We start from the raw sequence: 46,695 nt of genomic DNA on the forward strand, positions 1-46,695 counted from the left end.
GATGTCTGGGCCGAAGAGCAGGCAGCGCTGATGCCGTTGCCAGTCGCCTTTGACGGCTTCATCGAGCTGAGCAAGCGCGTCTCACCCACATGTCTGATCAGCTTTGATCGCAATCGCTAGCCGGTGTCCGCCAGTTCCGTGGCCCATGCATCGAAACATTCCAAGCCGGTCTGCCCGTTCATAGCCCGGTCCACATCGCGGCGCAGGCGGCGGTCTCGGTCAAGATCGGCGAGATCTGCGCCCAGCCCGGTACGGTAACTGTCCCAGACCTGTGGGCGACGTTCCAGCCAGCCCTTGAAGTAGCCGCGCCAGATCACCTCTTGTACGAATTTCTCGGCATCCTCGGGCCCGTGGGCGGCAAGTGCCGCCGCCACGGCATCGGACTCCAGCACCAGCCTGCGCCGGACATAGGGCGACAGCACTGACACTGCCTTGTGCGCGCTGGGACCACGATCGGTATTGCGGCCATTGGCATAGCGCCGCCCCATACGGGGCGTGAAAGCTGCCAGAATTTTCTCGCCCTCGGCGCGGCTAGCAATCCAGTCTGTCATCTGATGCATCTCATAAAAATTCGCCTTACAGATGATGCGCGCCACCGAGATTTCAACACAGCGTGAGTGTGTCGCGAGAATACGCCTCAACCATCGGGCGCAGAGCCACGCGTGCCCGCAGTTTTGCCGCCAACAGATACATGCCGCCAATCTTGCGATGCAAAAACAGCGTGGCGGCGGGCGGCACGTGGGTAAGCTCGCGGTCATTGCCGATGGCAAGGCCCATGTCGCGCAGGCGTTCCAGCAGATCGCTGCGGCCGAAATCGAACGGGGCATCCTGCCGCAGCGGTGCCATGGCGACATCAAACATGGACTGAATCAAAGTCTGATGGTGCGGCGCTGTGGCCGGGCCGAAATAACCAATGCGCAGCATCGCGTCCCGTGTCTCCGCCGCGCCACCGTCCAGCGCCACCTGAGCAAGAGAGCGGAAATCGGCAGCCAGGTGTGGAGCGATGGGCTGGACTGCGCCGAAATCCAGCAACACGACGCGGCCTGTGCTGCAGTCATAGCGGTAGTTGGCAAGGTTGGGGTCGGTCTGCATCGCGCCGAACATGAACAACTCGCGCAGAACAAGGTCGATCAGCGCGGCGACAACCTGGTCGCGCAGCGCCTGAGGCGCGTCAAGCAGACTGTCCAGTGGGGTGCTTTCGACATAACTCATCGCCAGAACCTGCGGAGTACAAAGTGCCGTGTGCAGTTCAGGCAAAACAAACCTGTCAGACCCGGCCAGCAGGGAGCCAAACTTTGCCAGATGCTGCGCCTCGGCCAGATAGTCGGCCTCGGCGTGCAACTGGCGCTTGGCTTCGGTCAACAGCGGCGACAGATCCATCCCGCGCGGCAACAAGCCGGGCAGACGCATCAGCGCGGCTATGTTGTCCACATCGCTGTCGATGCTGGCCCGCACACCGGGATACTGAACCTTGATCGCAAGGTCAGTGCCATCCAGCGTCACGGCCCTGTGCACCTGCCCGATCGAGGCGGCGGCAAAGGGTCGCACATCGAAGCGCCGAAACTGTTTTAGCCAATTCGCCCCCCATTCGGCATTCAACACGCCTTGCAACTGTTTGGGCGGCATGTGTTTTGCATCATCGCGCAGGCTGGCGAGGATTTGGGTCAATTGCGGCGACAGGACAAGGCCCGTATCCATCGACAGCATCTGACCCAGCTTCAGCGCGGCCCCGCGCATGTGCGACAGCCCTTCGGTCAACCGTAGCGCGTTGGATGGCGTCAGTAAAAGATCTGACAGACCGGGGCGCTGGCCTGTTACCAACTGCCGCATGCCGCCTGCCACAACGCCGCCTGCAATACCAGCGACCACGCTGCCCATGTGAAACAGCCGCGATGTCCGGCCTGTTGGTACAGAAGCGGCCCGCTTTGGCTCCATCACCATGGCAAATTCAACTGCGACTGTGTCGTTTCCTTGGGTGGCTCAAGCCCTGATAAAAACTGTGCGGCAGAACGTGTGATGTCGGCCCGCTGTTCGGCGGGCATTTTGGAGAGGGTCACATAAGGCAGCGACATGCGGGGGTTGGGCCGCAGTGTGGCGGCGTTCTCGATCAGGAAGTTCCAGTACAAGTAATTGAACGGGCAGGCCTTTGGTCCAAGTTTGACTTTGGGATCATAGGCACAGATTTTGCAGTAATCCGACATCCGGTCGATATATGCGCCTGAAGCGGCATAGGGTTTCGACCCCAGCCGCCCGCCATCGGCATGCATCACCATACCGTGCACATTGGGCAATTCGACCCATTCAAACGCATCGGCATAAACGGCTAGATACCATTCCTCGATCTGCGCCGGGGCCACACCGGCCAGTAGCGCGAAATTGCCCGTCACCATCAGGCGCTGGATGTGGTGGGCGTAGGCGTGGCGGCGCGTGGTGCCGATACATTCAGCCATGCAGCGCATCGGTGTGTCGCCGGTCCAATACAACATGGGCAGGTCGCGGGTGGCGTTCAGGTGGTTGGATAGCGCGTAGTCGGGCATTTCCGTCCAGTAGATGCCCCGCACGAATTCACGCCAGCCCAGGATCTGGCGGATGAACCCCTCTACCGCGTTGATCGGCGCGTCGCCGGACTGGTAGGCCATCTCAGCACGGGCGCAGACCTCACTTGCGGTCAGAAGGCCGACATTCAGGTAGGGCGAGATCAGGCTATGATACAGAAAATCCTCGCCCGCCTTCATTGCGTCCTGATAGTCGCCAAAGGTTGGCAGGCAGTCGGTGATGAAATGATCCAGCGCCTGCAAGGCATCGTCACGGGTTACGGCCCAGCCAAAGGGTTCCAGATCGCCGAAGTGATTGCCAAAGCGGGCCGCCACCAAAGTCAGCACGTCGCGGGTAATGGTATCGGGGGAGAAGCGGCGGCGCGGCGGCGGGCGCTGGCCGCGCGGCAGGGCTTTGCGGTTTTCGGGGTCAAAGTTCCATTGCCCGCCCTCTGGCCCATCATCGCGCATCAAATGACCGGTGCGTCGACGCATCTCGCGGTAGAAGAACTCCATCCGGCCTGTCTTTCGGGCCTTGGCAAGGGCCGCAAAGTCGGCGCGTGAGCAAAAGAAGCGGTCATCCTCGCGGATGTCCAGCGGTGCGCCTGCGTGCCAGGCTTGCATCATCTGCCAGACGCGCCATTCGCTTGGCTCTGTTGCGACGATGGAGGCGGGGCGATGGCGCAGCACGGCTTTGGCCAGTTCGGCACCGAGGTCCTGCTGGTTGTCGGGGTCGTCCATCCGGACATAATCGACCCGCAGACCCTCGGCCCGCAGGCTTTCGGCGAAATGGCGCATGGCGGACAGCACGAAGGCGATTTTCTGCTTGTGATGCGGCACGTTGCGCGCTTCTGCCGAAGCCTCGATCATCAGGACGATATCCTGCGTGGGGTCAATGTCGCGCAGGGCTGACAGGCCGCGCGTCAACTGGTCGCCAAGGATGAACCGCAGATGCCGGGTCATTTCTGGCTTTCGCGGCAAGGCGGGAGGGTGGATATGCCGGATCGGCAGCGGTCAGAGCAATACTTCACGCTATCCCAATCGCGCGCCCATTTCTTGCGCCAAACAAAATCAAACCCGCAAAATGCGCAGGTTTTACGCGGCAAATCGGCCTTCTTGCGCATCTTTACCATGTTGGCTGGCCTCTTTCAGCCCTTGTGCGCAGGCACGAACAGCCGCAACCCACTGCGATCACCTGACCAGACATCCAGTCGGCCGGATAGGAAATCAGGAACACCGCAAGGGCCGCAATATCTTTTGGTTTGCCAAGGCGCGGCAAGGCGTGCGACTGCGCGATCGAGGCCGATATCTGTGGATTGCCTGGCAACATCGCCGCCAAAGGCGTATCGGTCAGCGATGGCGCAATGGAATTGATACGGATCTTCGGGGTGGCTTCGGCGGGCAGCGCACGGGTCAATCCCTTGACAGTCCCTTTCGCCATCGACACCGAGGCATGCGCGGCAAAATCTTGTGCGACCGCCACCGAAGAAAACAATACGACCGAGGCAATTTGCGGTGCTGCTTTCAACTCGGCCAGCACCGCTTGTACCGTCAGCGCAGCAACAATCGCGTTCACCCTGAAATTGCGGACAAAAACTGCGGTCATTAACTGCGCAAGCGGACGCAGATTGATGCTGCCCACTGCATTGACCAGCCCCGCCAGGCTCGCGCCAGCCTCGGCGCTGACCCGCGCGAAGGCGGTGTCATTCTGGACATCGGCCCGACTGGTGCTGTCCGCCAGTTTGTCGGCCAAAGCCGCCAACTTGCTGGCATCGCGCGCGACCAGATGAAGATCAAAACCGGAACTTGCCAAAATCCGCGCAGAAGCAAATCCAACACCGCCTGTGTCACCCCAAATCATAACTTTGCCGGTCTCAGAGCTTTGCTGGTCATGAATACGCCTCCGTTGTTTCGCGCATAACAACGAATTGGGCGCATCTAGCCTACAGGTTGAACTCCGAGCCAATTTTTTGTAGGCAGGATAAATATTTATCTGACTTCCAACTCCCGTACGGTCTGCATCAAAAAGGCGACCTGATGTGGGCCTTGCCACCTGAACTCGCGCCTTGCCATCTGTACTCAAACTCGTAATATTCTTAATCATGGTTGTCGTCTTCGTGCCGACCGGAACGTCGGATGAAAACCTGCGTTGTCTTCGCGGCAGCAGTCAGGGTGGCAACAGTAATCGCTGCTGCAGCACTCAATACCGTATGCCCCAACACGTTTATGGCCAGAACGGTGTCGCTTGCGATTGCGATTGAAAAAGCTCCAGCCCACATCAAACCAAGCGACTGAAGGACATAGTAGCGAACGGCCACGCTAGGAATGTTTCGAATTCGACTGACTTCGTAATCAAAAAAGATGTTCCAAACATGCGCAGCCGAACGTTTAATGCTTGCAATCATTGCTGTAGGCCTTTCCCAGACACTGAAACAGGTTCAATTCACACGATTGCAAGCCATTCCTCGTACGGTTTCCCGCCATTCTTCGAAATCTGAAATCACATAAGCTCAATACGCTTGAGTAGCATGTTTGGATCACCTTGCAGTCTTTGGCCAAGCGTTGTGCTCAGACCTGCGTCGTGTGATGCAGTAGGTCAGGCTCCTCAACTGCTACTGTTTGGGGTCAGACAGCATTCTCCAGAGTTTTCGCTATGGTCTTGAACGAACCACAAATCATTGCAATCGCTGGAGCAGGAGGGGATCTTGGCGGACGCATCGTCAAGCGTTGATCAAACGGAAGGCCAAGGTGCGCGCAATCGTGCGGCCAAGAATGACTGCCGCGGACGGCGCAACCCTGACGGAGCTTGCGGCATAGATCTTTGCTGTTGATCCGGCTGATCTCAAGGTAATGGCAACCGCACTAGGGTACTGTATTGGCACGACGCGGAGCAGTTTCTGGATTTCACAAGCAAGAACAATGTGGCGGATTATACGGCTGCGGCAGAATTTGATCCCGCCACACCGCGCTCTCCGAGGATAGCGGGTAACAGCGTCAGTGTCCGAAGCTTGGCAGCCACCCTTAGCAAGGTGTCAGGGCAGCGCTATCGCCTGCTTTGGGTCGGCAGTTTGGCAATGCTTGGCGCAATGATCGGGCTGGTCAAGTGTGTTGCACCTCAGGCTGATTTACCATTTCCCGCCTCGCAGGGTATGCAATGCATGCGTGACCAATTCGTGGCGACGTTCAACTGGTAACGTTGGACAATGCAAGATACCCCGGCATCAACTGGACCTCAGTGCGCGAGCATCTTGCCGGTATGAAAGCATTTAAGGCTTGAACGGCGACGGTCGCGGCGGGGCCGCAGTTGCCTTACGTCACGACGGTGAAAGTGTTGAAATTGACCTCATTCAAGCCGACTTTCCCGAAGTGACGTTTGGCTTGACGCCAAAAACGCCGGATTAAGCCCTTGCGTCAGGCTTCCAAGATTAACAGCGCGGCTTCGGCCATGCCACGTCTGCGCTGATCACGCCTTTTCGCGTTGGTCACGAAACCGTGAGCCAAGGACAAACGCATGATCCAGCAAGACTCCAGACTGCGTATCATTGATGTTAATTCAGCAGATAACCAATGGAGAGAACCAAATGATCCGTAGAACATTCCTTGCTGTGACCGCCGCCGTTTCGTTGATGTCAGTACCTGCATTTGCAGGCGAAATGGACATTGTTGACACCGCAGTCGGCGCGGGAAACTTCACGACGCTGGTGGCAGCAGTTCAAGCAGCGGGTCTGGTTGAGACCCTGAAAGGCCCCGGCCCGTTCACTGTGTTTGCGCCCACCGATGCGGCCTTTGCCGCGCTGCCGGCCGGCACTGTGGAGGACCTGCTGAAGCTTGAGAACAAGGACAAGCTGATCGCAATCCTGACCTATCACGTCGTGCCGGGTGCTGTGATGTCCACCGATCTCACCGAGGGTATGAAGGCCAAGACGGTGAATGGCGCTGAATTGATCATCACCCTCGAAGGCGGTGCCAAGGTGAATGGCGCGGTGATTTCTACTGCCGACATCAAGGCCACCAATGGCGTGATCCATGTGATCGACGCCGTGATCCTGCCGCCGATGTAAACGCGCAACTTGGGTGGGCCGGAAGGCCCACCCAAATCTTATAACTCAAAACTAATAGGGAAATCACCGTGAAGCGCGGCTTTACATCGCGCAACGCTGTTGCCCCGCGGCGGTTGCCAAGTTGCAGCGCCCCGATCAATCCGAAATAACCTTATCCGACATTTCGCAAGTTGCGTGCCGTTTGATCGCGAGGCCGCCTGATTTCATATTTTGAACAAGTGTTTTGTGGCCCGTGCGATGTAACTTCTGCCAAACCTGCAGAAAGTGGGAATATCGGTTCGTGAGCGCCCAAAATCTTGGTTATGTGGCGACGATCTTCAGCGCGTAGAGTGAACTTGCCCTGTCGCTTTCGTTCGCTCTTGAGCAGTTTCAGCGCAGAGCACATGACGGTGGCTCTCTGATACAGTGAATCCCTCCGAAGACGGCACGGACCATCGGGTCGGTCACCGCAGCATCCAGCTAGCTGGAGGGAAATGGCGCGGAAGTGACGCATGGCGCGGAAGTAAAACTTGATAAGCTTAAGTTGCGGGCTGGTCATAAACAGCCGACCATGGCATTGGGCAGCTCGATGCAGCTCAAAAAGGTGGGAGGTTGCAAGCCAGATCACCATCCCGACCGCCGGTTCTCAGCGCCCCCAGGACACCGCAATGCGGTCGCCCAAGGTTCTGTCGGGTGTGACGGCGACAATAGCCTTCACAAAGAGTCTGTGGTTGTCGCCCTTTGTCAACGGCGGATTAAAACCCTGCCACTTAGACGGAGCAAAAGTAGGCTATTTGCGATGTGTTTCTGAGTTGTTTGCGGGTGTGCTGCGCCATGGCAAGCGCTATCAACTCCGGTCACTGAATGTCAGAATTCCTGTTAGGATGAGACCTCGTGTCCGAGGTTTTGCAACACCAGGTGGCGCTCGGGACAACCAGCACATCTGTGCCGTTGGTCGGACAGCCGCGCGGCCCCCGTTCCCCGGAAAGCCAGTATTTCACGATGGGTTCGCTCGCCCCTGTCCAGCGCATCGCCGCCTTCATGGCTTGGTGCGTCGCGCCAAGCTAGTCGTGCAACGCGGCGGCGATGGCCCACACAGCTCACCGCCGCCGATGGTTTCGCCAGCGTGTTTGAACGGGACCGGCTTGTGCGGTTTGCGTGGCGCGCGGTTTAAGTGGAAAATGAACTCGTCCGACGGAGTCAGGCTGCCGCTCGAAGTCATCCGGCAAGCTCGGCCCGTATCACTTCGTCGTCAGGTATTCACCCGGCTAAGTAGCATTCGCTACGCAAAGCGTGACGGCAGCTGAATGCGGATGGGATTCAATCATTGACAAGTTTGGAACGTTACAGTAAAAATGGAACGTTCCATATACACTTATCAACCTAACTTTAGGACGGGGGGAAGCGTATCCCTTGGGGCACATTTCAATTTGGAGGAAGCGAAGTGGCTGAAGTCAGGGTTGCAATTTTGGGGGCGTCGGGCTGGATGGGCAAGGTTCATACCATGGCCTATCAGACCTTTCCGCATTTCATGGGCACCGCTGGCGGTACAGCATCGGTCGTTGCCTTGGTTGAGGAAAATCCCAAGGCCGCAGCCGAGTTGGGCTTTCGCGCGCCGGGGGCAAAGATTTTGCAGTCGTGGCGTGAGGCTGTTCAGGACCCCGAAGTTGAGCTGATCGACATCTGCCTGCCTGACAGCCTGCACTATGAAGTGGCAAAGGCTGCTCTTTTGGCGGGCAAACACGTGTATTGCGAAAAGCCGTTGGCCGAAACGGCCACGCAAGCCCGTGAGCTTGCCGATATCGCGAAATCGAAAGGCCTGATCACGCGGGTCGGGCATGCCTTTCCGCGCAATCCGGTGCATGATTTGGCCCGCGAGATCATTGTCGCGGGTGAGATCGGCGAAATCAAGATGTTCAAGGCCTGCCAGCATGTCGACGTTTATGGTGATCCGCTAGCCCCGTTCATGTGGCGCGCGGATGGCAAGCTGGCCCCCACTGGCATCATAGGCGACACTGGCACGCATGTGTTCAGTTTTATGGATTTTCTTGTAGGCCGGGTTAGCGAATTGATCGCCGACACCTTTATCGTTACGCCTCGGCGCCCGGTGGTTTCGGGCCTTGGCTATGGCGAGCAGGCCCGGCTTTCGGGCAACGAGCAGTGGTCGGATGTGACCAATCCTGATGGCACAAATATCTTGTGTAAATTCGCCAATGGTGCGCGCGGGTTGGTCGATTTTAGCCGTATGGCGACGGGCCGCAAATTCATGCAGACTTATGAGGTCTACGGCACCAAGGGCAGCCTATCCTACACATATGACGAGGTTAACCGCCTGCGGTTTTACACCAATGAAGACGCAAATGGCCGCCGTGGGTTCCGCGAAATTGATGTGGGCCCCGAGAGAGAAACCTTCCGCGCCTTCCTGCCGCTGCCGAATTTTGCGCTTGGCTACAACGAAAGCAAGATCATCGAGGCGGCAGAAGTGATCCGCTCGATCACTACGGGCCAGCAGATGTGGCCGACCTTTGAGGCTGGGCATCACATCTGCCAGATTGTTGACGCCTGCATGGAATCTTCCCGCCTTGGGCGGTGGGTTTCAATCGCCTGACGCCAGTGATGGAGCATACCGCCGTGGCAGACACCATTTCGCAAGACATCCTGAATGCGCTGACGGATGTAGACATGCCCCGCTTGGAGCCTGAGCCAGAGATCGAAACAGTTGCGGCGATGCAGGGCCACAGCGTGCCGATTCATGCTTGTGGCACTGTAGTGATGGGCAGCGGTGCCGCCGGGTTGCGGGCTGCGGTCGAGTTGAAGCGGCGCGGCACGGATGTGGTGGTGATCAGCCAAAGCGCATGGGGCGGCACATCGGCCTGCTCGGGGTCGGACAAACAGACGCTGCATACCGCGAACACGTCGGATCGGGGCGACAATTTCAACGAGATGGCCCGAGCGATCCGGGCGGGCGGCGCGATGGACGAAGACAGCGCGTATGTCGAGGCAGTAGGTTCGGTGCGGGCGATGGCGTCGCCGCAATTCCTTGGACTGCCTCTGCCGCAGGACGACTTTGGCGGCACGCTGCGTTATCAGACCGACCATGACGATGTCGGCCGCGCCACCAGTTGCGGGCCGCGCACATCTCGGCTGATGGTCAAGGTGCTGGCAAGCGAGGCGATCCGGTTGGGTATTCCTTTCTTCAATCAGACGACTGGGGTGCGCATATTGGTCGAGGGGCAAGGCTATCAGCGCACGGCTGCCGGTATCCTTGCAGTGCGGCCAAAGGCGCAGACACCAGACAATCCGTATGGGCTGACGCTGTTTCGTTGTAAGGCGTTGGTCATTGCGGCGGGCGGGCCGGGTGAGTTGTACCGCGATTCAGTGTTTCCAAATGGCTGTTTCGGGTCATTGGGTTTGGCGCTGGAAGCCGGTGTCGATCTGGTCAACCTGACCGAAAGCCAATTTGGCTTCGGCACCCGGCGTGAAGGCTTTCCGTGGAACTTGTCGGGCACCTATGTGCAGGCTATGCCCTATATCTATTCAGTGGATAATCAGGGCGCCGAGCACAACTTTCTGGCCGATTATTACCGGACCACGCAGGAACTTGCCTCGAACATCTTCCGCAAGGGCTATCAATGGCCGTTCCATGCCACCCGGATGCTGGACTTTGGCTCCAGCATTGTTGACTTAGGCGTAACCCGTGAAAATCAGGCGGGGCGGCGGGTGTTCATGGATTTCAACCGCAATCCTCTGCCCGTGCCCGGCGATCTGCCCTTCAGCCTTGACCGGCTTGACGCGGACGTTGCGGCCTATCTGGGAAAGGCGGGTGCGAAGCAGGGCCTGCCGATTGACCGGCTGCGCCAAATGAACCCGCTCTCGATCGAACTGTACTTGCGGTACAAAGTTGATATCCGCCGCGATCCGCTGGAATTCGCCGTCAACAACCAACACATGAATGGCGGGATCGCAGTTGATACATGGGGACGCAGCAATCTGCCCGGGCTTTATGCCATTGGCGAGGCGGCGGGGACCCATGGTGTGACGCGGCCAGGTGGGGCGGCGCTGAACGCGGGGCAGGTGTTGGGAACCCGTGTTGCGGAACACATCGCGGCAAGGGGGCTGGCGCAGACTGCGCCGGAGGGCCACATCGACACACAACTCTCTCACGCGGTAGGCGAGATTAAACGGGTGCTTCGTGCGGACAGTTCGTTGACCCTGCGCGCCATAAAGGACGAGGTTCAGGCCCGGATGAGCGATCACGCAGCTATTCTGTGCACGCCGCAAGATGTTGCCAGCGCCCTGAAGGCGGCTACAATGCTGAATCAAACGATCCGCACCGACGGCATTTCCTTCATGCGCGGCGGTGAGATCGCGCGGGTTCTGCAATGGCAGCAAATGGCCCTGGCGTCAGAGGCGGTTCTTGCAGCTTTGCATCACTACATTGGTCAAGGCGGCGGCAGTCGCGGCGCGCGGGCGATTTGTGATCCGGCAGGCGAGGCTACTCCGATGGCCAAATCTGGTCCCTTGCACGATGTGCGTTTCCGAAAAGAACGTGAGCAAAATCAATATGAGCAGATTCTGGTGCGGCTGGTGGATGGCGAATTGCAGCTTTCCTCTCGGCCCAATCGCAGCTTTGACGTGTCCGCCAAGCCTTTTTTCGAACGCGATTGGCCGGCATGGCTGACCGGAGCGGTATTTGGTCTGGACCACAGGCAGGTGCGCGATGCTTGATTTCAAGAGCCTGAACACGGTCGCTGTGGGCGAAGCAATGGTAGAGCTGGCTCCGGTCGGCGAGGGACACTATCGACGCGGATTTGCTGGTGACACCTTCAACACCGCATGGCACATGGCGCAGGCCTTGCAGGGGTGCGCTAAGGTGGGCTTTGCCACCCGGGTTGGGCAGGACCGGATTTCCGATGCTTTTGTTGCCGAACTAACGGCGGATGGCTTAGACGTGTCGGTGATCGGGCGCGATCCGATGCGCATCATGGGGCTTTATCTGATCGAGCTGAACGGGGTAGAGCGCAGCTTTCAGTATTGGCGCGACAGTTCTGCGGCGCGTGGTTTGGCCGCGGACGCAGGTGCTCTGGCGCAGGCTTTTGCTGGTGCGGGGCTGATCCATTTGTCGGGCATCACGTTGGCGATCCTGTCTCCTGCTGACCGCGAAACGCTGTTTGCCGCGCTGGCCGAGGCAAGGGAAAGTGGGGCGCGGGTTTCGTTCGACCCGAACATTCGACCCCGGCTGTGGTCCTCGATGGACGAAGCGCGGCAGACCATTTCGCAGGTGCTGGCGCTGACCGATATTGCTCTGCCCAGCTTTGACGACGAAGCGGCAGTCTGGGGAGATGCGACATCAAAGGCGACGATTGCGCGCTTTGTATCCGCTGGCGTTGCCGAAATTGCGGTAAAGGATGGGGCAGGGCCGGTTTCGGTCTTGTCAGACTGTCAGATCGAGACTGTGCCGACTCCGAAGGTTCAAGGCATCCGCGATACCACTGGGGCAGGTGACGGGTTCAATGCGGGATATCTCGCGGCCCGTTTGCTCGGCCAGACGCCGGAAGTTGCTGTCACCTTCGGGCAGAAATTTTCTGGCGAGGTGATCCGGAATTTTGGCGCGCGTCTGCAGAAGGCTTTTGTCCCATCCTTAACCTGATGCGGTTCAACCGCCACGCAGCTCGCGAACCCGGCCAGCTGCCTCGGCGGCATTGCGGCGGATGACGTCCCAGTCTTCCACCGCAATATCGGCGCTGGTGGCAATCCATGTGCCACCTACCGCACGAACCGGCGCATAGCCCAGCCAGTCGAAAAGATTATCCCGTGTCACTCCGCCTGTCGGGTTGACCCGATGCGGGTGTGCAAATAGGATCTGGCGATGTTTTTCAGTATGGTAAGCCCGCCTCCGGCCATGGCCGCGAAGAACTTTACCAGTTTGCAACTGGCGCGCAGGGCGATTTGAAGATCCGAAGGCGTCATGATTCCCTGCGCAAACGGCAGGCCGATTTGCGACACAGAGTCCAGGACCGCGCGGTCAAGTCCAGGTTGAAGGGCGAACATCGCGCCTGTGGCTTTGGCTGCGTCGGCTTGGGTCTTGTTTAGTACCCTCCCTGCACCGACGTGCATTTTGGGGCGATGTTCCGCGATCTGGCAGATGGTTTCGATAGCGGCAGCGGTATGGAAGGTCACTTCGACCATCCTCAGATCACCGTCGGCAAGCGCATCGGCCAGAGGCAGCGCGTGGCGCGCGTCATCAAGTGCGATTACAGACACCACGCCAATGGCGGCCTGATCGAAAATGTTTATGGCAAACTCCCGGAACCGCGTCCGCTCGATTGGCGAATGGAAAGGCTGACCGTAGTGCGCGTTTCGGGCGGGGGAGCGTTGCGGTTTTCCAGCCAATCCACAACTGTCATTGCGGCTTGCACTCCGATCCCTGCAATATCGCATCGCACCGAGGAAAGGGACGGATAGGCCTGCGCAACCTCTTCGATGTCGTCAAAGCCCATAATCAGAAAATCCGTCCCGACGCGCCATCCGACCTCGTGGCAGCCCGAAAGCATCCCCAAAGCCACAAGGTCATTGAAACACACGGCAGCATCCACGCCTGCGCGGTCGGCGAATAGCTGGCGGGCGGCGTTGCGGCCAAACGCGCGACTGGCCTTGCCAGTCATGATGATCGGCTCCAACCCCTCTTGCGCCAGAACCTCAAGGTATCCCGCCTTGCGTTCTTCGGTTACGGCGCGGCCATCAAGCCCGCCGACAAAGGCGATGCGGCGTGCGCCTGCAGCGATCAGATGCCGTGTCGCGTCCCGGCTGCCTGTCAGGTAGTCGGGCGCAATCAGGGGGAAAAGGTCCAGCCTCTCATCCACCCGGCGCAGCATCTGCATGGTGGGAATACCGCCGCGCGCGATGGCGTCAAAGGTCGCGCGTGTCTCGCCATACGCCGGGCAGATGATGAGCGCCGACACGCCATGTTCAATCATGGAGCCGACGACCTGATCTTGCAACTCAGGGCTTTCGTCGGTGTTGGCGATGACGGTTGAGTAGCCACGTTCGGCCATTGCCATTTGCAAGGACGTGGCGAATTCGGTGAAGAACGGGTTGCGCAGATCGTTGATCACAAGGCCAATCAGCCCGGCATTCGACATCCGCATGTTGGCGGCGGCGCGGTTGTAGACATAGCCGATTTCGGCCATTGCCTTACGCACAAGCACCCTCGTTTCCTCGCGCACAGAAGGGCTGTTTTGCAGCACGAGGCTGACCGTCGATTTCGATATTCCGGCATGCTTTGCCACGTCGATAATGGTCGGTCGGCGGTTGGTGTTCATTTGGTCCAAACCCATCGCATTGCTTGCAGAAACTTTTGCCGCCTAAACCAAGAACACGCCAGAGTTTTGTAGCTTTGATCAGGCCACAATCTGCTCATGGCTTAGATTTCTGTGCCCGTCACTGACAAATCAAAGCACAAGATCCCCTCCTTGCCTCCCACCGCCGCCGCTGTCAACTTGGCCCCAAGCACTTGATGTTCGGGATGGTCCTGATAGGCTTGAAGTGTGTCCCAATCTTTGAAATCGGCAATGAATCCGTGCATATAGCCGCGCTCCATCTGCTCGGGGCTTTCGCTTTTGCCTGCGGTGATCGCCAGCAAGCCGGGGACTTTGCCTTTGATCCGATGCAATTCGGCAAACAGATCGGCAATCATAGCCTCGGAGACGGTGCGTTGAAAGCAGATGAGGACGATGTGACGGATCATTCAGAGATAATCTTGTTGTCGATCTTGATCATGTCGGCGGCTTTTTCCCCGATCATGATTGCTGCGGCGTTGGTGTTTGAAGAAATGACGGATGGCATGATGGAGTTGTCAACGATGCGCAGCCCGGCGATCCCGTTGAAGCGCAACTGCGGGTCCACCACTGCCGCCGCATCTGCGCCCATTCGGCACGTTCCTGCGCAATGATGGGAGGTCTTGGAATGCTGACAGATAAAGTTGAAATAGTCCTCGTCCGTGCGGACATCAGGACCCGGCAACCGCTCGGCCAAGATGTACTTTTTCAGCGGCGACTGGGCCAGTATCTGTTGCGTCAGTTTTAACCCCGGATGGTCATTTCGCGGTCAATCGGGTCTTGCAGATAGTTGGGGTCGATCAGCGGCGCTTTTGCCGGATCGGCGCTTTGCAACCGCACCGATCCGCGTGACCTTGGGCGCAAATAGCAGGAATTGAGCGTGATCCCCCCCTGCGGCATCGACACCACGCCATGTTCGATCCCGGTGCCAAGCCCAAGATGAAACTGGATATCGGGCGAGCGGGCATCGGGGTCAGCATACCAAAAGCCCCCCGTTTCAAACAAGGACGAGGCCACTGGCCCCCTGCGCCCAAACAGGTATTGCAGCCCGGCAAGCGCCGCCCAGTGTGGTTTGGCATAGCGGTCATAGCTGTAGGGGCCGGAAAGTTCGGTGATGCAATACAAGTCGAGATGGTCTTGCAAATTCGCGCCAATCTGCGGTTGATCCAGAATAACCTTTATCCCCAACTTGGTCAGATGATCTGCTGGACCGATCCCCGACAGTTGCAACAGCCGCGGTGACCCAACGGCGCCGGATGCCAGAATTACCTCGGACGTTGCAGTCAATCGGCTCCCGTCCATCAGATCAACTGCCGTCGCACGCCCGGCTTCGACCACCAGCCGCCGTACCTGCGCACCGAGGCGCACGGCCAGATTCTTGCGGTGCCGGTTCGGCGCAACATAGGCCATCGCCGCAGAAGACCGACGCGCGTGGCGTTGATTAAGCTGGTAATAGCAAACCCCGTCCTGCTTTTCGCCGTTGATATCCATGTTGCGTGGAATCCCCAGCTCTGCTGCGGCCTCAAAATAGGCCTCGCAAATTGGCAGGGGCGCACGCGGTTCGCTGACGCCCAGCGGGCCGCCCTTGCCGTGGTACGTGTTGTCATAGGTCTCATTGTCTTCAGCCTTGCGGAAATAGGGCAATACGTCGTCATAACCCCAGCCGGTGCAGCCCATTTGTCTCCAATCGTCATAATCCTGCGCATTGCCGCGCGTGTAGACCTGCGCATTGATCGCTGAGCCACCACCGATCACCTTGGCTTGGGTATAGCGGAACACCTTGTTCTGCATGTGCTTCTGCGGAACGGTATTCCAGCCCCAAGACCCGATGCCCTTGGTCATTTTCGCAAAGCCTGCGGGCAGGTGATAGAAGGGGTGGCGGTCGCTACCACCCGCTTCCAACAGCAGCACCTGCGCTGTGGGGTCTTCCGACAGCCGTCCGGCCAAGACCGAACCGGCCGAGCCGCCGCCGATGATGATAAAGTCGTAACCTTTGGCCATCTGGCCCTCCTGCCTCGCGCTTTGGGCGAGCTTTGTCTGTGCAATGTGATGGGCCGCCCGGATCGCCAAAGCCGCGACGGTCAGCGCCGGGTTGACCGCCGCTGAAGTCGGCAGAACCGAGGCATCGGTGATGAACAGGTTCGAGTGGTCATGGGAACGGCAGAAGGTATCGACAACGCTGGTTTTCGCGTTCCTCCCCATCCGCGCCGTGCCGCATTGATGCGACGGGGTGCGCCGATCAAACGGGCGCGACAGGACCACCGGATAGCCTGCCTGACGAAGTTTGACTTTCAGCTTGGCCACCAACGCCAGATGCGCTTCCCAGTTTGAACGTTTCCAATCCAGCACAACCTGCCCGTTTTTCAATGTGACGCGGCTTTTGGGGTTAGGCAGGTCTTCCGACATCGCGTAAAGATCAACGGGATGGCGGGCGATCCAATTGGCAACAAAGCGCGGCATCGTGGTCGATGCGCGCAGTATGGTGCCTGAAATCTTGCCCAGAAGCTGGACATTGCCCAAAGGCTCGCCCTTGGGGCCACCGGTAAGGTAGTAATCATTCACCATCAGGGTCTTTTGATAGACGCTGTCATTCTTCCACAACGGATGCAGCGCCAGCACGGCTGAGCAGTTGTGGTTCATGAAATTCCGCCCGACCTGATCCGAGCTGTTGGCCAGCCCGTGCGGATGATCGGCATTGGCCGAAGCCAAAAGCAGCGCGGCGGTTCGAATGGCCCCTGCCGCCAGAGCTACGATGGGGGCTGTCAGAACCTCGCCCGAGGCAAGTTCAACGCCAGTGATCTTGCCGTCGCCTCCGGTTTGCAGATACGTGACCATCGCCTTGGTGCGAAGCTGCACATTCTCGTGCTTCAACGCCGATTTCAGTGCCGCGGTTTCGGCATCCATCTTGCCGCCGGTCGTGTCGGGGAAGGCATCCCACGGGGTGCGGGCGCGAGCCAGCCATTGGGACAGATCGACCCCCAGCGGCAGGGACGATGGGTGAAGTCCCACCTTGGTCAAACGCCTGCGAAGGGCGGCAATCGGAGGCTCGTCTGGCACGGGAGGGTGCGAATAGCAGGTGGAATGTGTGGGCTCGGTCGGGTCTTGCCCGACTTGGGCGCGCACCGAGTACATTTTCTCGGCCTGACCATAAGACGGTTCCAGATCGTCGTAAGTTATCGGCCAGCCTGGCGTTGTACCGCCCATATGGGCCAAGGGCGCGAAATCCTCGCGCCGATAGCGGATCAGGACCGCGCCGTAGAACTTCGAATTGCCGCCGACGTAGTAATAGTTGCCGGGGTTAAAGGACTTGCCCTCGCCATCCAGCCATTCCTCCGATGGCCGGAAATAGCCATCGGCGAAAATCGCCTTGTCGCTGCGGTCCTGCGCCGAGGGCATCAGATGCTCGCCCCGTTCAAGGATCAAGCTCCGCTTACCGGTCGGAGCAAGGGCTGCGGCCATCGTGGCACCTCCGATGCCCGAACCGATGATGATGACGTCCGGGGTCGTCATGGCTTGATGCGTTCTTCGGTTTTTGGGTCGAAAGCGACGGCTTTTTCCATGTTGATCGCAAAGTCAAACTCGCACCCCGACACAACATTGGCGTCCGCACGCATCCGCGCGATGATGTCGCGGCCGTCCAGTTCCATAGCCACAAAGGTATCGGCGCCCGCAGGTTCGGTGATGCCAACCAGATTGCGCAGCGGCACAATGTTTTTCGAATTGCGGTCCGCGCCGTCCGGATCAGTGATCGATTCCGGACGGATGCCCAGCAGAATGTCGTGGCCCTCCCACTCGGCAAGATTGGGCTGGCTGAACTTCAAGACTTGCCCGTCCCCTTTGGCGTCCTTGATCTGGGCGTGGGGAACACCGTCCTTCACCACCACCTTTGCAGGGATGACATTCATCGCCGGGCTGCCCATGAAGGTCGCCACATAGACGTTGGCGGGGGTGTCATAGATTTCCTTTGGTGTGCCAAGTTGCTGGACATAGCCTTGATACATTACGGCAATCCGCGTTGACATGGTCATCGCTTCGATCTGGTCATGGGTCACATAGACGATGGTGGTTTTCAGCTTCTCATGCAGCTTCTTGATTTCGGTGCGCATGTCTACGCGCAGCTTGGCGTCAAGGTTCGACAACGGTTCGTCAAACAGGAACACATCCGGGTTGCGCACCAATGCACGGCCCATGGCCACGCGCTGGCGCTGCCCGCCGGAAAGCTGGCCCGGTTTGCGATCCAGCAGGTTTTCGATTTGCAACAGCTTGCCCACATCGCGCAGCGCCTTTTCGCGCTCGACCTTGGGCACGCCGTGCATTTCCAGACCGAAGGTCATGTTCTGGCCGACAGTCATGTTGGGGTAAAGCGCATAGCTTTGGAACACCATCGCGATGTTGCGCTTGGACGGGTGCACCCCGTTCACCACGCGCCCCTTGATCGCGATTTCACCGCTGGAAATTCCTTCCAGCCCGGCTATCATGTTCAAAAGCGTTGATTTCCCACAGCCAGATGGGCCGACCAGCACCAGAAACTCGCCTTCTTCAACCGTGATATTGACCTGATGCAGGACTTTGACGTTTCCATAGGATTTGGTGGCGTTGCGGATTTCAAGAAAGCCCATTGGTCTGCTCCGGTCATCGGGGTTTCGGGTATTTGGCCGCGCGATCAAACAAGTTGCGCGCGCGGCCAGTATTTACTTGGTGGCTGCGATTGCGTCAGCCAAAGCCGTCGCACCTTCAACTGCGGTCATGTCCGAGTTGAAGAACTCGGTGATTGCATCGGTCGCGGCGCCCACCACGGCGGCATTTGCAGCATGCGTGCCGGCAAAGGTAGGAACAGCCGTGCCGCCCGCATCATTTGCCGCGAGTGCCGCCGAGGTTTCCTGCGCGCAGGCGTCCATTGCGGAAAGATCAATGTCGGTGCGGGCGGGAATGGCACCTTTGGCCTGATTGAAGGCGATCTGTACGGCCGGGTCCATGATGGCGCTCGCCAGCACTTCCTGGCCTTTGATCAGATCTGGATCGGTCTGCGTGAACAAGGACAGCGAGTTTACGAGATAGACAAACACGTCGCCCTTGGCCTTTGGCACCGGGATGCACGCGTAATCGGTGCCCGGCAGTTTGCCTGCATTGGTAAACTCGCCTTTGGCCCAGTCCCCCATGATCTGCATGGCGGCTTCGTCGTTGATGACCATAGCACTGGCAAGGTTCCAGTCACGACCCGGGAAATTCGGGTCAACCATGCCACGCAGTGCCACGATCTGCTCGAAAACAGCCATCATTTCGGGGCCGCGCAGGGTAGCGTCGTCGAGATCAATCAGCGCTTTGCGATAGAAATCGGCCCCGCCGACACCTGCCGCGACGGCCTCGAACATGTAGGCCTCTTGCCAAGCCTGCCCGCCGTGGGCCAGCGGGATGATCCCGGCCTCGACAAACTTCGGCGCCAGTGCGTTCAGTTCTTCCCAAGTGGTCGGATAAGCTGCGCCGATCTTGTCGAAGGCGGCCTTGCTGGCCCAGATCATATCGGTGCGGTGGACGTTCGTGGGCACGCTGACATAGTGGCCGCCGACCTTGGTGAACTCCTTGACGGCCTGCGGCAACGCCGCATCCCAACCCTGCGCGGCAGCCAAAGCGTCCACGTTGCCCAGCAAACCTTCATTGGCCCAGTCAATGATGTTCTGGCCCAGCATCAGCATGGCGGCCGGTGGGTTGCCACTGGCGATGCGAGCCTGCAACGCGGTCTTGGCCGCATCACCGCCGCCACCGGCCACGGGCGCGTCCGTCCAGGTCACTCCGTCTGCAACAACCTTGTCACGAACAGCCCCCAAAGCCGTCGCTTCGCCGCCCGAGGTCCAGAAGTGCATGACTTCCACCGAAGGTTCGGCAAAAGCCGGGCTTGCTGTGGCAAGCAGCAGCGCGGTTATGGACAAATATCGCATTTCGGTATTCCTTCATGATGTTCGCCCGAGTTCCGTTGCAAGGTTGGGCATGGGTTGAACTTGAACGCCGGGTGGTTACCGCCGCCCGGCGTTCTCCTGAACTATCCTTTCACCGAGCCCGCCATCAGCCCGCGCACGAAAAAACGGCCCGCGACGATGTAGACGATCAGTGTCGGCAGCGCGGCCAGGATCGCGCCGGCAAAGTGGACGTTGTATTCCTTTACCCCAGTCGAGGATTGCACAAGGTTGTTCAGCGCCACTGTCATCGGCTGGCTTTGCCCACCGAAAGAGGCTCCGAACAAGAAGTCATTCCAGATGTTGGTAAACTGCCAGATCACGGTCACCACGATAATCGGGCCTGACACAGGCAGCATGATCCGCCAGAAGATGCGGAAAAAACCGGCGCCGTCGATCATCGCAGCCCGGACCAGTTCCGTCGGGAAGGACGCATAGTAGTTGCGGAAGTAAAGCGTCGAAAAGCCGATGCCATACACCACATGCACCAGAACCAGTCCGGGGATCGACCCCGCCAGCCCAAGTTTGCCCAGAACGGTCGCCATCGGGATCAGCACGATCTGGAATGGGATGAAGCAGGAAAACAGCAGCAGCCCGAAGACGATCTTGTCGCCCCGAAAGCTCCATTTGGTCAGCACATAGCCGTTCAGCGCGCCAAGAATGGTCGAGATGACAACCGCAGGCACTACCATGAGGATCGAGTTCAGAAAGTAAGGCTTCAGTCCCGTAGGCTCCACCCCGATTTGGGCGGCCGACCAAGCCTGCCGCCATGGTTCCAGCGTCCAGGTGTCGGGCAGGGACATCATATTGCCCCCCGTAATCTCGCCCAGCGGTTTCAGCGAGTTGGAGATCATGACGAACAGCGGCATCAGGTAAAACAGCATGAAGATCAGCAGGATACCGTAGATGAAGACGCGGCTCATGCCCGCTGTGCTGACGGCAGTATCTTGTTCAACAGCAGCCATCACGACTTTTCCTTCAGTTCGGCGTAAAGGTAGGGGGTCATGATGGCGGCAATCGTCATAAGCATGATCACCGCTGAGGCCGCACCAATGCCCATCGAATTGCGAGTGAAAGTGTAGGAATACATGAAGGTGGCGGGAAGTTCGGTGGCCCGCCCCGGACCGCCCCCGGTCAGCGCTATGATCAGGTCATAAGATTTCACTGCAAGGTGCGCGAGGATGACGAAGGCCGACAGGAATGCAGGACGCAGCATCGGAATAACGATGCGGCGATACAGGCTGAAGTTCGACGCGCCATCAATCTGGGCGGCCTTAAGGATCTCGTTGTCGATACCGCGCAGGCCCGCCAGAAACATCGCCATGACAAAGCCCGAGGTCTGCCAGACGGCGGCGATGACCACGGTGTAGATCGCCATATCGCGGTCCTTGATCCAGTTGAACTGAAAGCTGGTCCAGCCCCAGAGGTGCATCGAGTTTTCGATGCCGATGCCGGGGTCCATGATCCACTTCCACGCGGTTCCGGTCACGATGAACGACAGTGCCATCGGATAAAGATAGATCGGGCGCAGCATGCCTTCGCCGCGAATTTTCTGATCAAGAAGAATGGCCAGCGTCAGGCCGATTGCGGTGCAGATAGTGATGTAAAGCGAGGCGAAGATCATCAGGTTGACCACCGCCACCCACCAAGCCGACAAGTTCCATAGCTTGGCGTAATTCTCAAAGCCGACCAGATCATAGCTGGGCAGCATCTTGGAATCAGTAAAGCTGAGATAGATCGTGTAAACGATGAACCCATAGACGAAGATCAGCATCGCAGCCAACGAAGGCGACAGCACCAGCTTTGGTATCCACTCTTGTAGGCGTGTACGAAAATCCACGCCGGGCGCTTGATGGGCCATCACTCCTCCTTCACCGCGCACTGCCTGCGGCTGGCATTTTATGGGTCTAGAAAGTTTGCCCGCTGGGGTTTGGCGGGGCGAAACAGTCGGAGAGGGAGGAATCCCCCCCTCCGAAACAGAGTTTACTTCGCGGCTTCGACAGCGCTGACCAGATTGGTCACAGCGGTCGCAGCATCGTATTCACCGTTGAAATGCGCGGTCACAACGTCGTAGATCGCATTCTTCACAGCGGCTTTATTGGCGTGGCCATGGGCGATCGAACCCACCAGCGTGCCGTTGGCCGAGGCTTCTGCAAGCTCCGCCATGCCTTGCTTGCCGCAAGCATCGAAGGCGTCGTTCGGAACGTCGGTTCGGGCCGGAACCGAGCCTTTGACGACGTTAAACGCTGACTGAAAGCTGGGTGACATGATCGCACGCGCCATTTCGCTCTGCGCGGCCTGTGCGGCTGGGTCAGTCTGTGCAAACATCGCAAATTGGTCAGAGTTAAAGCTGACGTCGCCCTGCGTGCCTGGAACGCGGAAGCAAAGAAAATCTGTGCCCGGCACTTTGCCAGCCTTGAGGAACTCGCCCTTTGCCCAATCGCCCATAATCTGAAATGCGGCCTCGTTATTGATGACCATTGCCGAGGCGAGGTTCCAATCGCGGCCCGAGAAGTTATCGTCAGCAAAGCTGCGCAGCGTCGCCATACGGTTGAACACTTCAACCATTTGATCTGATCCGAGTGCGGCCGGGTCAAGATCAATGAAGGCTTTTTTGTAGAACTCGACGCCGCCAACAGACAGGACGACGCCGTCAAACATCGTGGCATCCTGCCAAGGTTGGCCACCATGCGCCAAAGCGGTTTTGCCGCTGTCTTTCACCTTTTGCATTGCCGCGACGAATTCTTCCCAAGTGGTAGGCTGCGCAATGCCAAGGCCATCAAGGATGGATTTGTTGGCCCAGACCCAGTTTGTGGAATGCACGTTCACCGGCGCAGCAACCCAATGACCGTCATATTTCGAGAACGCCTGCAAGGCGGCAGGAACCACAGCATCCCAACCCTCTTCGGCGGCAACGGTGTCAAGGTTGGCAAGCTTGCCTTCGATAGCCCAATCTTGAATGTCAAAACCCAGCATTTGCACAGCTGTCGGTGCATCGCCTGCCGTGACGCGCGCGCGCAGCGTGGTCATTGCCGCTTCACCGCCACCGCCCGCAACCGGCATATCGATCCAGCCAATGCTCTTGGCCGCAAGGTCTTGCTTCAAAACATTCAGCGCCGCGGCTTCACCGCCCGAAGTCCACCAGTGCAGAACTTCAACGTCTTCAGCCTGCGCCATGCTGGTCGTCACCAGCAAAACTGCCACAAGTGCCGTATTCCTTCCAAAATAGTGACGCATGTAGGTCTCCTCCTGTTGCGTTCGTTTTTGCCGTCTCCCTGTAGGGTTTCAGGCCTTTTTCACCCAAGGTGCGCGCGTGCTGCCAACCCGCATGACAAGCGATTTCACCTCAAGGAACTCGTCAAAACCGTAAGCGCCGATCTCGCGGCCCTGCCCGGATTGCTTGACCCCGCCAAAGGCCACCTCTGGAAAGCCGTCCATCCAGGTGTTGGTCCAGACGGTGCCCGCCTGAGCGCGGCGACTGAACTCAAGGCAAGTCGAGATGTCGTCGCACCAGATCCCGGCGGACAGGCCATAGGTTGCGTCATTGGTAAGCTGGATGGCTTCCTCAAGCGTGCCGAAGGTCAGCACCACCAGAACCGGGCCGAACACCTCTTCACGGGCAATCACCATGTCGGGTGTCACCCCTCGCATCACGGTCGGCTGATAGAACTGATCGCCAAGGCCCGGAATTGTCAGGCTGTGGCCGCCGATGCAAACCTTGGCTCCGGCCGCGACGGCAGCACGGACATAACTGTCGATCTTTGTCGCATGTTCGGGCGTCACAATCGCCCCGACCTGCGTGTCAGGGTGAAGAGGGTTGCCAAATGCCACCTGCCGCGACAACTCGACCACCCGGGTCACGAAAGCATCGGCAATGTCTTCATGCACGATGATCCGGCTGGAAGAGTTGCAGCACTGCCCGACGTTGAAATAGATGCCAAAGGTCACGGCATCGGCGGCACCCTCAAGATCACAATTCGGGAAGATCACCTGCGGGTTTTTGCCACCCAGTTCCAGCGCCACTTTCTTCAGAGTGTCGCCAGCCCTTTTGGTGATCAACTTGCCGACGGCGGTTGACCCGGTGAAGGTCACCATGTCGACATCTGCGTGGGCGGTCATCAGGCTGCCAACCGGGCTACCATAGCCTAGAACAATGTTGCAAACTCCGGCGGGCAGACCAGCCTCAACAAGCATCTCTGCCAGCATTGCGGTGGTCGAAGGTGTCACCTCAGACGGTTTCACGACACAGGTGCATCCGGCGGCCAGCGCGAAGGGCAGTTTCTGGCTGAGGATCCAGAACGGGAAATTCCACGGCGTGATGATCGACACCACGCCGATGGGCTCCTTCAGTACCACTGCCAGTATGTCCGCCCCAAGCGTGTTATGGCTGTCGCCGTGGCTGGTGCGGGCAAGGGACGCTGCATAGCGCCACAGGTCCGCCGCCCCGCCACATTCGCCGCGTGCCTGAGAAATCGGCTTGCCGCTCTCCAACGTTTCGATCAGTGCCAGCTTTTCGACATTGACCTCGATCAGATCTGCCACCTTGTTCAGCACAGTGGCGCGCGCCTTGCCCGAAAGGCGGCTCCAGCGGCCATCGTCAAAGGCCGCGCGGGCGGCTGTGATCGCGGCTTCGGCCTCAACTTCAGACCCCAGCGCGGCTTGGCTGACCACAACGCCGTGCGAAGGTGAGATTCGGTCGGATTTACGGCCATCAACACTGTCTTGCGCGACGCCATTGATGAAATGACGGGCCTGATAGGCCGTTTTCGGCAGCGCGACCGTTTGGCCCGAGATGATGTGCAAATCTTTCATGGCTAATTTCCCGAAAACTCTGGTTTGCGCTTTTCGCGGAATGAGGCGACGCCTTCATCCCGGTCGGTGGATGCGGCGATTGCGGCACTTCCCAGTGCCTCGACCATCGCAGCGCGATCTTCGCCCTGCGCGGCGTGGATCATGGATTTAGAAATCTCGATCGCGCGCGGCGACAGGGCGACGGCGCGCTCCAACAGTGCCAAAGCCGAGGCGCGCGGGTCATCGCCCACGGCGGCAACAAAGCCGCAGGCCAGCGCACGGTCGGATTTGATGCGCTGACCAAACAGCGCCATTTCCTTGACCATCGCCTCGGGCATCAGCCGCATCAGCCGCTGCGTGCCTGACCAGCCCGGTACAATTCCGACGCCAGCCTCAGGGAGGGCAAGGCTGGCGCCGGTCGCCATCACCCGCACATCGCAGGCGGCAGCAAGTTCCAGCCCGCCACCAAAGGCGTGGCCGTTCAGAACTGCAATGGTGGGCTTTCCCAGCCGCGCCAGCCGGTCGAAAATCCGGTGGCCGTCACGCACCCAGTGGCGGGCAAACTCGGCCGGGCTCAGGTCGCCCCAGCCATTGATATCGGCCCCGGTACAGAACGCGCGGTCGCCCGTGGCCGTCAGCATCACTGCGGCTATGGTGGTATCGCGATCGATCACTTCTAGATACGCGGCGAGTTGGCCCAACATCGGGGCACTAATGGCGTTCATTTGGGCCGGATTATCGAGGCACAACTCGACCACGTTTCCGAGGCGTATCAGGTGAATGGCGCTCATTTGCCCCACCCCATTGGCGTGTCGGCCAACAGCGACAGCGGCAGGGTGATGGCATCCGGCGCAATCTGCACCCGCCCGCCGGATGCGGCAACGATATCGCGGGCAGGGTCAATGCCGGGCATGATCTCGGTAGCGATCAGGCCGGTTTCACCCAGCCGGATCACGCAGCGTTCGGTGATGTAAAGCACGTCCTGGCCCAAAGCTCGCGCCCGTTTGCCGGAAAAGGTGACATGCTCGACAGCTTCAACCATCTTGGTGAACTTTCCAGGAGTGACGACTTTGATGCCTTCGGGGGTCAGATCAATCTGTGCGCCAGCCTCGAACCAACCTGAAAACACGATCTTTTTGGCGCCAGAGGTGATATCGACAAATCCACCGCAACCCGCTGTCAGATAAGGTTTTTTGCCAAGTTTCGAGACGTTGACGTTGCCTTCCGCGTCGACCTCAAGGAACGAAAGGAACGACACATCGAACCCGCCACCTTGGAAATAAATGAACTGCTGAGGCGAGGGCACGAAAGCATCGGCGTTGGACGCACAGCCAAAGGCAAATCCGGTCAGCGGCATGCCACCAACAGCGCCCTGTTCAATGGCCCAAGTCACCGCCTCTGGCTGACCTTCTTCCAGAAGAATACGCGGCACAATGGCCGAGATACCAAAGCCCAGATTGGCGGTCATGCCGGGGCGCAACTCCATCGCTGCGCGGCGTGCAATGATCTTCTCGACACCATGTTCGGCTAGGGTAAAGCTGTGCCACGGCCGCATGATCTGGCCGGAAATCGCTGGGTCATAATGGGTTTCGCAGGTTTGTTTCTGATCGGGGTCGATCACCACCAGATCAACCAGATGCCCCGGCACCCGCACGTCATGGGGCCGCAAGGACCCGCGTTTGGTCATGCGGCTGACTTGGGCAATCACCAGACCGCCGTGATTGCGCACGCAAATTGCCTGCTCCAACCCGCCCAGATAGGCACCTTCGTGTTCATAGGTCAGGTTGCCGTGCTCATCCGCCGTGGTGGCGCGCAAAATGGCAACGTTCGGGATGATATTGGGGAAATGCAGCCAGGTGTCGCCGCCAAACTCAACCCGGCTAACGATGGGCGAGGCCGCGCCCGCCGCGTTCATAGCGCAACCTTCGCGGATTGGATCAACGAAGGTTTCCAAACCCACCTTGGTCAACACGCCAGGGCGGTTTGCTGCCGCATCCCGGTTCATGTCAAACAGGATGCCCGAGGGCACGTTATAGGCTGCCACCCGGTTTTCTACGACCATCTTCCAGATTTCCGGCATCGGCTTGCTGGAAGGACCAGATGGATAAGACCCCCCCAGGATGCGCGCCAGAAGTCCGTCCTTGGCAATGTGATCAACACCCTTGACGCCGTACATGTCACCGGCTGCAATCGGGTGAATGGTGGTCAGATCACGCGGGTGGCCATCTGCATCAAAGCGCGCGCCGATCGCCGCCAGCACAAGGTCCGGGCAGCCCAAAGCTGACGACGAAGACACCGTGACGACAGACCCATCGCGAATGCGGGCGGCTGCATCCGCGGCACTTGTCAACTTGCTCATCGGGTCTCTCCATAGTTCACGGTCTGGCACTGGCCGGTGCGCGCGGCATCGCGAACTGCACAGGCAATCTTCAGGGATTTCACCCCGTCGCGTCCCGACGCAGCAGGCTTAGCCGTGCCCGCCATCGCCACGCAAAAATTCCGCATGACATTCTCGTAAAGCGCGCTGCGGTCGTATTCGATGCGGGCTGTTCTCTGCGCAGTGATCAGATCAATCTTGCCCACAGGCTCTTGCGACAGCACGCTTCGCACCAGAATGGAGCCCTCGCTGCCATGCACTTCCAGCCCCGACGCAGCGAAGAGATGGGTAAAGCTTTCATGGCTGAACACCATGGCACCCGAGGGCATCACCCAGACTGACATCGCGCTGTCTTCTACCCCTTGGCCCAGCCCGGTGGCATCCATGTGGGGCACGGCTGAAACCGGGCCTTCTCCCAGCAAAAACCGGGCGGTATCGGCGTTGTGGACCGTCAGATCGGCAATCATACCGCCGCCCGCAACTGGATTGTCCAGCCGCCAGCCCTGCAGATGGATCGGTAGTTCCACCGCATGAAACACCCGTAATGACAGCGCCTTGCCGATCTTGCCTTCGGCGATCAGGTTGCGGATGGCGCGCAGGCTGCCCGCGCTGCGCAGATGGTGATCGGCAATCGTGCTTGCCCCGATAAGCGTCAAGTTCACAGCAACGCCCTCCCAGAACACATTTATGGATCGTTCCATATTCATAATGGAGGAATTTATACGCTGTCAATAGGAACGTTCCATAATCACGCTCTAGATAAATCAGAAAGTAAAGACCATTGATCTTGTTGGGTTTCTAGGTGGCAAGTACTGCTGCCGCCGGGCCAAAGGTGACAGGACCAGACTGCAACTGCCCGACGTTAGAATCAGCGGCGGCACGAGTCAGGCAACCGAATTCTCGGGAGACTCGGCCACATAGTGAAAAATCTGACCCTACAACAACCCCCGCAGAACGCGTTGGATGGCAGCGCGGCTCTCAAGGCGCTCTTGGCGGTTCAGGGCCGCATCAAGCCCTTCGCGCGATGCAAAATTGACGGCAAGAACCAGCGGCACGTTGGGGCATGATCGTCGCGGTCGGTAACTATGTGCCGCCCACTGCGTTCGCCAATGTGGCCGACGGCATGACCTTTGAGCGCTACAAGATGGCTTCGGCCCGATGGAGGCAGGATATGAAACCTTTGGGGCAAGGCACTGATCGGGGCGCAATGGCTTTTTACCGGCAAGGGTCTGGGGACCAGAAAACAGTTTGAAGCCTGTGCCTTTATCGGGCCGAAGATGCAGGTGGATTACCCCGATATTCAGTATCATTTCCTGCTGTTCGCCGTGTGTTATGATGGCCGCGCCGCAGTCAAAGGTCATGGGTTTCAGGCCCATCTCGGGCCGATGCGGTTAAAATCGCGAGGGTCGGTGACGGTGCCCCTGTGTTAGGGGGATCCGATGGATGCACCGAGGATCCTGTTCACTACATGTCCGACCCTTCGGATTGGAAGGATTATCGCAGTTGTATTCGCCTGACTCGCGAGATTTTCGGTCAGGATGCCATCAAGGGCTTTGTGAAATACGAAATCCAGCGAGGGGCCGGGGTGCAACGCGATCCAGAGATGAATGCCTTTATCAAACAGCATGTCGAAAGCGCCTATCGCCCATGCGGGGCGGCGCGGATGGGGCGGTGCGATGATCCGATTGCGGTGGCGGGCGCCGGCTGCCGGGTGATCGGGGTTGAGCGGCTGAGGGTGGCCGACAGCTTGATCTTCCTGCGCGTGACCAATAGTAATCTGAATGCCCCCTAGATCATGGTGGGGGAAAAGGCGGCAGATTGTCTGCTGGGGCGGGTGCCACTTGTGCCTTCCCATCAGCTGCCATGAATCAACCCGGCGTGGGCCAGCAGCCAGAGTTATATATACCTCGAGGTTTTGGTCTGATTTCACCTGAAATCAAATTTATACCAAGCGCTTGTTATATCCTTGTTTTTAGTCTTGCCTTTGCAAAGCTGGTTTCGGCGCTGGACTGAGGCGATGCTGAAATCATTGGTCGGCTAACAGAGGTTGAAAGCGAACGCGCCCCAGCAGACCGCGTTTGATAGCCACATTCGCATTCATCTCGATCATCGCGTTGTAAGGGCACGGCTTGGGATTGGCGGGTCAGATCCCGGACAGGCTCTTGATAACCGTCCTTGCCGCAGCGCTCACCGGATCAATGGTTTCTCGCAGCAGTTGAATACGGTCAAATCTGTTGGGATCTTGGGCCATTGCGGACCGCAATGCAGCACCAAAGGCCATGCGAAGCTCGGTGCCGATATTAAATTTGCAAATCGTGGTTTCGCGCGCCAACTGATGTCGCCGCGCCGCCATAATGCCCGATCCGCCATGCAGGACCAGCGGTAAATTCGGGGCCGCCGCCTGAATGGCCTGCACACGGGCCAGATCGACGGTCGCATCCGGCCGGATCATCAAATGGCTGTTACCGACAGAGACCGCCAGCGCATCCACCCCGGTTTCGCGGACAAAAAGCGCCACTTCGGCGGGGTCGGTTCCAAGGGAGTGCGCCCCGCCGTGATATCCGACATAGCCCAGTTCGGCCTCGACAGACACGCCTTGCCGGTGCGCAAAGCTGACGATTTCGGCGGTTCGGGTGATGTTCTCGGCGAGCGGCAAGGCAGATCCGTCATACATCACCGACGTGAAGCCGCAGTCGATCGCCATTTGGCATACGGCGGCATCTTCACCATGGTCAAGATGCGCCACAACCGGAACCGAGGCGGCCTCGGCCAAGGTGCGAAACATCGCACCCATCACCGGCAAAGGCGTGTGGGCGCGACAACCGGGCCCGGCTTGCAAGATGACTGGGCGTTGCAATGCCTCGGCTGCGTGGACATAGGCTACAGCGTCCTCCCAGCCAAGCACCACCAACCCGGCCACGGCGGTGCCATCGGTCAGGCAGGGGGTCAGCACCTGTTGCAGCGTAGCAAGGCTCATTTGAATTTGGCGATCATATCTTTGATTCCGGGAATAGTTTCGATCTGATCGGCATGGCTGGGTTGAAAATATTGCACCAACGAACGTTGGGTTTCGCCGGCAAGAACGGTGAAATAATACATCTCATAACCCGGAAGCACGCAACAGGGATGATAGCCCTTGTCGATGGCAACCGTTGATCCGTCAACGATATGGTAGGCGTCACCCGATTTGCCATCCTCACGTTGCAGCATTTGCAGACCCGAGCCGTGGGGCGGATTGAAGCGGAAGTTATAGGCCTCGTCGTGGCGGGTTTCGTCGGGCAGGCGGTTGGTGTCGTGCTTGTGGCTGGGAAAGCCGGACCAGCCTCCGGCACCAACGGTGTAAAGTTCCGACACCAGCAATCGGCCGACGCGGCCATGGTATTTGGTGCCAAGGATATGCTTGATTTTCCGGTGGGTCTTGGTGTCATCGGACCCGTATTGCACTGGGTCAATATCGCCTGCGCGCACCGCAAAAGCAGGCAACACCTGATCAAACAGCGCGCCCGCGATGAAGATTTCGGCGTGATCGGATTGGCACGTCAGCGTGGCAGCCATTCCTGAGGAGATATAGACGCCTTCGGGCGCGCCATCCCAGACATTCAGGCGGCGGGTGCCGATGGTGGCAAAGCTGTCGGTGCCGGTCTGCACGTCGATGGTGCCAGTCGCGGGCACGAGGCAGGTCTCATATCCGGGCACATGCGAGGTGAAGCTTTCGCCACGTGTCAGTTTGACGATGTTGAAATACACCAACGGCACCTTCGGGTGACCCGCTGCGATGATGGCCTGATTTTGGTTGTCATAGGGGGCAATGTGCATAAGCGGCCTTTCGGATCGTCAATACTGGCTGATGAAGTGGTCGAGTGCTGCGGTATCGGGCGAAGCCGGGGCGCAGCCGATGCCTGCCACGATGAGGGCGGCGGTCGCCGCCCCGCGCCGGACAGAGGTTTCAAGGGTATGGCCCTGCGCCAATCCCGCCAGAAGCCCCCCCATAAAGCCGTCACCAGCGCCCATCGGTTTCCGGGCGGTGACGGGAAAAATTCCGGTCTCGAAGCTATAATCAGGTGTAAAGGTGATCGAGCCCGCCGCACCGCGCTTGTAAATGGCGAGCAGCGCGCCGTGGCAGGTCAAAGACTTCGCATAGGGCTTGCCCTTGTCATGGCTACTGGCCAGCAAGCCAAATTCATCATCATTCCCGACGATGATATCGGATGCGGCGCTGGCTTGGTGGCAAATCAGTGCGGCCTCTGCTGGCGAAGTCCATGAATAGGCACGATAGTCGATATCCAGAACAACCAAGGCCCCTGCCATGCGAGCTTGCGCCATGGCGGCAAAGCTGGCGTGGCGCGAGGGCTCGCAGGCAAGCGCCGTTCCGGTGACCACAAGGGCTGCGACGCCGGAATAATCGACTGCCGCCACGTCGGTATCGCACAGGCAAAAATCGGCGGCTCCGTTTCGGTACAGAACGCTTTGGCAGTTGCTCGCAATGGTTTCCACCACCGCCAGTGAATTGCGCGCCTCGCCAGCCGTTGCGCGCAGATAACGGGTATCGACGCCGTAGCGCGTAAGTTCAGCGACGCAATAGCGCCCGATCGGATCATCGGACACGCAAGTCAGCAGCGCCGCACCAACACCCTGACGGGCAAGCGCCACCGCGATATTGCCCGCAGACCCACCAATCGCCGCGGTATACCGCTGCGCCTGTTCAATCCGCGTCCCGGGGGGATCGGCGTAAAGATCCATGCCAACCCGACCCAAGACCACGAATTGGTTCAGTTTGATCCGCTGCCACAGCCGCTGCATCACAGGCCCCGCCTTTGATTGGCGCGACCGGCTTCGATCTTGGCGCGGGCGGTTCCAATAGCTTCGCGCGTGCTGACTTCGGGGGTTCCGACCTCCCACCAAGCGTGGCCTTGGTCGGTCCAACCTTCGTGCGCATCAACTTTCATCACGATGACACAGGTGCGGTCGGCGATTTTTGCCCGCGCGAACGCGGCCCCAAATTCATCGACCGACGCCACCTCTTCGGCAATCGCCCCCATTGCGCGGGCGTGGGCGGTGAAATCGACGCCAAACGGTGCTGCGATGGTCGGGCAATCGGCAAAAAGCGTGTTGAAGCTTGCATTGCCCGTGTTGTTTTGCAGCTTGTTGATGACTGCAAACCCACCATTATCCAACACCAGCACGATCAGTTTGTGGCCCGAAAGCACCGATGAATAGATATCCGAATTCATCAGCAGATAAGACCCGTCGCCCACAAAAACCACAGTTTGCGCGTCTGGCTGGGTTTCGGCTTGCGCGATGCGCGCGCCCCAGCCGCCTGCGATTTCATACCCCATGCAGGAAAAGCCGAACTCGACGTCTACGGTGCCGATGCCAAGGCTACGCCAGTTGGCGGTTATCTCGGCAGGCAAACCTCCTGCGGCGGTGACGATGCGGTCTTGCGGCGTGCAAAGCGCGTTCACTGCACCGATGGCCTGCGCATAGCTGGGCAATCCATTGCGTGGGGCAACGTTGTGCGCGACATAGGCATTCCAATTCTGTCGCTCGGCTTGTGCCAAAGCCAGCCAATCGGTTGGGGCGCGGTATTGGCCAAGCGCCGAATCCAGCGCCGCCAACCCAGTTCGCGCATCACAAACCAAAGGTTGCGACAGATGTTTGCACGCGTCGTGGCGTGCCGCGTTCAGGTTGATGATGCGGCTGTCCTGAGCGAACGCGGCCCATGATCCGGTGGTGAAATCTTGCAAGCGCGTGCCAACGGCAAGGATCACGTCGGCGGATGCCGCGACTGTATTGGCACTGTCTGATCCGGTCACACCCAGAGGGCCGATGTTCAAAGGATGATCCCAAAGCATATTCGCGCGCCCGGCGATGGTTTCCACAACCGGGATCGCGTGACGTTCGGCAAAGGCAGTTAACTCTGCCACAGCGCCCGAATATTGCACGCCACCACCCGCAATCATCAGCGGGCGTTTCGCTGCGCTCAAAAGCGACACAGCCGCTGCAACCTCCACCGGGTCCGGGGCGGGACGGCGAATACGGTGAATGCGCGGTTCAAAGAAGGCGGCGGGGTAATCATACGCCCAGCCCTGCAAATCTTGCGGCAACGCCAAGAACACCGGGCCGCAATCTGCAGGATCAAGCATGGTGTTCAGGGCGGCGGGCAGGCTGTTCAGGATCTGGGCTGGGTGGGTGATGCGATCCCAATACCGGCAAACCGCGCGAAACGCATCTGTCACGCCAAGTGCCGGATTACCGAAATGTTCAAGCTGTTGCAGCACCGGATCTGGCAGGCGCGTGGCGAAGTTGTCGCCGCACAGCATCAGCATCGGCAGGCGGTTGGCATGGGCCAAGGCCGCAGCCGTCAGAAGATTGGCGGTGCCAGGCCCGGCAGAGGCGGTGCAGAACATGAAGCGCCGCCGCAGTTGCGCCTTGGCGTAGGCCGCCGCTGCAAAACCCATACTCTGCTCATTCTGTCCGCGATAAAGCGGCAACTCGTCCCGCGCGGCATAAAGCGCCTCGCCCAACGACGGGGCGTTGCCATGACCAAATATGCCAAAACCACCCGCGCAGACCCTCTGCACCTGCCCGTCAATTTCAATGAACTGATTGGCCAGAAAGCCTACGATGGCCTGCGCTACGGTCATCCGCAGGGTCGCCGTTTTCAAATCGCCTGCGGGCAAACTGGTCGTGGTCGGGTCCATGCTCGTGCCTTTTTGCCTGAGGGTCGGAATCGCATTGACGATGCATCGCCAGTTACGATATCAATTTTGCAACCGGTTGCAAACTGTTTCGAAGGAAGTCCGCCATGCGCGAAATAGGCATAGGAATTGTTGGCGGCGGCTACATGGGCAAGGCGCATTCGGTGGCGATGGCGGCTGTGGGCGCGGTGTTCAACACAGCACTTCGGCCCCGGCTTGAGATGATCTGTGCCACCTCGGATGCCAGCGCCGAGCGCTATCGCGCCGCTTTTGGCTTTGCGCGGGCGACTGCGGATTGGCGGGCATTGGTGGCGGACCCGCGCGTTGAAGCCATAGTGATCGCCAGCCCGCAAGAAACCCATCGTGCCATCGCCGAAGCGGCATTTTCCGCGAACAAACCGGTGTTTTGCGAAAAACCGCTCGGCGCAAATCTTGATGACAGCCGCGCGATGGTGGCGGCGGCGCAGGCCTCGGGCTGCGTCAATATGGTTGGGTTCAACTATATCCGCACGCCCGCTTCACAATATGCCCGCGCCCTCGTGCAGCGCGGCGAGATCGGCGATGTGATCTGGTTTCGCGGCGAACACAGCGAGGATTTCGACGCCGATGCGACCAAGCCCGCGACCTGGCGCAACTTTGGCGCGGCCAATGGCACAATGGGCGATCTGGCCCCGCATATGATCAACGCGGCGCTTGCGTTGATCGGCCCGATCGCCCGTCTCAGCGCCGATATCGCTACGGTTCATTCAACACGGCCGGGGTCCGAAGGGGGCGTGTTGAACGATGATATCGGGCAGTTCATGTGCCGGTTTGCCAATGGTGCTATGGGGCATCTGTCATTCAGCCGCGTGGCCTTGGGCCGTAAAATGGGCTATGCCTATGAAATAACGGGAACAAATGGTGCAATCCGCTTTGATCAGGAAGATCAGAACGCGCTTTGGCTTTACCGCGCTGATGATGCGCCGGGACAACGCGGGTTCCGCAAGATCCTGACCGGACCTGACCATCCCGATTATCTGGAATTCTGTCAAGGTGCCGGCCATGGCACAGGATATCAGGATCAGATCATTATCGAGGCGCGGGATTTCCTGCGCGCGATCGAAACCAATCAATCGATCTGGCCAAGTTTTGCCGATGGCATGGAGGTCAACCGCATTATCGAGGCCGCACATGCCTCGGCTCGGTCAGGCAAATGGATAGATCTATAGGAGGATGTCAAAGATGATAAAGATCGGCAATGCGCCGTGCTCTTGGGGTGTTGAATTCGCCAATGACCCGCGCAACCCGGATTGGCGCCGTGTGCTGTCCGATTGCGCGGATGCGGGCTATAAGGGCATCGAGCTTGGGCCGATTGGATTCATGCCAGAAGACCCGGCGATTCTCGCCGATGCCTTGGCTGAAAATGACCTGACCCTGATTGGCGGCGTGGTGTTTCGCCCGTTTCACGACAGCGCCAAATGGGACGACCTGTGGGACGCGGCAGAGCGCACCTGCAAAGCCTTGGTGGCCCATCGCGCCCAGCATTTGGTCCTGATCGATTCGATATCGCCGCGCCGCGCCGCCACCGCCGGACGCGCTGTCGAGGCCGAAAAGATGGACCCGGCCGAATGGGAAGGCTTTGTCGACCGCATCCGCCGCGTGGCCCAGTTGGGTGTTGATCACGGGTTGACCGTTGGCATCCACGCCCATGCCGCGGGCTTCATCGACTTTGAGCCGGAACTAGAGCGGTTGCTGTCCGAAGTGGACGAAGGCCTGCTGAAAATCTGTTTTGACACCGGCCACCATTCCTATGCCGGTTACGACCCCGTGGCCTTTATGCGCCGCCACATCGACCGGATTTCCTATATGCACTTCAAGGACATCGACCCTGCAGTCAAAGCCCGTGCCGTGGCACATCACACGGGGTTCTATGAGGCCTGCGGGCAGGGAATATTCTGCAATCTTGGCACCGGCGACGTGGATTTCGCCAGCGTACGGCAGGTATTGCTGGACGCAAATTTCAGCGGCTGGTGCACGGTTGAACAAGACTGCGACCCAGCGGGCGGCACCTCGCCTATTGATGATGCGCGCGCCAATCGCGCCTATCTTTCCTCCATCGGCTTCTGAGAAAGGTCGGACTATGAAAAGACTGAACTGGGGTATGATCGGTGGCGGCAACGGCAGCCAGATCGGCCCGGCGCATCGGCTGGCGGCAGGGCTTGACGGCCATTTCAGCTTTGTCGCCGGCGCGCTGGATCATGATCCCGCTGCGGGCCGCGCTTTCGCGCAGTCGCTGGGAATCGCCGCCGACAGGGCATATGGCGATTGGCGCGAGATGCTGGAAGGCGAGCGCAACCGCGCCGACAAGATTGATCTGGTCACCGTCGCCACGCCCAACGCCACCCACTATGAGATCAGCAAGGCATTTTTGCAGGCTGGCATCACAGTGCTGTGCGAAAAGCCGATGACAGTGACGGAAGGTGAGGCGGAAGATCTGGTTTTGACCGCCCGTGCAAGCGGTGCGATTTGCGCGGTGAACTACGGCTACACCGGCTATGCGCTGGTGCGGCACATGCGAGCGATGGTGGCGCGCGGCGATATTGGCCGCGTCCGGTTGGTGGTGGCGGAATTTGCCCATGGCCATCATGCCAATGAAGCCGACGCTAACAATCCGCGCGTGCGCTGGCGCTATGATCCGGCACAGGCGGGGGTTTCGGCGCAATTCGCCGATTGCGGCATCCACGCTTTGCACATGGCCAGCTTTGTCACCGGGCAAGAGGTGGCGAAGCTGTCGGCAGATTTCGCGTCCTGCCTGCCTTCGCGGGTGCTGGAAGATGACGCAATGATCAACTTCCGTATGGACGGTGGCACCGTTGGTCGGCTTTGGACTTCGTCGGTAGCCATCGGGCGCCAACACGGCCTGGCCATTCAGGTCTTCGGCGAGACCGGCGGTCTACGCTGGAGCCAAGAGCAGCCGAACCAGCTTTTTTACATGCCGTTGGGGCAACGTTTGCAGGTAATCGAGCGCGGCGAGGGCAATCTTTCACCTGAAGCCGACCGCGCCTCGCGCGTCACCGTCGGTCACGCCGAGGGCATGCCGCTGGCGTTTGGTAACATCTACCGCGATCTGGCGGAAAGCCTGTTTGCCGCAAGGGAAAACCGTGCGCCAGATCCGGCGATTTCGCTGTTTCCGACCGCCGAAGATGGTCTGCGATCTATCGCCGCCATTCATGCGGCTGTGGCCTCGGCGGGCCAAGACGGCGTCTGGGTTGATGCGCGACCGGCGCTGTTTCGCTGACAGGTCAAGGCATCGGCCGCAGTGTGCGGCGTTCGACGATATGGCAAGGAAACAGCCGGGCCTCGGGGATCGCTCCGGGGTCCGCAAAGCTGGAAATGATCAGGTTGATCGACGCGCGCACGATGTCCTCAAAGGGTTGATGGATCGTGGTCAGCGCAATGTTCGCCCAACAGGCCATTGCCATATCGTTCAAACCGATGATGCCCAAATCCGTCGGCACAACCAGACCCGCATCCTGCGCCGCCGACAGAGCTCCGATCGACAAGACATCATCGCCGCAGAAATAGGCTTCGGCTGATGTGCCCCGCAGCAGGCGGGCCATTTCAGCGCGGCCGGCTTCGAAACTATACGCACCAGCAAAGCTGACCAAAGGCGTCACAGCCTTTGCCTTGGCCGCCGCGACAAAGCCTGCAAGGCGGTCTTGCGTGGTCGAGGCCTGCTCGGGCCCGCCCATGAATCCGATACAACGATAGCCCCGGGCGATCAGGGTTTGGGCCGCCATTGCTCCGGCCTCAAAGTTGTCGATGCCCACCACATGCACGGTTGGGGACAGTGTGGCGCGGCCAAAGGCATGCACCACCGGCAGGCCCGCATCGCGAAACGCCCGTGCAAAGCCTACCGGCAGATGCGAGGAAGCCACGATCACGCCATCGACCGAATATTGCCGCAACAGTTGCACCGAACGTGCCGGGTCGGTTTCATCCGACAGATTGACCAACAGCGGGCGCAAACCCTGCTCTTGCAGGCCGCGGGTGAAAAGGTCGAAGATCTGCAAGAAGACCGGATTGTGGAAGTTGTTTGAAACCAGTCCGACCAGTTGGGTTTTCCGTGTTGTCAGGCTGCGGGCCAGGATGTTCGGGCTGTAGCCCAGTTCGGCAGCCGCGCTTTCAACTTTTGCGCGGGTCTTGGCCGAAACCGAAGCCCCATCCGTAAATGACCTCGAAACCGCCGCCCGCGACACACCCGCTCGTGCTGCAACGTCTTTCAAAGTGATTGCCATGCCGTTCTTCATCCCGCGCTGTCCAATGCTTCAAGGCAACGTAACGGTCGGCGCCGCGATTGTCATTGCGTCTGCGAACCATGATCATCGTTGCAAGGTGCGATGCAGGATGTTGCGCTGACCACGGCTTCCTACCGCACAACTCACGTTTTGGCTCCAATGGGCTCTGTTGCACAAACTGGCTGACGGCCGGACTTCTTGTTATTCCGGAAAGCCCTGTCCCGTGCCCTTTGTGACAGGGATGCCTCGCGGTGAAGCCGTTCAGAACAGCAACACGAACCTGGAACTCCACGACCTGACGGTCGACGTCCCGCGCCATAACGTGCTGGCCCCGCAGTTTCACGCAATGCACTTTGTTTCGATGCGGCTTCAACGGTGGTCGCCGCTCCATCGTCGCCAGAGCGCGCGACCAATGTATTTCGACGCACGCAGGGCTTCGGTGCGCGCGACCGCGCCTGCTGTGACAGTCTTCCACGGCTTTGCCTTTTTGCATGACGGGATGCTTGCGACAGCGCCGTGGGTTGGCGATGTCCTGATCAGCGGCGATCTGGGCCAACAGATCGGGCAGCATGGGGGCGTTCCCAACGTTGCTGCTGGTGATCTTGATCGCCCTGATTTCCAACGTTTGCTCGTCGATCCGAGATGAACCTTGCGCCAAACGCAGCCTATTCGGGTTTTGGCCGTGGCATCAAAATCGGCAAAGCTGTTTGGTGTGCTTGCAGATATCGGCGAAGGGCTGCAACCAAGCAACCGGTGGGTGGGAGCAGCCATCGCCGGGGTCTGGGTTGCGACGAGAACCGCTACTCTGACCGAATTTATCTTGTTTGGCACGAAGGGGGCAACTGAAATGCTGTCACGCATTGCTTCTGGCGCGCCTACTCAATCCTACAATCTTTTCACCGAAACCTGCCGATCGCTGTTCGGGAACATCCGGCGGCGGTCCTTTCAGGCCGCAGGCAGTCCGTTTTGCGATCTGTCTGATACCTCACTCGGGGCGTGTCGGCTGTCCAAGATGTCGGCATCGCCGCATGGCGTGATCGGTAATAAAGTTGCTGCGCGCAGCAGCGACGAGGATTGCATCAAGGTTCTTGTGCAGATCGAGGGCCAGTAGAATTCTCGGCAGGGCAGGCTTAACGACCGCCTGAAAAGCCACTACGCGGTGATCTGAGACCCCTGAAGGCCGTATTTCGTGGTCAACGCAACCCATGTCGATCAGGTGATTTTGCAAATCCCACGCGCGGCTTTGTCGGATCGCGCGCTAAAGCGCCTCGCCAATCCGCTGATCCTGCCCGGCGGACCGGATCATCAATCCGCCACGCTGGCGTCTTTCATCGAAACCTCGGCCAAGGCCGCCGCCACCATGCGCAGCGAGGTGAAAGCGTCACTGAGGGTGTCGCTGACCTGTTTCGCCGAAGGTCTGATCTGCGACAGCTTCGCGTCGTCCATGGTGGAAACCATGGATTCCGACTCGCTTTTGCTGCGCGTTAGCGGCTCAAGGTTTATGTCCATGGCCATCTCGCCGACCATAAGCTGACGCTGGATATGTTGGTCCATGCGATGGGATGTTCGGTGCGCTATCTGCACCGGGCGTTTGACGGCGAGTGCGTCACGCTGCAACGCTATATCTTGCAGGCTCGGCTGGACCACAGCCGTCGGCTGCTGTCGCTGGACACCCATCGCAACCGCGCGATTGCCGAAATTGCCTTCCAATGCGGTTTCAGCTCCAGTTCGCAGTCTTCCCGGCAATTTCGCGATCGCTTAAAGATGACGCCGTGCGATATGCAGTTTTCGGGGCTGGCCTGAGATCGCGGCAACCATCTATCAATCAAGCGGTAGTTCGGTGGTCGATTTGATTTGGCGTAGCACGAAACTGGTGGATGCGGTACGCACGATACCAAGCGCAAGCAGGTGGTGCATCAGGAAATGCTCCAGATCCTCGGCATCCCGCGTGACGACTTTCAGGATATAATCGAACCCGCCCGTCACCCGCGCACAGTCGATGATCCGCGCCTGTCCCTGCACGAAACCGTCAAACCGCGCGACGGTCGCCGCAGTGTGCTCGGTCAGCGAAACCTGCACATAGGCCACAGCGCCAAGGCCGAGTTTGCCCTGATCCAGCAGTGCCACATAGCCCTTGATGACCGCAAGATCCTCCAACCGCTTTAGCCGCCGCCAAGCCGGGGACGACGACAGCCCCGCCGCATCGGCCAGATCCTGCGTCGACGCACGCCCGTCGCGTTGCAACACCCGCAGCAGACGACGATCTGCCTCTGTCAGTTCAATTTCCGGCATAAGATTTCTTATTTTGGCAAATTTGTGGAATCAGGTTTCACTTATCTGCCGCTGATGCTGAAATCTGGCAAGTTATTTCTCGGCATCCGTGCCAGATTATTGCAGTGCAGACCTAGGGGGACGCCATGCCAAAATCCACAGATTACGCGGCAAAACTGCCCGACGGCAGCGGACATATTGCCTATGACGCCGCCGAAGACAGCGTCTGGCACGATCTGATGGCGCGGCAGATGCCGTCGGTGCGGCAGCGTATGGCCAGCCCTTATCTCGATGGTCTGGCACAGTTGCAGTTACCAACCGACCGCGTGGCGCAATGCGCCGAGGTCACGGAAGCCCTGCGCGCCGCCACAGGCTGGCGGGTCGAGCCGGTGCCAGCTCTGATCGCCTTTGGTCGGTTTTTCTCACTTCTGGCGGACCGCTGTTTCCCGGCGGCGTCTTTCATCCGGCGGCGTGAGCATTTCGATTACATCGAAGAACCCGACATTTTCCACGAGATTTTCGGCCATGCCCCGCTATTGACCGATCCGCGCTTTGCGGGTTTCAGCCATGCCATCGGACAAGCGGGGATGCGGGCGCAGAAGGTCGATTACGCGTGGCTGATCCGGCTCTATTGGTTCACCATCGAATTTGGTCTGACACGGGAAGATGGCGTGCTGAAGGGGCTGGGCTCGGGCTTGGCCTCCTCTATCGCCGAGTTGCAATGGGCGACCTCGGGCCAGCCGGAACTGCGGCCGTTCGATGTGATCGACATTCTGCGCACGCCCTACCGCATCGACATTCTGCAACCGGTGTATTTCGTGATCGAGGATCTGGATGATCTGTTCGCGGCAGCCCAGCGTGACCTGCTGGCGGATGTGGCCACGGCGCGCGCGCAGGGACTTCATGCGCCAAAATATCCGCCGAAGGCGGTTTGAATGACCCTGTGCGATCTGACGCAGCGCACCTGCGCCCTCTGCCAAGGCGACGGCACGCTGCTGCTGCCTGATCCGGCGGCGATGCTGGCGGGCCTGCACCCCGACTGGCGGTTAGACGGCAGCCGCCTGTTGCGTCGCTTTGCGTTCGAAGGCTTCGTCTAGGCGGTGCAAATGCCCAATCTCGCGGCTTGGCTGGGCAAGAAGATGGCGCATCACCCGGATGTGGGTTTTGGCGGGGGCTGATGCGAGGTTGCGCTGAACGATTTGGGCCTGCGCGTCGGGCAACGCAGGGGTGGCCGACGGGTGCGCCAGAACAGTATTCAAGTCATTCGGACCGCTCTGACAGATGCGGCGGCTTTGAGCTTTGATGCGATTGCCGAGGTGCAGCCGGGCGGCCACTTCTTCTCGGTCGCGCATAGGATGAAGCGTTATCAGACCGCGTTCTACCGCCCGCTCGTGGTGGATCTGTCAAACCACGGCGCTTGGACCGAAGCCGTGGCGCTGACGGCTGACCAGCGGGCGACAGCGATCTGGAAGCAACGGCTTGCCGATTTTACCCCGCAAGTGGCCTGTGACGCGTGGCAGATCGGCTTAACGGGTTCGTGCAATCTAGCAGTTAATCCTGTAGTGCGCCGCCCGAAGATTGAGGGCCTTGCTGCGGATCGCAGGCTGAGACGGTCAGATTTTGTGTACAGATCTGAATATATAGTCATCACTGTACACAGAGATGGATATCCTCAGCGATAGCCTGCCGCCTGCAACTCAAACAGCTCCGCATAGCGGCCCGATTGCGCCAACAGTTCCGCATGGGTGCCGGACGATTCAACCCTGCCATCGGCCAGCACCAAAATCCGGTCGGCCATCCGCACCGAACTGAAACGGTGCGAAATCAGGATGGCGGTTTTCCCGGCGCTAAGCTCCTTAAAGCGCTGGAACACTTCAAACTCTGAGCGCGCGTCCAAAGCAGCGGTGGGTTCGTCCAAAATCAGCACCTCGGCCCCACGCATGTAGGCCCGCGCGATGGCCAGTTTTTGCCATTCGCCCCCCGAAAGCTCGACCCCATTGCGAAAGCGCTTGCCGATCATCTGATCATATTGCTTCGGCAGCCCCTCAATCACCTGATCGGCCAGACTGCGCCGGGCGGCGTCCACAATGCGCGCGCGGTTGTCGCGTTCCTCAATCCGGCCCACCGCGATATTGTCGGCGGCGCTGAGGTTGTAGCGCATGAAATCCTGAAAAATCACCCCCATAGCCCCGCGCAAACCGTCCAGATCATACTGGCGCAGATCATGGCCATCCAGCGTGATGCGGCCTTCGTCGGGGTCGTAAAGCCGCGCCAGCAGCTTAACCAGCGTAGTCTTGCCCGCACCATTTTCGCCGACCAATGCCAAAGTCTCGCCCGCGTGCAGGGTGAAATTCAACCCCCGCACCGCCCATCGCTCCGCTCCCGAATAGCGAAAGCCGACACCTTCAAACACAAAGCCTTGGCGGATCGGGTTGGGGAAGGGCAGGGCATCGGGGGGCGATAAAATCTCGGGCTGCACCTCGAAAAAGCTAAACAGATCATCGAGATACAGCGCTTGTGCTGCGGTTGAGGAAAACGAGGTCAGCAGCCCCTCCAACAACCCACGCAGCCGCAGGAAAGAGCCTGACAGAAACGTCAGATCACCCAAGCTTAACTGCCCCGCCAAAGTGCCCGCGATGATCCAGGCATAGGCCGCGTAATAGCCCAGAGTGCCAAGTGCCGTCAGTATGCCGCCCCACAAAGCCCGCTTTTGCGCGATCTTGCGGCTGGCGGTGTAGAAGCTTTCCGACAACTCGCGGTAACGCTCGGTGAGAAAGCCGTTCAGGCCGAAGATTTTGACTTCCTTGGCAGATTCCACACTTGCCGCCGTCTGGCGGACATAATCCAGCTCACGCCGTTCCGGGGTTCTGCCAAAATCCAGCGAATAGGTTTGGGCGTTGAAATGCGCCTCACCGATAAAGGCCGGGATCAGCGCCAACGCCAAAAGCAGGATCAGCCACGGATTGAAGATCACCAGACCAGCGGCAAAGGTCGCGACTGTCAGCAGGTTCTGCATCTGGGTGAACAGCAGGCCCATCAGCGTCATCCGCCCGCTGGCCTGCCTGCGCGCACGCTCCAGCTTGTCCTGAAATTCGGCATCCTCAAAATCTTCCAGATCCAGCGTCGCGGCATGTTCCATCAGGCGGATCGACGACGACATCGTCAACCGATCTGACAGCAGCGTATCGACCAGACCGACCACCCGGCCCAGCACATCCGACAGGATCGCCAGCGTGAATTCGGCCAGAACATAGCTGATCAACAGCCCCAGCGCCGCGCTGTTCCACCAGCCCCACAGATCAACGGGATGGCCCGGCAGGGCCGACAGCCGCACCACCTCGTCGATGATCAGCTTGCCGATCCACAAAGCCGCCACCGGAAGCACGGCGCGGATCAGCCGCAACAGCATCGAGATCAGCATCAGCGCGGGGCTGGCTTGCCACACCAGCCTCAGGAACGGCCCGATGTTGCGCAGGGCCGAAAACCGCGCGCGCAACGAGGCTGGGGCAGGGGGCAGACGCGCAGAACTTGCCAAACTTGGATCTCCTTATCCCCACAGCCAGTTTGGCAGAAGCCAGCGATAGGGAAAAGGGCGAACCGCGTGATGCAGGATCACAGGGTGTTGGGTTTGCCCGCGCCGCCGTCAGGCCGGATGGAAAATCGCCCGCAAGCGATCAGTGTCAAGAGCGCGGCAAACATACCCGGCTGGCTTGAAGGTCGCCACATCTTCGCCCGCCACCATCGCGTTGACGATGGCCTCCTCCACCGCTTGCACAGAAGCCAGATAAAGCGGGTCGATATGCTCGCCGTTCAATTCCTGTTTGCTCAGCACGGCAGGCGCGAACTGCGGCACCGGCCCGGGGTTGGCGGTCGAAAACGCCATGAAAATATCGCCCGAGTTGTCCCCCCCCCGGCGTGCCCCCCCGCCCAATGCCAATAGCTGCACGCTTGGCCACCTGCCGCAGCGACAGCCCGGATAATGGCGCATCCGTCGCAACGATCACTATGATCGAGCCCATTTAGGCGGAATAGAGCGAATTCTCTTGCATCAACTGCCCAACCGGGCGGCCCAGAATGCTCAGCCAAGGCCGGATGCCGTGGTTGGCTTGCACCAAGGCGGCGACGGTGTAGCTTTGCCCGCCAATCTCGATCCGGCGCGACGAGGTGCCCGTGCCGCCCTTGAACTCGTAGCAGATCATGCCGTTGCCGCCGCCGGTGGACCCCTCGGCCACCGGCCCAGTGCCGGCGTTATTCAGCGCCGCGATGGCATGTTCAGGCTGCACATGCAGCGCGTTGATGTCGTTCAGCACACCGTCATACGTCTCGGCCACCACCGGCATCGCCCAAGCGTGATGGTTCTGGAAATAATCGGCATAGGTGTCGATCATCCAGCGCGTCGCCCCCGTATGCACCGCCCCCACCCCATGGGTGTTGGTGATGCAGATCGGCCCGACGAAATAGCCCGCATCCTGAATTCAATGCGTGCCCGTCATCTCACCATTGCCGTTCAAGGAATACTGCCCCGCCCAAACTGGCATCGGAACAGAACCCGGACGCGGCAGAATGGCAGTGACCCCGGTGCGCATGTGGCAGGCAGGGTCGGTCAGGGTGCAAAACCCCACCGCGACGCCGGGGACATCGGTGATCGCATTCAGCGGGCCGGGCGTGCCGGGAAATGGCAAGCCAAGCTCACGCGCCCGAGGTTTCTGGGCCGGGTTCACAATAGTATCTTTCATGTCATTCCGTCTTTCTGGCGCGCAGCCATAGGCCCAAAGCCGCGATCACGATCAAGGCCGCGATCATCATGGTTGCGATGGCGTTAATCTCTGGTTTCACCCCCCGGCGCACCATGCCGAAGATGAACACCGGAAGCGTGGTGTTGTCGGTGCCTGCGACGAAATAGGTGATCACCAGATCATCCATCGAGATCACGAAGGCCAGCAGCGCCCCGCCCACAATCCCCGGCGCCAGTTGCGGCAGCAGCACCTTGCGCAACGTCACCCATTCCGAGGCCCCCAGATCGGCAGAAGCCTCCTCCAGCGCCGGATCAAGCCCCGCGATGCGCGCCTGCACGATGATGAAGACGTAAGAGGTCAGGAAGGTGCAATGCCCGATGATGATGGTCAGCATCGACAGGTTCATCCCGATGGTGACAAAGAAAATCAACAGCCCGATGCCCAACACAATATCCGGCATCATCATCGGCAACATCAGGAAGCCATTGTAAAAGCCTTTGGCGGCAAAGCGGTAGCGGGCCAGCGCTATGGCCGTCGCGGTGCCGATCACCGTGGAAATCGTGGTTGTGATCGCCGCCACCATCAACGAGGTGCGCAAAGCCCGCAGCATCTGATCGGTGCTTTCGATATAGACGGCGCGGTTGTTGGCATCTGCCACACGGCCACCTAACCCCAGCAGCCCACGATACCAGTCGAAGGTAAAATGCTCCCAGATCATCATGTTGACCGGGTTAGAGTTGAACGAATAGCCGATGATCACCAGCAAAGGCGCATAGATGAACAGAAAGAACAGCAGCGAGAACAGCGTCAGGATGGCCCAGCCCAGCGGATTACGCATTCTGACCTCCCTTCCGTTTGGCTGCGGCCATTGACCCCAGCAGCACCGCCAACACCACCGCCATCACGATCATCGACAGCGCCGAACCAAACGGCCAGTTGCGCGCCGACAGAAACTGTTGCTCGACCAGATTGCCGATCATCAATTCCTTCGCGCCGCCCAGCACATCCGGCACGATAAAGTTGCCGACGGAAGGAATGAACACGATCACCGCCCCGCCCAAAATCCCCGGCAGGGTTTGCGGCAGCACCACTTTCAGGAAGGTCTGAACCCGCGTCGCCCCCAGATCCATCGACGCCTCAATCAGCGCGCGGTCCAGATTGTCGACCGCCGCATAGAGCGGCAGAAACATGAACGGCACCATGACATAGACCATCCCCAGCACCACGGCGGCGGGGGTGTAGAGAATTTCCAGCGGCTCGGAAATCACACCCGCGCTGATCAACACCGTGTTCAAAATGCCAGAAGGTTTCAGGATCAGCAGCCATGCATAGAGCCGCACGATCAGGCTGGAGAAGAACGGCAACGTGATCAGGAACAGAAACAACATCCGCCAGCGGTTTGGCAGGCGGCTGACCCAGAACGCCACCGGGTAGCACAGGATCAGGCACAGCAAGACTGTCAGCGCGGCAAAGCCAAGACTGCGCGCGAGGATTTGCAGATAGATCGGCTCATAGACCTCAAGCACGTCATCGGCCCAGCCAAAAATCCGGCCATAATTCCGTGTGTTGATTTTCACCCAGAACTGAGCCGGTTAGGCGCATAATTTTCACTGAGAACTGAGCCATGTGAACCTACCCCCAAAGCGGAGAGCAGTGGGGGCAACGGAGTGATCCACATGGGAC

At 59.4% G+C, this 46,695-nt stretch carries 42 protein-coding genes and 4 pseudogenes; 14 read left to right on the top strand and 32 right to left on the bottom strand.

Annotated features, from left to right (window positions below; translation table 11 throughout):
• Window positions 1–116 precede the first annotated feature (116 nt).
• The 6 genes from ACP7AP_RS18515 to ACP7AP_RS18540 are packed head-to-tail and all read right to left on the bottom strand — an operon-like array spanning window position 117 to window position 4,939.
• Window positions 117–551 (bottom strand): hypothetical protein, encoded by a 435-nt coding sequence (locus ACP7AP_RS18515; protein WP_426036490.1) that lies wholly within the window; start codon window positions 549–551, stop codon window positions 117–119.
• A 52-nt stretch (window positions 552–603) separates the two neighbouring features.
• A complete protein-coding gene (locus tag ACP7AP_RS18520; protein ID WP_426036492.1) occupies window positions 604–1,878 on the bottom strand; it encodes an ABC1 kinase family protein in 1,275 nt (424 codons plus the stop codon).
• A 56-nt stretch (window positions 1,879–1,934) separates the two neighbouring features.
• On the bottom strand, window positions 1,935–3,497 hold the full coding sequence (locus ACP7AP_RS18525) for a cryptochrome/photolyase family protein (RefSeq protein ID WP_426036494.1): 1,563 nt from the start codon (window positions 3,495–3,497) through the stop codon (window positions 1,935–1,937).
• A complete protein-coding gene (locus ACP7AP_RS18530) occupies window positions 3,494–3,667 on the bottom strand; it encodes a DUF2256 domain-containing protein (RefSeq protein ID WP_426036496.1) in 174 nt (57 codons plus the stop codon). The genes ACP7AP_RS18525 and ACP7AP_RS18530 overlap by 4 nt, the downstream gene beginning before the upstream one ends.
• Complete coding sequence (locus ACP7AP_RS18535) at window positions 3,661–4,638, bottom strand: SDR family NAD(P)-dependent oxidoreductase (protein WP_426036498.1); 978 nt, start codon at window positions 4,636–4,638, stop codon at window positions 3,661–3,663. The genes ACP7AP_RS18530 and ACP7AP_RS18535 overlap by 7 nt, the downstream gene beginning before the upstream one ends.
• The gene (locus tag ACP7AP_RS18540; protein WP_426036500.1) at window positions 4,631–4,939 is read right to left on the bottom strand and encodes a hypothetical protein; all 309 of its coding nucleotides are present in this window, start codon (window positions 4,937–4,939) and stop codon (window positions 4,631–4,633) included. Before ACP7AP_RS18540 ends, ACP7AP_RS18535 begins: the two co-directional genes overlap by 8 nt.
• A 1,176-nt stretch (window positions 4,940–6,115) precedes the next feature.
• Between ACP7AP_RS18540 and ACP7AP_RS18545 the strand changes: the two genes are divergently transcribed.
• From ACP7AP_RS18545 to ACP7AP_RS18560, 4 genes are all read left to right on the top strand, one after another.
• Window positions 6,116–6,595, top strand: coding sequence for a fasciclin domain-containing protein (locus tag ACP7AP_RS18545; protein WP_426036502.1), 480 nt, complete (start codon window positions 6,116–6,118; stop codon window positions 6,593–6,595).
• 1,423 nt (window positions 6,596–8,018) lie between these two features.
• Entirely contained in the window at window positions 8,019–9,182 is a 1,164-nt protein-coding gene (locus tag ACP7AP_RS18550) for a Gfo/Idh/MocA family protein (protein WP_426036504.1), read from the top strand.
• A gap of 23 nt (window positions 9,183–9,205) precedes the next feature.
• Window positions 9,206–11,302, top strand: coding sequence for an FAD-binding protein (locus ACP7AP_RS18555; protein ID WP_426036506.1), 2,097 nt, complete (start codon window positions 9,206–9,208; stop codon window positions 11,300–11,302).
• Window positions 11,295–12,224: a sugar kinase gene (locus ACP7AP_RS18560; RefSeq protein ID WP_426036508.1), complete on the top strand. Its 930-nt coding sequence runs from the start codon at window positions 11,295–11,297 to the stop codon at window positions 12,222–12,224. The genes ACP7AP_RS18555 and ACP7AP_RS18560 overlap by 8 nt, the downstream gene beginning before the upstream one ends.
• A 6-nt stretch (window positions 12,225–12,230) precedes the next feature.
• On the opposite strand, the gene ACP7AP_RS18565 is transcribed toward ACP7AP_RS18560, so the two are convergent.
• The 14 genes and pseudogenes from ACP7AP_RS18565 to ACP7AP_RS18630 all read right to left on the bottom strand — a co-directional run bounded on the left by ACP7AP_RS18565 (window position 12,231) and on the right by ACP7AP_RS18630 (window position 27,692).
• Window positions 12,231–12,395 (bottom strand): hypothetical protein, encoded by a 165-nt coding sequence (locus tag ACP7AP_RS18565; RefSeq protein WP_426036510.1) that lies wholly within the window; start codon window positions 12,393–12,395, stop codon window positions 12,231–12,233.
• Window positions 12,392–12,841 carry a hypothetical protein gene (locus tag ACP7AP_RS18570; RefSeq protein WP_426036569.1) on the bottom strand — a complete coding sequence of 150 codons (450 nt, stop codon included), beginning with the start codon at window positions 12,839–12,841 and terminating at the stop codon, window positions 12,392–12,394. Before ACP7AP_RS18570 ends, ACP7AP_RS18565 begins: the two co-directional genes overlap by 4 nt.
• 26 nt (window positions 12,842–12,867) lie before the next feature.
• Window positions 12,868–13,896: a LacI family DNA-binding transcriptional regulator gene (locus ACP7AP_RS18575; RefSeq protein ID WP_426036512.1), complete on the bottom strand. Its 1,029-nt coding sequence runs from the start codon at window positions 13,894–13,896 to the stop codon at window positions 12,868–12,870.
• Window positions 13,897–13,997: 101 nt separating this feature from the next.
• The gene (locus ACP7AP_RS18580) at window positions 13,998–14,321 is read right to left on the bottom strand and encodes a Dabb family protein (protein WP_426036514.1); all 324 of its coding nucleotides are present in this window, start codon (window positions 14,319–14,321) and stop codon (window positions 13,998–14,000) included.
• Window positions 14,318–17,421, bottom strand: a pseudogene (locus ACP7AP_RS18585) (GMC oxidoreductase). Before ACP7AP_RS18585 ends, ACP7AP_RS18580 begins: the two are co-directional and overlap by 4 nt.
• The gene (locus ACP7AP_RS18590; protein ID WP_426036516.1) at window positions 17,418–18,530 is read right to left on the bottom strand and encodes an ABC transporter ATP-binding protein; all 1,113 of its coding nucleotides are present in this window, start codon (window positions 18,528–18,530) and stop codon (window positions 17,418–17,420) included. Before ACP7AP_RS18590 ends, ACP7AP_RS18585 begins: the two are co-directional and overlap by 4 nt.
• Window positions 18,531–18,602: 72 nt before the next feature.
• The gene (locus ACP7AP_RS18595) at window positions 18,603–19,847 is read right to left on the bottom strand and encodes an ABC transporter substrate-binding protein (protein WP_426036518.1); all 1,245 of its coding nucleotides are present in this window, start codon (window positions 19,845–19,847) and stop codon (window positions 18,603–18,605) included.
• 101 nt (window positions 19,848–19,948) lie between these two features.
• Complete coding sequence (locus ACP7AP_RS18600; protein WP_426036520.1) at window positions 19,949–20,827, bottom strand: carbohydrate ABC transporter permease; 879 nt, start codon at window positions 20,825–20,827, stop codon at window positions 19,949–19,951.
• Complete coding sequence (locus ACP7AP_RS18605; protein ID WP_426036522.1) at window positions 20,827–21,723, bottom strand: carbohydrate ABC transporter permease; 897 nt, start codon at window positions 21,721–21,723, stop codon at window positions 20,827–20,829. Before ACP7AP_RS18605 ends, ACP7AP_RS18600 begins: the two co-directional genes overlap by 1 nt.
• A gap of 122 nt (window positions 21,724–21,845) precedes the next feature.
• A complete protein-coding gene (locus ACP7AP_RS18610; protein WP_426036524.1) occupies window positions 21,846–23,099 on the bottom strand; it encodes an ABC transporter substrate-binding protein in 1,254 nt (417 codons plus the stop codon).
• Between the two features lie 48 nt (window positions 23,100–23,147).
• Complete coding sequence (locus ACP7AP_RS18615) at window positions 23,148–24,674, bottom strand: aldehyde dehydrogenase family protein (protein WP_426036526.1); 1,527 nt, start codon at window positions 24,672–24,674, stop codon at window positions 23,148–23,150.
• A gap of 2 nt (window positions 24,675–24,676) precedes the next feature.
• Complete coding sequence (locus ACP7AP_RS18620) at window positions 24,677–25,444, bottom strand: enoyl-CoA hydratase/isomerase family protein (RefSeq protein WP_426036528.1); 768 nt, start codon at window positions 25,442–25,444, stop codon at window positions 24,677–24,679.
• Window positions 25,441–27,012: an acyl CoA:acetate/3-ketoacid CoA transferase gene (locus ACP7AP_RS18625; RefSeq protein WP_426036530.1), complete on the bottom strand. Its 1,572-nt coding sequence runs from the start codon at window positions 27,010–27,012 to the stop codon at window positions 25,441–25,443. The genes ACP7AP_RS18620 and ACP7AP_RS18625 overlap by 4 nt, the downstream gene beginning before the upstream one ends.
• The gene (locus ACP7AP_RS18630) at window positions 27,009–27,692 is read right to left on the bottom strand and encodes a Gfo/Idh/MocA family protein (RefSeq protein WP_426036532.1); all 684 of its coding nucleotides are present in this window, start codon (window positions 27,690–27,692) and stop codon (window positions 27,009–27,011) included. The genes ACP7AP_RS18625 and ACP7AP_RS18630 overlap by 4 nt, the downstream gene beginning before the upstream one ends.
• 513 nt (window positions 27,693–28,205) lie before the next feature.
• Here ACP7AP_RS18630 and ACP7AP_RS18635 point away from each other — a divergent pair.
• A pseudogene (locus tag ACP7AP_RS18635) lies at window positions 28,206–28,897 on the top strand (GMC oxidoreductase); the annotation flags it as partial.
• 276 nt (window positions 28,898–29,173) lie between these two features.
• Here ACP7AP_RS18635 and ACP7AP_RS18640 read toward each other — a convergent pair.
• The 4 genes from ACP7AP_RS18640 to iolD are packed head-to-tail and all read right to left on the bottom strand — an operon-like array spanning window position 29,174 to window position 33,731.
• Window positions 29,174–30,007 (bottom strand): class II fructose-bisphosphate aldolase, encoded by an 834-nt coding sequence (locus ACP7AP_RS18640; RefSeq protein WP_426036534.1) that lies wholly within the window; start codon window positions 30,005–30,007, stop codon window positions 29,174–29,176.
• Complete coding sequence (locus ACP7AP_RS18645; RefSeq protein ID WP_426036536.1) at window positions 30,004–30,846, bottom strand: 5-deoxy-glucuronate isomerase; 843 nt, start codon at window positions 30,844–30,846, stop codon at window positions 30,004–30,006. The genes ACP7AP_RS18640 and ACP7AP_RS18645 overlap by 4 nt, the downstream gene beginning before the upstream one ends.
• 18 nt (window positions 30,847–30,864) lie before the next feature.
• A complete protein-coding gene (iolC, locus tag ACP7AP_RS18650) occupies window positions 30,865–31,830 on the bottom strand; it encodes a 5-dehydro-2-deoxygluconokinase (RefSeq protein WP_426036538.1) in 966 nt (321 codons plus the stop codon).
• Window positions 31,830–33,731: a 3D-(3,5/4)-trihydroxycyclohexane-1,2-dione acylhydrolase (decyclizing) gene (iolD, locus tag ACP7AP_RS18655; protein WP_426036540.1), complete on the bottom strand. Its 1,902-nt coding sequence runs from the start codon at window positions 33,729–33,731 to the stop codon at window positions 31,830–31,832. The genes iolC and iolD overlap by 1 nt, the downstream gene beginning before the upstream one ends.
• Before the next feature lie 104 nt (window positions 33,732–33,835).
• Between iolD and ACP7AP_RS18660 the strand changes: the two genes are divergently transcribed.
• The 3 genes from ACP7AP_RS18660 to ACP7AP_RS18670 are packed head-to-tail and all read left to right on the top strand — an operon-like array spanning window position 33,836 to window position 37,005.
• Window positions 33,836–34,936 (top strand): Gfo/Idh/MocA family protein, encoded by a 1,101-nt coding sequence (locus ACP7AP_RS18660; protein ID WP_426036542.1) that lies wholly within the window; start codon window positions 33,836–33,838, stop codon window positions 34,934–34,936.
• A 13-nt stretch (window positions 34,937–34,949) separates the two neighbouring features.
• Window positions 34,950–35,834, top strand: coding sequence for a sugar phosphate isomerase/epimerase family protein (locus tag ACP7AP_RS18665; RefSeq protein WP_426036544.1), 885 nt, complete (start codon window positions 34,950–34,952; stop codon window positions 35,832–35,834).
• Between the two features lie 13 nt (window positions 35,835–35,847).
• On the top strand, window positions 35,848–37,005 hold the full coding sequence (locus ACP7AP_RS18670; RefSeq protein ID WP_426036546.1) for a Gfo/Idh/MocA family protein: 1,158 nt from the start codon (window positions 35,848–35,850) through the stop codon (window positions 37,003–37,005).
• Window positions 37,006–37,009: 4 nt separating this feature from the next.
• Here ACP7AP_RS18670 and ACP7AP_RS18675 read toward each other — a convergent pair whose 3' ends face one another.
• Window positions 37,010–38,005, bottom strand: a complete 996-nt coding sequence (locus tag ACP7AP_RS18675; protein ID WP_426036548.1) for a LacI family DNA-binding transcriptional regulator — start codon at window positions 38,003–38,005, stop codon at window positions 37,010–37,012.
• 201 nt (window positions 38,006–38,206) lie between these two features.
• A pseudogene (locus tag ACP7AP_RS18680) lies at window positions 38,207–38,665 on the bottom strand (IS5/IS1182 family transposase); the annotation flags it as partial.
• Window positions 38,666–38,852: 187 nt separating this feature from the next.
• Between ACP7AP_RS18680 and ACP7AP_RS18685 the strand changes: the two are divergent.
• The 3 genes from ACP7AP_RS18685 to ACP7AP_RS18695 all read left to right on the top strand — a co-directional run bounded on the left by ACP7AP_RS18685 (window position 38,853) and on the right by ACP7AP_RS18695 (window position 39,808).
• Window positions 38,853–39,116 (top strand): hypothetical protein, encoded by a 264-nt coding sequence (locus ACP7AP_RS18685; RefSeq protein WP_426036550.1) that lies wholly within the window; start codon window positions 38,853–38,855, stop codon window positions 39,114–39,116.
• A gap of 78 nt (window positions 39,117–39,194) precedes the next feature.
• Window positions 39,195–39,539 (top strand): hypothetical protein, encoded by a 345-nt coding sequence (locus ACP7AP_RS18690; RefSeq protein WP_426036552.1) that lies wholly within the window; start codon window positions 39,195–39,197, stop codon window positions 39,537–39,539.
• Window positions 39,540–39,562: 23 nt separating this feature from the next.
• Entirely contained in the window at window positions 39,563–39,808 is a 246-nt protein-coding gene (locus tag ACP7AP_RS18695) for a helix-turn-helix domain-containing protein (RefSeq protein ID WP_426036571.1), read from the top strand.
• 18 nt (window positions 39,809–39,826) lie between these two features.
• On the opposite strand, the gene ACP7AP_RS18700 is transcribed toward ACP7AP_RS18695, so the two are convergent.
• A complete protein-coding gene (locus ACP7AP_RS18700) occupies window positions 39,827–40,297 on the bottom strand; it encodes an Lrp/AsnC family transcriptional regulator (RefSeq protein ID WP_426036553.1) in 471 nt (156 codons plus the stop codon).
• 125 nt (window positions 40,298–40,422) lie between these two features.
• Here ACP7AP_RS18700 and phhA point away from each other — a divergent pair, with 125 nt between their 5' ends.
• The 3 genes from phhA (at window position 40,423) to ACP7AP_RS18715 (ending at window position 41,958) form a co-directional block, all read left to right on the top strand.
• Window positions 40,423–41,211 carry a phenylalanine 4-monooxygenase gene (gene phhA / locus ACP7AP_RS18705; protein WP_426036555.1) on the top strand — a complete coding sequence of 263 codons (789 nt, stop codon included), beginning with the start codon at window positions 40,423–40,425 and terminating at the stop codon, window positions 41,209–41,211.
• Window positions 41,212–41,373 carry a hypothetical protein gene (locus tag ACP7AP_RS18710; RefSeq protein ID WP_426036557.1) on the top strand — a complete coding sequence of 54 codons (162 nt, stop codon included), beginning with the start codon at window positions 41,212–41,214 and terminating at the stop codon, window positions 41,371–41,373.
• A 141-nt stretch (window positions 41,374–41,514) separates the two neighbouring features.
• Window positions 41,515–41,958 (top strand): trimethylamine methyltransferase family protein, encoded by a 444-nt coding sequence (locus ACP7AP_RS18715; RefSeq protein ID WP_426036559.1) that lies wholly within the window; start codon window positions 41,515–41,517, stop codon window positions 41,956–41,958.
• Here the strand turns inward: ACP7AP_RS18715 and ACP7AP_RS18720 are convergent.
• From ACP7AP_RS18720 to ACP7AP_RS18740, 5 genes and pseudogenes are all read right to left on the bottom strand, one after another.
• The gene (locus tag ACP7AP_RS18720; RefSeq protein WP_426036561.1) at window positions 41,949–43,811 is read right to left on the bottom strand and encodes an ABC transporter ATP-binding protein; all 1,863 of its coding nucleotides are present in this window, start codon (window positions 43,809–43,811) and stop codon (window positions 41,949–41,951) included. The two genes, ACP7AP_RS18715 and ACP7AP_RS18720, sit on opposite strands and share 10 nt — an antisense overlap.
• A 108-nt stretch (window positions 43,812–43,919) precedes the next feature.
• Window positions 43,920–44,222: a P1 family peptidase gene (locus ACP7AP_RS18725; RefSeq protein ID WP_426036563.1), complete on the bottom strand. Its 303-nt coding sequence runs from the start codon at window positions 44,220–44,222 to the stop codon at window positions 43,920–43,922.
• Window positions 44,223–44,229: 7 nt separating this feature from the next.
• Window positions 44,230–45,012, bottom strand: a pseudogene (locus tag ACP7AP_RS18730) (P1 family peptidase); the annotation flags it as partial.
• A gap of 1 nt (window position 45,013) precedes the next feature.
• Window positions 45,014–45,850, bottom strand: coding sequence for an ABC transporter permease (locus ACP7AP_RS18735; RefSeq protein WP_426036565.1), 837 nt, complete (start codon window positions 45,848–45,850; stop codon window positions 45,014–45,016).
• On the bottom strand, window positions 45,843–46,589 hold the full coding sequence (locus ACP7AP_RS18740) for an ABC transporter permease (protein WP_426036567.1): 747 nt from the start codon (window positions 46,587–46,589) through the stop codon (window positions 45,843–45,845). Before ACP7AP_RS18740 ends, ACP7AP_RS18735 begins: the two co-directional genes overlap by 8 nt.
• Window positions 46,590–46,695 lie beyond the last annotated feature (106 nt).

This window comes from Cypionkella sp. TWP1-2-1b2 (assembly GCF_049896245.1).
Classification (GTDB): Bacteria; Pseudomonadota; Alphaproteobacteria; order Rhodobacterales; family Rhodobacteraceae; genus Cypionkella.

What these genes read in the sequence shown, in the direction of transcription:
- ACP7AP_RS18515 (WP_426036490.1), bottom strand. Translation starts at nt 551, where the DNA reads ATGACAGACTGGATTGCTAGCCGCGCCGAGGGCGAGAAAATTCTGGCA.
- ACP7AP_RS18520 (WP_426036492.1), bottom strand. Translation starts at nt 1,878, where the DNA reads ATGGGCAGCGTGGTCGCTGGTATTGCAGGCGGCGTTGTGGCAGGCGGC.
- ACP7AP_RS18525 (WP_426036494.1), bottom strand. Translation starts at nt 3,497, where the DNA reads ATGACCCGGCATCTGCGGTTCATCCTTGGCGACCAGTTGACGCGCGGC.
- ACP7AP_RS18530 (WP_426036496.1), bottom strand. Translation starts at nt 3,667, where the DNA reads ATGGTAAAGATGCGCAAGAAGGCCGATTTGCCGCGTAAAACCTGCGCA.
- ACP7AP_RS18535 (WP_426036498.1), bottom strand. Translation starts at nt 4,638, where the DNA reads ATGATTAAGAATATTACGAGTTTGAGTACAGATGGCAAGGCGCGAGTT.
- ACP7AP_RS18540 (WP_426036500.1), bottom strand. Translation starts at nt 4,939, where the DNA reads ATGATTGCAAGCATTAAACGTTCGGCTGCGCATGTTTGGAACATCTTT.
- ACP7AP_RS18545 (WP_426036502.1), top strand. Translation starts at nt 6,116, where the DNA reads ATGATCCGTAGAACATTCCTTGCTGTGACCGCCGCCGTTTCGTTGATG.
- ACP7AP_RS18560 (WP_426036508.1), top strand. Translation starts at nt 11,295, where the DNA reads ATGCTTGATTTCAAGAGCCTGAACACGGTCGCTGTGGGCGAAGCAATG.
- ACP7AP_RS18575 (WP_426036512.1), bottom strand. Translation starts at nt 13,896, where the DNA reads ATGAACACCAACCGCCGACCGACCATTATCGACGTGGCAAAGCATGCC.
- ACP7AP_RS18580 (WP_426036514.1), bottom strand. Translation starts at nt 14,321, where the DNA reads ATGATCCGTCACATCGTCCTCATCTGCTTTCAACGCACCGTCTCCGAG.
- ACP7AP_RS18590 (WP_426036516.1), bottom strand. Translation starts at nt 18,530, where the DNA reads ATGGGCTTTCTTGAAATCCGCAACGCCACCAAATCCTATGGAAACGTC.
- ACP7AP_RS18595 (WP_426036518.1), bottom strand. Translation starts at nt 19,847, where the DNA reads ATGCGATATTTGTCCATAACCGCGCTGCTGCTTGCCACAGCAAGCCCG.
- ACP7AP_RS18600 (WP_426036520.1), bottom strand. Translation starts at nt 20,827, where the DNA reads ATGGCTGCTGTTGAACAAGATACTGCCGTCAGCACAGCGGGCATGAGC.
- ACP7AP_RS18605 (WP_426036522.1), bottom strand. Translation starts at nt 21,723, where the DNA reads ATGGCCCATCAAGCGCCCGGCGTGGATTTTCGTACACGCCTACAAGAG.
- ACP7AP_RS18610 (WP_426036524.1), bottom strand. Translation starts at nt 23,099, where the DNA reads ATGCGTCACTATTTTGGAAGGAATACGGCACTTGTGGCAGTTTTGCTG.
- ACP7AP_RS18615 (WP_426036526.1), bottom strand. Translation starts at nt 24,674, where the DNA reads ATGAAAGATTTGCACATCATCTCGGGCCAAACGGTCGCGCTGCCGAAA.
- ACP7AP_RS18620 (WP_426036528.1), bottom strand. Translation starts at nt 25,444, where the DNA reads ATGAGCGCCATTCACCTGATACGCCTCGGAAACGTGGTCGAGTTGTGC.
- ACP7AP_RS18625 (WP_426036530.1), bottom strand. Translation starts at nt 27,012, where the DNA reads ATGAGCAAGTTGACAAGTGCCGCGGATGCAGCCGCCCGCATTCGCGAT.
- ACP7AP_RS18640 (WP_426036534.1), bottom strand. Translation starts at nt 30,007, where the DNA reads ATGAGCCTTGCTACGCTGCAACAGGTGCTGACCCCCTGCCTGACCGAT.
- ACP7AP_RS18645 (WP_426036536.1), bottom strand. Translation starts at nt 30,846, where the DNA reads ATGCACATTGCCCCCTATGACAACCAAAATCAGGCCATCATCGCAGCG.
- iolC (WP_426036538.1), bottom strand. Translation starts at nt 31,830, where the DNA reads ATGCAGCGGCTGTGGCAGCGGATCAAACTGAACCAATTCGTGGTCTTG.
- iolD (WP_426036540.1), bottom strand. Translation starts at nt 33,731, where the DNA reads ATGGACCCGACCACGACCAGTTTGCCCGCAGGCGATTTGAAAACGGCG.
- ACP7AP_RS18660 (WP_426036542.1), top strand. Translation starts at nt 33,836, where the DNA reads ATGCGCGAAATAGGCATAGGAATTGTTGGCGGCGGCTACATGGGCAAG.
- ACP7AP_RS18665 (WP_426036544.1), top strand. Translation starts at nt 34,950, where the DNA reads ATGATAAAGATCGGCAATGCGCCGTGCTCTTGGGGTGTTGAATTCGCC.
- ACP7AP_RS18670 (WP_426036546.1), top strand. Translation starts at nt 35,848, where the DNA reads ATGAAAAGACTGAACTGGGGTATGATCGGTGGCGGCAACGGCAGCCAG.
- ACP7AP_RS18675 (WP_426036548.1), bottom strand. Translation starts at nt 38,005, where the DNA reads ATGGCAATCACTTTGAAAGACGTTGCAGCACGAGCGGGTGTGTCGCGG.
- ACP7AP_RS18685 (WP_426036550.1), top strand. Translation starts at nt 38,853, where the DNA reads ATGCTGTCACGCATTGCTTCTGGCGCGCCTACTCAATCCTACAATCTT.
- ACP7AP_RS18695 (WP_426036571.1), top strand. Translation starts at nt 39,563, where the DNA reads ATGGGATGTTCGGTGCGCTATCTGCACCGGGCGTTTGACGGCGAGTGC.
- ACP7AP_RS18700 (WP_426036553.1), bottom strand. Translation starts at nt 40,297, where the DNA reads ATGCCGGAAATTGAACTGACAGAGGCAGATCGTCGTCTGCTGCGGGTG.
- phhA (WP_426036555.1), top strand. Translation starts at nt 40,423, where the DNA reads ATGCCAAAATCCACAGATTACGCGGCAAAACTGCCCGACGGCAGCGGA.
- ACP7AP_RS18710 (WP_426036557.1), top strand. Translation starts at nt 41,212, where the DNA reads ATGACCCTGTGCGATCTGACGCAGCGCACCTGCGCCCTCTGCCAAGGC.
- ACP7AP_RS18735 (WP_426036565.1), bottom strand. Translation starts at nt 45,850, where the DNA reads ATGCGTAATCCGCTGGGCTGGGCCATCCTGACGCTGTTCTCGCTGCTG.